A 54,311-nucleotide genomic window follows, 5' to 3' on the forward strand; every position below is an offset into this window, starting at 1 on the left:
GTCACCCTCACGCAGTTGCGCTTCACTTCGCTCGCTGTGGTCAGCTCGCGGGAGGACTTGCACCCCCAAGATCGCGCCCATGCTGGGCGCACAAAAAAGCGGGCATGCCGCCCGCGTCTTCCGAAGCCAATGGCCCGGCACTCAAACGGCCATGATCGACACCGCCTTGGTGTTGAGGTACGCCTCCATCGCCTCCGGGCCGCCCTCGGAGCCATAGCCGGAGTCCTTGATGCCGCCGAAGGGCATCTCCGGGGAAGGTGCCGCCGGCTGGTTGATCCACAGCATGCCCACCTCCACGTGCTGCGACAGCAGGTGCGCGTTCCTGATGGACCGCGTGAAGGCATAGCCCGCCAGCCCGAAGGGCAGCCGGTTGGCCTCGGCGATGGCTTCCTCCAGGGAGTCGAAGCCGCGGATCGCCGCCACGGGGCCGAAGGGCTCGTTGTTGAACACGTCCGCCTCCAGCGGCACGTCCGTCAGCACCGTGGGCGCGAAGAAATTGCCGCTGGTGCCCACGCGCTCGCCGCCCGTGGCGATCGTGGCGCCCTTCTGGCGCGCATCGTCGAGCACCTGCGCCATCGCCGTGAGCCGGCGCGCGTTGGCCAGCGGGCCCAGCGTAGTGCCCTCGGCCAGGCCGTCGCCGAGCTTGAGGCTCTCGGCGTGCTTGACCATCGCCTGGGCGAACTCGGCCTTGACGCTGTTGTGCACCAGGAAGCGCGTGGGCGAGATGCACACCTGCCCGGCATTGCGCCACTTGGCTCCGCCGGCGGCCTTGACGGCCAGGGCGATGTCCGCGTCCTCGGCGACGATCACCGGCGCATGTCCGCCCAGCTCCATGGTGGCGCGCTTCATGTGCTGGCCGGCCAGGGCTGCGAGCTGCTTGCCCACGGGCGTGGAGCCGGTGAAGGTGACCTTGCGGATGATCGGGTGCGCGATCAGGTAGCTGGAGATCTCGGCCGGGTTGCCGAACACCAGGCCGACGGTGCCGGCAGGCACGCCGGCCTCCACGAAGGTCTGCAGCAGCGCCGCGGGCGAGGCCGGCGTTTCCTCGGGCGCCTTCACCAGGAAGGAGCAGCCGCAGGCCAGCGCGGCGCCGAGCTTGCGCACGATCTGGTTGATGGGGAAGTTCCAGGGCGTGAAGGCCGCCACGGGGCCCACCGGCTCCTTGATGACCAGTTGCTGGGCCGCCAGGTTGCGCGAGGGCACGATTCGGCCGTAGACGCGGCGGCCCTCGTCGGCGAACCACTCGATGATGTCGGCGCCGGCCAGCACCTCCACGCGGGCCTCGGCGAAGGGCTTGCCCTGCTCCAGGGTCAGCAGGCGTGCGATCTCCGGGGCGCGCTCGCGCAGCAGGGCGGCGGCCCGGCGCATGGTGGCGGCGCGCTCGTTGGCCGGCACCTTGCGCCAGGCCTCGAAGCCGCGCTGGGCGGCCTCCAGGGCGCGGTCCAGGTCGGCGATGCCGGCGTGGGCCACCTTGCCGATGGGCTGGCCGGTGGCCGGGTTGATGACGTCCAGGGTCTTGCCGCTGGCCGCGTCGCTCCATTCGCCGTTGATCAGCAGGCGGGTGTCCACGTAGCTCGAAGTGCTCATGTCGGTCCTTGGGGTTCTCTTTCAGGGGGGTATTTGGATTCGAATGGGGCGGCGTGAAACTGCTCCCGGAGCGATTGTCGCCCGACGAGGCGCCTGGCTGCGACCGCCGGCGCAAAGTCCTTCGCGCCACGATCTGCATCGTGGGACCCGGCGCTATGGGGATCGGAATAGGGGCCGGTCTAAGGCGCACACCTCCCGGTACATCGTCGTGCCGCGCTTCTGCTGCTTGAGTTCAAGCGCGCGCAGCCGGTGGCGCAGCCACTCGTCGAGCTCACACGCCAGGCCTTGGACGTTGCGCCAGCCCGAAGTACGCCTTACACCCCAGCAGGTAGGGGCGCAGCCCCTGCACCACTTGCGCCATGCTGCGCCTGCCCGGGCCAACCACAGCGCGTAGCCCAGGAACTTGCACCCGAACGCACTGGCAACCGCGCTATTGGTCTCGTTGACCTTCCAGCTCGCGGGAGGACTTTCACCTCCAGGATCGCGCCCATGCTGGGTGCACCAGAAAAAAGCCCGCTGCGTGAAGGCGGGCTTGGCAATGAAGCGAACGCTCAGCGGCTCGGCTTGAATGCGCGCGGTGGCCGGGCGTCACGCGGTGCGAACGTCTTGGCCCCACCATGGGCACCGCCATGGCCACGCCCCGCACCGGCGTTGCCACGCGGCGCGGTGTCGCCCCAACCCGGCTTGCGACCGTAGCCGGCCTCGTCACGATCACGGTTGCCGCCGAAGCCACCCTTTCCCTGCTGACCTTGGTCGCCACGCGAAGCACCCGCCCCATGACCACCGCGCCCGGCCCCGCGCTCGTTGAAGCCGCTCGCGCCGGCATAGCCGCCGCGCGGTCCACCGAACTTGCGGTCACGTGAATGGTTGTCGCGGCTCTCGCGGCCACGGCCGCCGAAATCGCCCTGGGGACGGCTTTGCGGGAAGCGCTGCTGCGGCTCCAGGCCAGGAATCACTTCCGCCTTGAAGGGCTGCCGGCTGTAGGCCTCGATGTCGAAAATCTTGCGACGATCGCGGAATTCGGCAAAGGTCACGGCAAGGCCGTCGCGGCCCGCCCGGCCGGTGCGGCCGATGCGGTGCGTGTAGTCCTCCGCCTTCATCGGCAGGCCGAAGTTGAAGACGTGGGTGATGGTGGGCACGTCGATGCCGCGCGCGGCGACGTCGGTCGCCACCAGGATCTGCACCTGACCCTGGCGCAACGCCATCAGGCGGCGATTGCGCAAGCCCTGGCTCAGCGCGCCATGCAGCGCGACGGCGCTGAAGCCCTCCTGCTGCAGGTCGGCGGCCAGCCCGTCGCACTCGATCTGGGTGCTGGCGAAGACGATCGCCTGGTTGATGCCGGTATCGCGCAGCCAGTGGTCCAGCATCTTGCGCTTGTGCTGGACGTTGTCGGCCCAGAACAGCACCTGCTTGATGTTGGCGTGTTTCTCCTGGGGCGTGTCGATGGTCACGCGCTGCGGCTCACGCATCACGCGCTGCGCCAGTTGCTGGATGCGCGGCGCGAAGGTGGCGCTGAACATCATGGTCTGCTGGCGCTCGATGGTGAGCTGGTTGATTTCGGCCAGGTCATCGGCGAAGCCGAGGTCCAGCATGCGGTCGGCTTCGTCGACAACCAGGAATTTCACCTGGTCGAGCTTGATCTGCATCGAGCGCTGCAAGTCGAGCAGACGTCCCGGCGTGGCCACCACGAGGTCCGCGTTCTGCAGGCGTGCGATCTGCAGCTGGTAGGGCATGCCGCCAACCACATTCGCGATGCGCAGGCCACGGCAGTGGCGAACGAGGTCGATGGCGTCGTGCGCGACCTGCTGGGCGAGCTCGCGCGTGGGGCACAGCACCAGCGCGCCGGGCACGGCGGGCTTGAAGTGGCGCGGGTTGGTCGGATCCTTGCGCTTGGCTCTCTTGGGCGGCGCTTCACCGCGTGCGGCGGCTTCTTCGACCAGGCGCTGATACTCGACCTTTTCAGCGGCCGCGGCTTCGGCCTGGCGCTGCAGCAAGGTGTGCAGCACGGGCAGCAGGAAGGCGGCTGTCTTGCCACTGCCGGTCTGGCTGGACACCATCAGGTCGACGAAGCGTGACGCGCCATCGGTTTGCCGCATGGCTCGCGGGATGGCCTGCGCCTGCACGGCAGTAGGCTGGGTGAAGCCCAGGTCCTCGACGGCGGCGATCAATTCGCTCGCCAGGCCCAGCTGGACAAAGCCGTTGGGCTGCTTGGGCTCGGCCACTTCAGCTTCGCCAGCCTCGACGGCGTCAAGCGCCTCGAAAACCTGCTTGTCCTCGGTGGTGGGAATCGACTCGCCACGGGCAGCGAAATCATCGGATTGCACAGGCGCGAACTCGCCCTGCGCTTCAAAAGCGTCGGTCATTCAGAAATCTCATGCGCGAGTGCCGCCGCAGGCGGCACTCCGTCGGGTGGTGAACAACATCAACCATCCAACGACGTTCGGCAGAAACTTACGTCGCTGCCGCGGCCCATTCGAACGGGCGCGATGTGCAAGATAGGGAGATGCGAGAAGACGCTACAGGCAGGGCCTGACAGCGAAGCCTGCAATTATCGCACGGCCTCGGGTTTTTACCTAATCCTGCAAACGCAGAAAGGTATCCCGGTAGTGCGCGAGCTCCTCGATCGACTCATGCACGTCGGCCAGCGCGGTATGGGCCTGCTGCTTCTTGAAGGCGTTGAAGGCGGCGGGCTTCCAGCGCTTGGCCAGTTCCTTGAGCGTGCTGACATCCAGGTTGCGATAGTGGAAATAGGCTTCCAGCTTGGGCATGTACTTGACCAGGAAGCGCCTGTCCTGGCCGATGGTATTGCCGCACATGGGCGAGCCGTTCTTGGGCACGTACCGGGCGATGAATTCCAGCAGTTGCTGCTCGGCCGCCGCCTCGTCGACGGTGGACGCGCGGACCTTGTCGATCAGGCCGCTGCGGCCATGGGTCCCCTTGTTCCAGGAGTCCATGCCGTCGAGCACCTCGTCGCTCTGGTGGATCACCAGCACCGGCCCCTCGATGCGGGGCGTCAGTTCGGGGCCGGTCACCACCACCGCGATCTCGAGCAGGCGCTCCTTCTCGGGGTCCAGGCCGCTCATCTCGCAGTCCAGCCAGACGAGGTTCTGGTCGCTCTTCTTCAAAATGGTGGCGGTGGGGGCCGCAGTCGTCGCAATGGGATCGGGCATCGGCCGATTGTCGTCGATGACCCTGCGCCCGAGCGGGCCTGGGAGCGGGCTAAACTCGCTGCGCCATGGCCGCCCCCTTTCCCGCTTCGCCGCTGTTCACGCTTGCCTTCGCGCTCGCGCTTGTGGCAGGGCTGGTCGTGAAGCTCTGGCTGGCGACGCGCCAGGTACGCCACGTGGCGCGTCACCGCGATTCGGTCCCCCTCGCCTTCTCTGGGGCCATCTCGCTCTCCGCGCATCGGAAGGCGGCCGACTACACGGTGGCCAAGACCCGCCTGGGCCTGCTGGAGATGGTCTGGGGCGCAATGGTGCTCGTGGGCTGGACCTTGCTGGGCGGGCTGGATCTGCTGAACAAGCTCCTGCTCGACTGGCTGGGCGGCGGCATGTGGCAGCAACTGGCACTGCTGGCCGCCTTCGTGCTGATCGGCAGCCTGCTCGAACTGCCCTTCACGCTGTGGCAGACCTTCCGGCTCGAGGAGCGCTTCGGCTTCAACAAGATGACCTGGCGGCTGTGGCTCGCCGACAGCATCAAGGCGCTGCTGCTGGGCGCGGTGATCGGCCTGCCAATCGCGGCGCTGATTCTCTGGCTGATGGGCGCAACCGGCCGGCTGTGGTGGCTCTGGGCCTGGGGCGCGTGGATCGCCTTCAATCTGCTGCTGATGCTGATCTACCCCACCTTCATCGCGCCGATCTTCAACAAGTTCCAGCCGCTGGACGACGACCAGCTCAAGGCCCGCGTGAACGCGCTCATGCAGCGCTGCGGCTTCGCGGCCAAGGGCCTGTTCGTCATGGATGGCAGCACGCGCAGCGCGCATGCCAATGCCTACTTCACCGGCTTCGGCGCGAGCAAGCGCGTGGTCTTCTACGACACGTTGCTGCGCCAGCTAGATGCCTGCGAGGTGGAGGCCGTGCTCGCGCACGAGCTCGGGCATTTCAAGCATCGGCACGTGTGGAAGCGCATGGCCGCCATGTTCGCGTTGAGCCTGGCCGGCTTCGCGCTGCTGGGTTGGCTGTCGGGCCATGTCTGGTTCTATACCGGGCTCGGTGTCCAGCCGAGCATGACTGCGCCCAACGACGCGCTCGCGATCCTGCTGTTCATGCTCGCCGTGCCCGTGTTCGGCTTCTTCATTGCCCCGCTGTCGGTTCTGATCTCGCGCCGCCACGAATTCGAGGCCGACGCCTACGCGATCGCCCAGACCAGCGGTGCCGACCTGTCGCGGGCGCTGCTCAAGCTCTACCAGGACAACGCCTCCACGCTGACGCCCGACCCGGTGTTCGTCAAGTTCTACTATTCGCACCCGCCGGCCTCGGAGCGCCTTGCGCGCATGGCAGCGGCCTGACCCCGGAGAACGACCATGAGCAGCATGCTGAAGTCCATCGACTGGAAGACCCGGCCGCGCCGGGCGTTGAGCGCCACCGAGATCGTGTCGCAGCTGGCCCGTCTCGACGGATGGAAGCTCACCGGCGACGGTGCCCACGTCGCCATCGAGAAGACCTACGCCTTCGCGAATTACTTCGAGACCATCGCCTTCGTGAACGCGCTGGCCCTGATCGCGCACCGGCAAGACCATCATCCCGATCTCTTGGTGCACTACAACCGCTGCGTGGTGCGCTTCAATACGCACGACGTCGGCGGCATCTCGTCCACCGACTTCGACTGCGCGACGCAGGCGGACGCCCTGCTCGCCGACTGACGCCTGGAACGCGCCCTTGGCCAGGCCCCGCCCACGCGCCCCCACGGAGACCAGCCCGGCCTGGCGCGACGGTCTGGTCATTGCCAGCCATGGCCGCCACTGCGTGGTCGAAACGCCGGAGAAGGAGCGCGTGATCTGCCACCCTCGCGGCAAGAAGAGCCAGGCCGTGGTGGGCGACCGGGTGCGCTGGGAGGCCAGCGAGGACGAAGGCACCATCGAACAGGTGCTGCCCCGCAGAAACCTTTTGTACCGCCAGGACGAGATCCGCACGAAGTCCTTCGCCGCCAATCTCGACCAGGTGTTGATCCTGATCGCCGCCGAGCCCGAATTCTCCGAGGCGCAACTGGCGCGCTCCCTGATCGCAGCGGCCGCGGAGGGCATCAACACGCTGATCGCTCTCAACAAGAGCGATGTGGTCGAACCCTTCGAGCGCGCCTGGGAACGGCTGGCTCCCTATCGGCGCATGCACCACGGCGTGCTGCCGCTGTCGCTCAAGGCGTCGCCGGAGGTGGACCGTGCGACCCTCATGAAGCTGCTGGCAGGCAAGACGACGCTGGTGCTCGGCCCCTCGGGCGCAGGCAAGAGCACGCTGACCAACCTGCTCGCGCCGCATGCGCGCGCGTCCACGGCCGAGATTTCGCAGGCGCTCAACTCGGGCAAGCACACCACCACCAGCACCACTTGGTATTGGGTGGACGACGCCCACACCACGGCACTGATCGACTCGCCCGGCTTCCAGGAATTCGGCCTGCACCACATCGAGCCCATGCAACTCGCGCCGCTGATGCCCGACATCGCCGAGCACGCGGGCGCGTGCAAGTTCTACAACTGCACGCACCTGCACGAGCCTGGCTGCGGGGTGATCGCGCAGGTGGCGTCACCGCACCATCCGGGGGGCATCAGCCCGTCGCGCTATCGGATCTACGGCGAACTCTTCGCCGAGCTGAGCCAGCCTCGTCACAAATGAATGTCCTGCTCTATTCCCACGTGTTCCATCCATCGGTGGGTGGGGTCGAGACGGTCTCGCGCGCGCTGGTCGAAGGTTTCGTCGCCCAGGGCGTCGACTGCAAGGTGGTCACGCAGACGCCGGCGGAAAGCCCCAAGGACGCAGCCTTTCCTTTCGAAGTCGTGCGCCAGCCTTCGGCGGCGCGGGTGCGGGAGCTGCTCCGCTGGGCCGACGTGGTGCTCTTCAACGGCGCCAGCCTGGCGCTGCAACCGTGGGTGCTGCTCTACCGCAAGCCCTTCGTCTGGGTGCACGTGGGCTACCAGGCCAGTTGCATCGATGGCGCCGGCTGGGTAGACGGCCGGCCCGCGCCGCTGACGCCGGTCGCCTCCGTGCTCTTCCATGCCCGCCGCGGCGGCTGGCTGCACGCCGTGAAGAACGGCATGAAGTTGCTGCTCCGGCGCGGCATCGCGAAGTTCGGCGTCACGCGCAATGTGGCGATCACCGAGTGGATGAACGGGGCCCTGCCGCTGCCCCGCCAGGTGCAGATCTACAACCCCTTTCCGATCGAGCGTTTCCGCGCTGCCGACCGCGAAGGCGCCGAGTACGAGTTCTTCTACATGGGCCGGCTGGTGCAGGAGAAAGGCGTGGACACGCTGATCCGCGCCTTCGCCAAGGTGCTGGCGCGCCAGGCCGGCCGGCCGCGGCTGCTGCTGATCGGTGACGGCAGCGCTCGCCCCGAGCTCGAGCGCCTGGTCGCGGAGCTGGGCATCGGTTCATCGGTCTTCTTCGCCGGCTCCCAGTCGGGCGACGGCCTGGTCGAGTGGGTGGCCAAGGGCATGATCGGCGTGCTGCCCTCGGCGTGGTACGAGCCCATGGGCGGGGTGGCGGTCGAATTGCTGGCTGCCGGCAAGAGCCTGATCGTGTCGGCCCAGGGCGGACTGGCCGAGTGCGTGGGGGATGCCGGCCTCACCTTTCCCAACGGCGACGATGAAACGCTCGCCGCCCAGATGCTGCGCGTGTTGGAGGACCCTGCCCTGCGCGCGGCGCAGGCGTCCAAGGCCCGGGAGCGCGCCGCCGGCTTCATGCCCGGGCGCTTCGTCGCCCAGTACATCGAGATGCTCGGCGCTATCGCGCGCAAGAGCTGAGGATCAGCCCAAAATCCGGACCAGCGCATCCACCAGCGCCGAGCACTGATCACGCGTGCCGATGCTGATGCGCAGGTACTGCGCGATGCGGGGCTGCCTGAAATGCCGCACCAGCACCGCGCGCTCGCGCAGGGCCGCAGCCAGGGTGGCGGCATCGTGCGCGGGGTGGTGCACGAACAGGAAATTGGCCTGCGAGGGCAGTACCTCGAAGCCCAGATCTTCCAGCTGCAGCGTCAGGCCTTCGCGAATGTCGATGATGTCCAGGCGCGTCTTGTCGAACCAGGCCTGGTCCTCGATCGACGCAATGGCCCCGGCACTCGCCAAGCGGTCGAGCGGATAGGAGTTGAAGCTGTTCTTGACACGCTGCAGGGCATCGACGAGCGATGCCTGGCCGCAGGCAAAGCCGACCCGCAGTCCCGCGAGGGAACGCGACTTGGACAGGGTGTGCACGACCAGCAGGTTCGGATGCCGATCGATCAGCGGCACCGCGCTTTCGCCGCCGAAGTCCACGTAGGCTTCATCCACCAGCACCACGCGGTCGGGGCAGGACGCCAGCAGGCCTTCGATGGCCGCGAGCGGCAAGCCGATGCCGGTGGGCGCGTTGGGATTCGCGATCACGATGCCGGCGCAGCCGCGTGCGGCACGCGAGGCCATGGCCTCGACGTCGATGCGCAGCCCTGCATCCACCGGCACCAGTTCGCAGTCGATGCCGTAGAGCTGGGCATAGACGCGGTAGAAGCTGTAAGTAACGTCCGGGATCAGCAGCGGCTCGGCCTGCTGGAAGAACGCGAAGAAGGCATGCGCCAGCACCTCGTCGGAGCCGTTGCCGACGAAGACCTGTTCGGGTCGCAAGCCGTCATGCGCGCCGATCGCCTCGCGCAGGGCCACGGACTCGGGATCGGGATAGCGCTCCAGGCCCTGCGCCGCCGCGCGCTCGATGGCCGTGATGGCCCGCGGCGAAGGGGCAAAGGGGTTCTCGTTGGTGTTGAGCTTGACCAGGCCCGGAATGCGGGGCTGCTCGCCGGGCACGTAGGGCTCGAGCGCCGCGATGCGTGGACTCCAGAAGCTCGGAACGCTCGCCACAATGTCAGCCCAACAGCCGCGCCAGGGTCAGAAGCGCCAGCAGCACCATCCACATCACCACCGAGCGCCAGACCAGGCCCACCACGCTGCGCAGGTGGGCCGGCTCGGGCTCGCGCCCCGGCGTGCTGCCGCTGTCCGGGCCCCTGGGCGTGAGCAGCGAATCACCGGCCTGCGCGCGCGAGAGCGGATCCGTCACCGGCACCGGGCTCAGGGCGCCGCCGCCCAGGCGCACATTGACCGCGCCGGAGGTGGCGGCCAGGATCACACCATCGTTCTCGCTCGGAAAACGCCGCGCGTCGTTGCGCCAGCAATCGATCGCCTCTTCGAAGCTGCCCACCACGGCGAAGCCGATGGCGGTGATACGGGCCGGGATCCAGTCGATCAGCGCCCAGGCCCGGTCGGCCGCCTGCTGAACCCAGACGCTGGAGGGCTGGATGGACGCGTTGTGCTTGTGGGCCCAGTAGCGCGAGACGAACTCGCTCATGCGGTAGAACACCGCGCCGGCCGGTCCGAGCCCGAATGCCGCCAGGATCGAGAACCAGGCCAGCACGCCGAACACATGCCGGTGCGCCGCAATCACCGAATGCTCGATGACGTGGCGCACGATCTCGCTGCGCGGCAGGTCGGCCGCATCGACGCGCTGCCAGTGGGCCAGGAGTGAGCGCGCCAGCGCTTCGTCGCCGATCTCGAGCGCGTCGCGAATACCGGTGAAATGGTGGCTGAACTGCCTGAAGCCCAAGGTCACGTAGAGCACCGCCACGCTCCACAGCACGGCAAAAGGCAAGCCCAGCGTGAGCACGAGCAGCCAGTGGACTGCCAATGCCAGCACGGTCGGCACCAGCACCGCCAGCGACCATGCCACCCATCCGTGGTGTGGCTTGCCGGCATCGAAGTTGCGGCTGGTCCAGCGCGTCCATGCCAACACGCCGCCGTACACCGGGTTGTGATAGGCGAGCGGCCGCACCTGCTCGATCAGCAAGGCGCACAGGATCGCGAAAAAACTCATCCGACGATGATAGCGAGTGGTCCGTGACGCCCCACCCGTAGCCGGGGCGGGCTCTCAGGCGGAGAGAAAGCGATAGAGGTTGCGCAACATGCCGGCGGTGGCGCCCCAGACGAAGCGCTCGTGAGGCCCGTCCTGATAGGGCATGGAGAACCACTCGCGCGATCGGTTCTCGCCATCGAGCACCGCATGGCGCCGGTGGTTGGCCGGATTCATCAGGTAGGCCAGAGGGACCTCGAAGGCTGCCGCCACCTCATAGGGGTTGATGTTGAGTTCGAAGCCCGGCTTCACCAGGCTGACCACCGGCGTCACGATGAAGGAGGTGACGGTGGTGTAGGTCGGCAGGCAGCCCAGCACCTCGATGTGTTCGGCCGAGAGGCCCACCTCTTCCCAGGCTTCGCGCAGGGCGGCGGCGGAAATGTTCGCATCTTCGGGATCGACCCGGCCGCCGGGGAAGGCAACCTGGCCCGAGTGCGTCGACAGATTGGCGGTCCGCTCGGTCAGCAGCACCGTGGGCTCTTCGCGCATCACGATGGGGACGAGCACGGCCGCCTGGGCCGGTGCGCGGTCGTACATGCGCGGCTCGCGCCGCAGTTCGGGCGTCCAGGCCGGCGGCGTGGCAAAACGAGCGCGCAAGGACCGCGCATCGAATTGGGCGGCCGGAACGGCAGGAAGCGCGCTGTCGACGCCGACCACCGGCACATGGCGCGGATCGAAGGACGGCGGCACCGCAGGCAGGACGGCATTGACGGTCTCTTCGACGGGGGCGGCGCGCATGGCGGATGGTGGAGGGGTCGTCAAGAAAGATCTACCGAGTAAAACGCAAAACGGCGCCGCACGGGAGAAACGGCGCCACAACAAAAATCACGAACACCTCGATTCCTCGAGACACCAACGCAAAAAGCCGCCAGGAACGGCGGCTTTTTGCAAGGCAGAGGCGCTCCTTACTGAGCGGCTGCTGCGGCCTTGCCCGGCAACTTTTCCTTGATGCGCGCCGAGCGGCCGCTGCGCTCGCGCAGGTAGTACAGCTTGGCACGGCGCACGTCGCCGCGGCGCTTGACCTCGATGCCGGCGATGAGCGGGCTGTAGGTCTGGAAGGTACGCTCCACGCCTTCGCCGCTGGAGATCTTGCGCACCGTGAAGCCGCTGTTGAGGCCGCGGTTGCGCTTGGCGATCACCACGCCTTCGTAGGCCTGCACGCGCTTGCGGGTGCCTTCGACGACGTTCACGCTGACGATGACCGTGTCACCGGGCATGAAATCGGGAATCTTCTTGCCGAGCCGGGCGATTTCTTCCTGCTCGAGGGTCTGGATGAGGTTCATGGCTGTCCTGGATTCGATCGTGCACGCGCTACACAAGGGGCGTCTTGCCGAGTTCAGGGAGGTCCTGGTCGGGGCCGACGCGGCCGGCAGAGGATCGGGGAACCGCGGATTATAGCTTTTTCCGCAGCGCCTTCTCATCCGCGGCGCTGAGCCGGCCTGCCGCGCGCGCCGCCTCGACCAGTTCGGGCCGCTTCTGCAGGGTGGCGGCGAGGCGCTGGTCGCGCCGCCAGCGCTCGATCTGCGCATGGTGGCCCGAGAGCAGCACCTCGGGGACGCCCCTCCCCTCCCACTGCTCGGGCCGGGTGTAGTGGGGGCAGTCCAGCAAGCCGTCCAGCGCGGGATTGAAGCTGTCCTCGATGTGGCTGGCCTCGTCGCCTAGCACGCCCGGCTGCAGCCGGGCCACCGCGTCCAGCAGGGCCATGGCGGGAATTTCGCCGCCAGAAAGCACGAAATCGCCGAGGCTCAACTGATGCGTGACCCGCGTGTCGATGAAGCGCTGGTCGATGCCTTCGTAGCGCCCGCAGACCAGAACCGCACCTTCGCCGCCCGCCCAGCGCTCGACCGCTGCATGATGCAAGACATCCCCGGCCGGCGAGAAGAGGACAACCGGCGCAGCGCGGCCACGCGCGGCCAAGGCCGCATCCAGGCAGGCGGACAGCGGCGCGGCCATCATGACCATGCCCGGTCCGCCGCCGAAGGGCCGATCGTCCACCCGCCGATAGTTGCCCTCGGCAAAGTCGCGCGGATTCCACAGCACCACCTCGACCTGCTTCGTCTCGAAGGCGCGCCGCGTCACGCCGCTGGCCAGAAAGGGCGCGAACAGTTCGGGAAACAGGGTGATGACGTCGAAGCGCATGGAGGCACCGAGGCCAAAGGGCTCAACAGGCTCAGTAATCCGGCTGCCAGTCGACCTTGATCGAACGCCCGGGCAGATCGACCGCGTCCACGAAAGCAGAGACGAATGGAATCATCCGCTCGACCGGCTTGCCGTCTTCGACGGCCTCCAGCACCAGCGTGGTCTGCGGTCCATTGGCCAGCAGACCGCGCACCGTGCCAAGGACGACGCCCTCGCGATTGGTGACGGTCAGGCCGATCAGGTCGACCCAGTAGTACTCGTCATCGCCGGCGGTGGGAAAACTGGATCGCGGCACGAACACGCGCGCGCCACGCAAGGCCTCGGCGGCGCTGCGGTCCGGCACGTCCTCGGAGGACGCCACGATGCAATCGGAATGCTCACGGGCTTCACGGATCGGAAGCCGGAAAGCGCTGCGAGCCTCGCCACCGGGAGGCTGCAGAAACCAGCGCTTGGAGGAAAAAAGCGCCTCGGGCTGGGCGCTGTGGGGCAGGACCTTGAACCAGCCCTTGATGCCCCATGCATCGGCGATACGTCCTACCTCGATCGCATCCGCCGGCAGTTCGACGGCTTCGAGCGTGGGCAGCATCGCCGGGCGCGGTGGCTCAGGCGGCCGCCTTGGGGGCCGCTGCGGCAGCTTGCTTGATCAGGCGTGAGACGGTGGGCGAAGCCTGGGCGCCGACGCCCTTCCAGTAAGCCAGGCGATCCTGCGCGATGCGGATGCTCTCTTCATTTTCCTTGGCGCTGGGGTTGTAGAAACCCAGGCGCTCGATGAAGCGGCCGTCGCGGCGCACGCGCTTGTCCGACACGACGATGTTGAAGAACGGACGGCCCTTCGAGCCGCCGCGGGAAAGTCGAATGACGACCATGATTTATCCTTCGGGTGGTGGCGAACGGCTTGGAAAGTTCGCCCACTGAGTTCTTCCAGCGTCGAGACACGCGACATGGCCACCCGGCCAGCGCACGCTGAAAAGCCCGCGATTATAGCCCGAGTGACATCACCAGCCTCCCCGGCCCCCGCCGCCCTCCCGATGACCGCCATCCGCCCCAGCCGCGACGAAGACGTCCCGGCGATCACCGCCATCTATGCCCACCACGTGCTTCACGGCACCGGCACGTTCGAAACCGAGCCACCCGGCGTTGCCGAGATGGCGACGCGGCGCGCGGACGTGTTGGCCAAGAAGCTGCCCTACCTGGTCGCCGAGCGTGACGGCGAGTTGCTGGGCTTCGCCTACTGCAACTGGTTCAAGCCCCGTCCCGCCTACCGCTATTCGGCCGAGGACTCCATCTACCTGGCCGAAGGGGCGCGCGGCCAGGGGGTCGGCAGCCTGTTGCTGGCCGCGCTGGCCGAGGGCGCCGAGGCCGCGGGCGTACGCAAGCTGATCGCGGTGATCGGCGACTCGGCCAATGCCGGCTCGATCGGCGTGCACCGCGCCCAGGGCTTCGAGCATGTCGGCGTACTCAAGAACTGCGGTTGGAAGTTCGGCCAATGGCGCGACGTGGTCCTCATGGACAAGGTGCTGGGCGCCGGCAGCACGACGAGCCCCGAGTGAAGAGCAAGACTGTCGCCGCCTGGCTCGCCTTTCTCGGCGGACCGCTGGGCCTGCACTGCTTCTACCTGCGCGGGCTCGGCAGCACACTGGGCTGGCTGCTTCCCATTCCAACGGCGCTCGGCCTTTACGGGATCGAGCGCGTGCGCTCGTACGGCGTGGACGATCCCTGGAGCTGGCTGCTGTTGCCCCTGCTGGGTTTCACCATCGCCGGCTGCGCCCTGACGGCCATCGTCTACGGCCTGATGACGCCGGAAAAATGGAATGCGCGCTACAACGCCGGCGCCGCGGCCGACGCACCCGCCGGGCGCAGCAGCTGGCTCACCATTGGCGCCGTGGTGCTGGCGCTGTTCTTCGGCAGCACCATCCTGATGGCCAGCATCGCCTTCAGCTTTCAGCGCTACTTCGAGCACCAGATCGCCGAAGGCCGGAAGATCTCGCAGTAGCAGGCAGCCGCACATCGGGGCCGTGGCGCCCCAGCTCAGAAGATCTGGAATCCGACCCAGTAGGCAATGGCCGCCACGAAGGCAGCGGCCGGGATGGTGAAGACCCACGCCCACACGATGTTGCCGGCCACACCCCAGCGCACCGCGCTCGCGCGCTGGGCCGAGCCGACGCCGACGATCGCGCCGGTGATGGTGTGCGTGGTCGAGACCGGGATCCCCAGTGCCGTGGCGAGGAACAGTGTCAGCGCCCCACCTGTCTCCGCGCAGAAGCCGCCCACCGGTTTGAGCTTGGTGATCTTCTGTCCCATCGTCTTGACGATGCGCCAGCCCCCGAACATCGTGCCCAGCGCAATGGCTGCGTAGCAACTCACGATCGTCCAGGTCGGCGGCGCGTCGGCGTTGGCCGCCGCGTGGCCGGTGGCGATCAGGAGCATCCAGATGATGCCGATGGTCTTCTGCGCGTCGTTGCCACCGTGGCCCAGGCTGTAGGCGCCGGCAGAAACCAGCTGCAGCGAACGGAACCACCGGTCCACCCGCGAAGGCGTCGAACGCCGGAAGATCCAGGCGACCAGCACCATCATGGCCGACCCGAGCAAGAAGCCCAGCAGCGGCGAGACGAAGATGAAGGCCACCGTCTTCCAGATGCCGGCCGCGACCAGCGCGCCCGCGCCGGCTTTGGCAATCACCGCACCGACGATGCCGCCGATCAGCGCATGCGACGAACTGCTGGGGATACCGTAATACCAGGTCAGCAGATTCCAGCTGATGGCCCCCACCAGGGCTCCGAAGACCACGTGCACGTCCACGATGCCGGGCTGCACGATGCCCTTGCCGACCGTCGCGGCCACGCTGAGGTGGAAGACGAAGATCGCGATCAGGTTGAAGAAGGCCGCGAACACCACCGCGTGCCCGGGCCGCAGCACGCCGGTGGACACGACGGTGGCGATGGAGTTCGCCGCGTCGTGGAAGCCGTTCATGAAATCGAAGGCGATGGCCAGCGCGACCAGCAGCACCACCACCCACAGGGCGACCTCTACCGTAGCCATGCAGCGCCCGCGTTCAGGAGTTCTCGAGGACGATGCCCTCGATCACGTTGGCCACGTCCTCGCACTTGTCGGTGATGGTCTCCAGCAGTTCGTAGATGGCCTTGAGCTTGATCACCTCCCGCACGTCCGGCTCCTCGCGGAACAGCTTGCTCATGGCGCTGCGCATCACGCGGTCGGCGTCGGATTCGATCCGGTCGATCTCCTCGCAGGTCTTGAGCGTGGCCTCGGCGGTGGCCGGGTCGGTGATCTGGCCGAGGAACTTGACGGCGTCCTTCACCCGCTCGCAGCATTTCACGCTCAGGGTGGTCAGGCGCGAGATCTCCTCGGTCATGTGGCGGATGTCGTACAGCGCCATGGTCTCGGCCGAGTCCTGGATCAGGTCCGCCACGTCGTCCATCGTGTTGATGAGGGTGTGGATCTGCTCGCGGTCGATGGGTGTGATGAAGGTCTTGTGAATCAGCCGGTTGACGTCGTGCGTCACACGGTCGGCCGCACGCTCGGCGTTGTCCACATCCCGGTTGTACTGCTCACGCAGGTGCAGGTCGTTGTAGTTGGCCACCAGTTGCTCGAAGGCACGGGCAGCCTCGACGATGCGGTCGGCATGCTGATTGAACATCTCGAAAAAGTTGCCCTCGCGGGGCAACAGCTTGCCGAACATGGTGTGAGCTCCTGGGATCGTCGGCTATCACGCACCGGTGACGCCATGATGAAAACCCGACGAGTGTAAAGGGCAGGCCCACCGGGCGTGTTCAGAGTCTTTCCACGCGTTGGTCGGCCACCTGCGCCAGCAGGGCCGGCGAGACCCGGCCGGGCGCGATCTCGGCAAGCGGCAGCAACACGAAGGCGCGCTCGTTCATGCGCGGATGCGGCAGCGTCAGCGCAGGCCGGTGCAGCACCGTGTCGCCATGCAGGAGCAGGTCCAGGTCGAGCGTGCGCGGCGCGTTGTGGTAAGGGCGCTCACGGCCTGCCTCCCGTTCGAGCCGCTGCAACTCTGCCAGCAGCGCCATCGGATCGAGTTCGGTGTGCAGCTCCACGACGGCATTGATGAAATCGGGACCCTGCGCCTGCACGGGTGCGCTTCGGTAGAGCGACGAGTACGCCGCGAGCCGCGTATGCGGCAGGCTCGCCAGATCGTCGATTGCCCGCCGCAATGTCGCTTGCGCGTCGCCGAGGTTGGCGCCGAGCGCGACATAGGCCTGCGTCATGGTGCTCACTCGGCCGCGGCGTCGCCGCTGCCGGCCTCGCCGCCGCCGCGCGGCTTGCGCCGCCGGCGGCGCTTGCGTGCGGGAGCGACGGCGAGTTCGCCATCGGGCGGCGTCGCCTGTTCAACATCACGCTCAGCCGCAGCCGCAGGCGCACGCGCGGGAGCTCGCTGGCGCGTCCTCTTGTGCTGCTCGTCGCGCACCTGGTCCAGCAGGTCCTGGCGCCGCAGGTCATCGGAGGTGCTGAACTCCTGCCACCATTCGGCGATCGCCTCGCTGACCTCGCCGACGTCGGCACGCAGGCGCATGAAGTCGAAGGCGGCACGGAAGCGTGCCTGCTCGACCAGGCTGTAGGGCGTGGCACCGCTGCGCTTGTCGAAGCGCGGCTGCATCATCCAGATCTCGCGCATGTCCGCGGCCAGCTTGCCGCGCCCGGAGACATCGCCGATGCGCGCATTGAACACGTCGTCAATCGCGTCCTGCAACGCAGGGAAGGGAGCCTGCGGGCGCTGACCGTGCCGGCCTTCAAGGCGTTGCGCCCAGCCGTCACGCACGTCGGCCCACAGCACGCAAGCCAGCAGGAAACTCGGGGCCACGGGTTTGCCTTCGCCGACACGCCGGTCGGTGTCCTGAAGGGCGGCGGCGACGAAAGGCTGGTCGGCGCGCTCGACCACCACGTCCAGCAGCGGGTAGATGCCGGTGGCCAGGCCCAGCTTGCGCAGCTGGGCGACGGTGGCAACCGCATGGCCCGTCTGGAGCAGTTTGAGCATCTCGTCGAAAAGGCGGCTCTGCGGCACGTCGGCCAGCAACTTGCTGCAGTCGACCAGCGGCGCGGCCGTCTTGGCCTCCAGCATGAAACCGAGCGCCGCCAGCTTGGCCGAGAAGCGGATTGCGCGAATGATGCGCACCGGATCCTCGCGGTAGCGCGTGACAGGGTCGCCGATCATGCGAAGGGTGAGCTTCTTCGCGTCCTTGATGCCATTGTGGTAGTCCACCACGACCTGGCTCGCCGGGTCGTAGTACATGGCGTTGACGGTGAAGTCGCGCCGCGCGGCATCTTCTTCCTGCGGTCCCCAGACGTTGTCGCGCAGCACGCGGCCGCTGGCATCCACCGCGTGCTTCATTCCCGCCAGTTCACCCTTGCTGGTGCGTTCGTTGCCGGCCACCTGCTCGGCGCCGGCGCTGTCCATGTAGGCCCGGAAGGTCGAGACCTCGATCACCTCGTGCTCGCGCCCGCGGCCGTACACCACATGCACGATTCGGAAGCGCCGGCCGATGATGAAGGCGCGGCGAAAGAGGCTCTTGACCTGCTCGGGCGTGGCGTTGGTGGCGACGTCGAAGTCCTTGGGCCGCAGGCCCAGCAGCAGATCGCGCACCGCGCCGCCGACCACGTAGGCCTCGTAGCCGGCGCCCTGCAACGTGGTGACCACGTTCCTGGCGCGTTCGTCCACCAGGGTTGGGTCGATGCCGTGCACCGAGGCCGGCACCTCCTGGCGCTTGCCGAAGCGGGCCTTGCCGCCTGCGGCGCCGCCCGTCTTGCCCAGGAGTTTGTCGATGAATTTCTTGATCATTGGAAAAGTTCGGCGCGCGGGGCGCCCTCATTCATTTTCGAGCATCGACCGGATCAGCGGGATCGTGATCGCGCGCTGGGTCTGCAGGGCATAGCCGTCAAGCTGGACCAGCAGTTCCATCAGGCTGCCCAGGTCGCGGCTGAATCGGTGCAGCATGTAGTCGAGCACCTCGTCCGACAGCATCACGCCGCGGCTGTCCGCTGCCTGGCGCAGCACAGCGCGCCGCTCCGATTCGCCGAGCACCTGCAAGTGGAACACATGCCCCCAGCCGAGCCGGGTGCGCAGGTCCTCGCGCAGCGGCAGGTCTGCCGGCGGCAGCGCGCCGGCCGCCACCACGCCGCGCTGCAGGCTCTGCGCGTTGACGAACCAATTGAAGGCCGCGTGCTGCTGGACGGCGGTGTAGAGGTGCACGTCGTCGAGCAGCACCGCGCCCCAGCATTCGTCGAACTCGGGCGGATCCGCCAGCCCCGGATGCAGCCAGCCCACGCTCGCCCCCTGATCGCGCAGCGCGGCTCGAACAGCCTCCAGCAGGTGCGACTTGCCGCTGCCGCTCTCGCCCCAGAGGTAGGTGGGCACCGGCGAATGCAAGACGCCGGCCCCGCGCCCGTCACCCACCCACAGCCGCAGGTGCTGCAGCGCCGGCTCGTTGGGTCCGGCAAAGAAGCCGTCCAGCGTCGGACCGGAGGCGAGGCCGATGTCGAGCGCGAGCTGCTTCATGCCGGGACCGCGGCGAGCGGCCGGAAGGGCGCGGTGGACGCGGTTGAAAGGTTCATGGACTGGGTGGAGGGGCCGCAGGGTAAACCGGCGGCAAGGGGGCACCGGGCCCTTAAAATCGTGCGGAATTCTATCGGCCCGTCCGCTTCGGTTGCCGGCGTCATCCTTCTTCCTCACTTCGACCTCCCTTCTTTTCGTCCGGCTCGCCCATGAACTCCACCACGCCCACCCCGCTCAGCTACAAGGACGCCGGCGTCGACATCGATGCCGGCGACGCGCTGGTCGACCGCATCAAGCCGCTGGCCAGGAAGACGATGCGAGAGGGCGTGCTGGCCGGCATCGGCGGCTTCGGCGCGCTGTTCGAAGTGCCCAAGCGCTACAAGGAACCGGTGCTGGTGAGCGGCACCGACGGCGTCGGCACCAAGCTCAAGCTGGCCTTCGAGTGGAACATGCACGACACGGTGGGCATCGATCTGGTGGCCATGAGCGTGAACGACGTGCTGGTCCAGGGCGCCGAGCCGCTGTTCTTCCTGGACTACTTCGCCTGCGGCAAGCTGGACGTGGACACCGCCGCCGCGGTGGTCGGCGGCATCGCACGCGGCTGCGAATCGAGCGGCTGCGCGCTGATCGGCGGCGAGACGGCCGAAATGCCGGGCATGTACCCGGCCGGCGAATACGACCTGGCCGGTTTCGCCGTCGGCGCGGTCGAAAAATCGAAGATCCTCACCGGCCGTGACGTGAAACCGGGCGACGTGGTACTGGGGCTGGCCTCGGCCGGCGTTCATTCCAACGGCTTCAGCCTGGTGCGCAAGGTGATCGAGCGCGCCGGCGCCCAAGCGCCCGCGACGCTGGACGGCCGGCCCTTCCGCGAGGCGGTGATGGCGCCGACGCGGCTCTACGTGAAGCCGGTGCTCGCCGCCCTGGCGAAGCATCCCATCAAGGCCCTGGCCCACATCACCGGTGGCGGGCTGCTCGAGAACATTCCGCGCGTGCTGCCCGAGGGCACGGCGGCCCATCTCAAGAAGGGCAGCTGGCCGCAGACCGAGCTCTTCGCCTGGCTGCAGAAGGTGGCCGGAATCGACGACCAGGAAATGAACCGAACCTTCAACAACGGCATCGGCATGGTGGTGGTGATCGACGCGGCCGAAGCCGCCGCCTGCGCCGCCACGCTGCGTGCCGAGGGCGAGACGGTGCACGAGATCGGCGTCATCGCCGAGCGCGGCACCGGCGCGGCCGTGGTTGTCGCCTGAAAACACGTCCCCCGCGTGAGCGACATCGCGCCACCACTCCCGTCGCGCAGGCTGCAGACGGCGAGCTATCTGCTGATCGCAGGCGCCCTGCTGCTGATCATGTGGCAGGGCCTGCTGCCCGGCCTGCTGTGCGTTTGCGTGGGCTTTCTCGGCACGCGCTGGCTGGCCCGGCTGATGGACTCGGGCCGGCAGCGCCTGCAGCCGTCGCGCCCCGCACCCGTCGACCCGCCCTCCTCCGGCGCACGTGTTCTCGCCGCGACCCTGGTCTCGCTGGCGCCGGTCGGCCTGCTGACGCTGGCCTTCTCGGAGACGCGCGAGTTCGTGCTCAACGCGCCCGAGCAGTACCAGGAACTGCTCGACTTCATCGCCCGCACCGTGCTGGAGCTGCGGCTCAAGCTGCCGCCCGACATCGGCGTCTATCTGCCGGAGGGCGCGGCCGAGGTGCAGGGCGTCATCGCCGGCTACCTGCGGGCCCAGGCCGGCGCACTGGCGCTGACGGGCCGCGCCTGGCTCGGCGGGCTGCTGTTCGCCTACGTCGGACTGATCGTGGGCGCGCTCGCGGCCGTGGCCCGGCACCCCTCCACCGGACGGCCCCTGGCCGAAATGCTGAAGCAACGCATCACCTTGTTCGGCGAGGCCTTCGGCCAGATCGTGGCGGCGCAGTTCTGGATCGCCGCCTTCAACACTTTGCTGACCGCGATCTTCCTGCTCTTCATGCTGCCGCTGTGGAAGATGGAGTTGCCCTATACCCCGGCGCTGATCACTCTGACCTTCGTCGCAGGCCTGGTGCCGATCGTCGGCAACCTGCTGTGCAACACGGTGATCACGCTGGTAGGGCTGGCGGTGTCGCCGCTCACCGCGCTGGCCTGCCTGGCCTTTCTCATCCTCATCCACAAGGCCGAGTACTTCATCAACGCCAAGGTGGTGGGGGCACGCACGCAGATGGGCGTCTGGGAACTGCTGGCGGTGATGTTCGTGGCCGAGGCCGTATTCGGCCCGGCGGGGCTGGTGGCGGCACCGCTCTTCTACGCCTACCTCAAGAAAGAGCTGCAGGCCGCGCGGCTCGTCTGAGCAGGCATGTCCTGATCTGATCGATTCCTGTCCTGCACGAGGCGGACGGGGCGCGGGCAGCCAGGAAAAATCAGGCGCATCATCCCCCACCCAGGAGATTGCCACCATGAAATCTTGTCTGATCGTGATCGACGCCCAGGAGTCGTTCCGCCACCGCCCCTATTTCACGCCGCGCGACCTGGGCGCCTATGTTGCCGCGCAGAACGCCCTGATCGAGGGCTGCACGGCCGCCGGTGTCCCGGTCGTGCGCATCTTCCACGTCGACGGCCCGGCCGAGCCGGCGAATCCCTTCGCGGTCGAATCCGGCCACGTGCGCGCCCTGGCCGAACTGGCGCCCTTCGAGGCTGCCGCCACCTACACGAAGCACCGGCACAGCGCGCTGGTCGGCACCGGCCTCGATGTGTGGCTCACGCAGCAGGGCATCGGGCGGCTGATCGTGAGCGGGATCCGCACCGAGCAATGCTGCGAGACCACCACCCGCCATGCCTCCGACCTGGGCTGGGCAGTCGATTTCGTGCCTGACGCCACCCTGACCTTCGACATGACGCAGCCGGATGGACGACCGCTGTCCGCCGCCGACATCAAGGCGAGGACGGCCACCGTGCTCGAAGGCCGCTTCGCGAAGGTCTGCACGGTCGCCCAGGCGTTGGAGCGTGCGGGGGCGATGGCCGCCGCCTGAGCTTGCGCCTGACGCGATGCGCAGTCCGCCGCTGATCCGGGTCGTCTTTGCGCTCCTGCCCCACAGCCTGGTGCTGGACTGGGCCGGGCCGGCCGAAGCGCTGCGCATCACCAACCAGCTGCTGCGCGCAGCCGGGCAGCCCGAGCGCTTCGCGATTGAATTCGCTTCGCCGAGCCCGGACGCGGCCGGCTCGGTGGGTATCACCCTCAGCGGCTTGTCGCCCCTGCCGACCGGCTGGGACGGGCCGGCCTGGGTGGTGCTGGTGGGCCTGCCGGGCCACACCCTCTCGGTCGAGGCCCCGGAGGCGCAGGCCTTGCTGCACTGGCTGCGGGGCTTGCGCTTCGAGGCAGGCCGCCTGGAGCTGGTAACCATCTGCGCCGGCGCCCTGCTCGCGGCGCATGCCGGCGTGCTGGCGGGCCGCCGGGTCACCACGCACCACCACCACCTCGACGAACTGCGCCGGACCGAGCCGCGCTGCGAGGTGGTGGCCAACCGGGTGTTCGTCATCGACCCACCCCTGTGCAGCAGCGCGGGCGTCACCACCGGCATCGACCTGATGCTGCACCGGATCGCCCAGACCTGCGGCGAGGTGCTGGCGGCCCAGGTCGCGCAGACCATGGTGGTAGCGCTGCGGCGCGGGCCGCAGGACCCGGAGCTGTCGCCCTTCCTGGCCTATCGCAACCACCTGCACCCGGCGCTGCACCGCGTGCAAGACGCCGTGTGCGAGGCGCCTCATCAGGACTGGAGCGTGCCGCGCATGGCCCAGGTTGCCCGCACCTCGCCCCGGCACCTGACACGCCTTTTCGTCGAACATGCCGGGACCGCGCCGCTCACCTATCTGCGGCGCCTGCGGCTCGCGACCGCGCAGCTCGCGCTGCAGTCGGGCGCCAGCGTCACGCGCGCCGCGGAAATGTCTGGCTTCGGCTCCGACACGCAACTGCGCCGCGCCTGGCGGCAGTTCGGTCTCGCAGGCTCGCCGTCTCAGAGATAGCCGCAGAAGCGCAGCACGTGCCCGTCGGGTTCGCGGATCGCGAACTCGCGCAGGCCCCAGGGCTGCGAAGCGGGCGGCTCGATCACTCGAACGCCGCGCTTGACGTAGGCGGCGTGCAGGCCGTCCACATCCCGGCCGACATGGATCACGATCTCTCCGCGCCAGGGTTCGGCCTCGCCGCGGCCGCATTGCCACAGCCGGATATAGACCGGATCGCCATAGCTGCGGTCGCCCTTCTTGACGCGTGCATAGCTCGGCGGCTCGCCTGCGATGAAGTCGAGCTCGAAGCCCAGTACCTCGCAGAAATAGCGTGCGGCGCGCGCCGCATCGGCGACCGGCAGCACCGGCTGGATGCCGTGGAACTCGTGCCGCGTCCCGAGGTCGACCGGCGCGATTTTGCCTTCGCTGCCCTGCGCCATCAGCTCTCCGCGCGGCGCAAGGCAGCGACACGCTCGGTGATGGCGTCGATGTCGAGTGCGTCCTCCGCGTGCGCCAGGTAGGTCTCCAGGTCGCGCACGGCCTGCGCCGTGTTGCCCTGCTCCGCATGGGCCAGGCCGCGGTCGCGGTGCTCGCCCCATGCCTCCGGCAGCAGCGCGACCAGCCGGTTCTGCACTGCGATGGCGCGCTGCCAGTCTTCCTGCGAGCGGTGGATTTCCTTCAGGTTGCGCAGCATCCGGCCGATGATCTCGCGCGGCGAAGCCGGCTGCAGGTACAAGCCCAGGGGCACGTCGAAGTCACCCACCAGGCCGCTGCTGCGCTTGTAGGGCTCCAGGCGTTCGCTCAGCTCTTCGCGCGAGAGTGACTTGCCCGTGAAGGGATCGATCACCACCTGCCCCTTGGGCAGCGTGACCTTGAGCATGAAGTGCCCCGGAAACCCCACGCCGCGGGCCTGCAGGCCCAGCCCCTGGGCGAGCTCCATCCACAGCACCGCCAGCGAGATCGGAATGCCGCGGCGCGTGCGCAGCACCGCATTGAGGTAGCTGTTGTCGGGGTCGTAGTAGTCGTTGACGTTGCCGCCGAAACTCAGGTCGTGGAAAAAGAACTGGTTGAGCGCGCGCAGGCGCTGCAGCGGCGCGGCATCGGCAGGCAAACGCCGCTTGAGCCGTGCGAGCAACTGATCGACGTCGCCCAGAACCTGCTGGACGTCGAGTTCGGGGTATTCGTCCTGCGCGAGGCTCGCCGCAGCTTCGAGCAGGGGAAAGTGGTCGTCGCTCCGGACCAGCGATTCGAAGTATTCGAGCGCGGAAGGCGCCTTGAAGCTGAACGTCATGTGGCTTTGTAGAGGAGGCGGTGACCAGCGTCAAGGCAGGGCAAGCACCGCTGGATGCAGAGCATCAGTGGCGCACGAAGCTGCGCAGCCTGACACCCACGAGCGCCAGCACCGTGAAATAGAGCAGCGCCGCGCCCGCCACCAGCGCGGCCAGGAGGCCGATGCGCAGCAGGCGCTGCGCCTGCAGGCCGATCCAGTCGAAATGGCGGTCGCCCCAGACCAGCAGCGCACCCAGGACCAAGGTGGCCAACAGCACCTGCAACAGGAACCGGCCCCACCCCGGCAAGGGCTTGTAGCTGCCGCGCCGGATCAGCCCGACGAGCAGCCACGTCGCGTTGACCATCGCGCCGATCGCAATGGTCAGCGTGAGTGCCGCATGCTGGAGGATCGGCACCAGCACGACGTTGAGCAACTGGGTGAGCAGGAGCACGGCCACCGCGATCAGCATCGGCGTGCGCGTGTCGTGCCTGGCGTAGTAGCCCGGCGCCAGCACCTTGACCGCCACCAGCCCGACCAGGCCGACGCCATAGCCCATCAGCGCCAGGCTGGTCCGCTGCACGTGGAATTCGTTGAAGGCGCCGTTGTGGAACAGCACCGCCACCAGCGGTCGCGAGAACACCAGCAACGCCAGCGCGCAGGGCACCGACAGCAGCACCACCAGCCGCAGGCCCCAGTCCAGCATGGCCGAGTAGCGCGCATCGTCCTTGGCCGCCCGCGCCGCCGACAGCTGCGGCATCAGTACCACCCCCAGGGCCACGCCGAGCAGCGCGGTCGGGAATTCCATCAGCCGGTCGGCGTTGGTGATCCAGCTCACGCTGCCGGTGGCGAGGTGCGAGGCGATCTGCGTATTGATGAGCAGTGAGATCTGCGCCACGCTGACGCCGATCAACGCCGGCAGCATGAGCCGCGCGATGCGCCGCGTGTCCGGATCGGCCCAGGCGGTGCGGATGGCGCGCAGGCCGAGTCCGACGCGCGGCATCATGCCCAGCGCCCGCAAGGCGGGAATCTGCAGGGCCAGCTGCAGCACCCCGCCGACCATCACGCCGGCGCATTGGGCATAGATGGGCTCGATGCCCATCCGCCGGAACCAGGGGGCACCCAGCACGATCGAGAGGATCAGCGCCACGTTCAGCAGCACGGGCGCGGCCGCCGGCACCGCGAACCGGCGCCAGGTGTTGAGGATCCCGCCGGCCAGCGCTACGAGCGACATGAAGCCGATGTAGGGGAACATCCAGCGGGTCATGAGGACCGCGGACTCGAAGCTCTCGGGGTTTCTCTGCAGGCCGCTGGCCATGGCCCAGACCATCAGCGGCGCGCCGACCACGCCCGCCACGCAGAAAAGCACCAGCAACCAGGTCAGCAGTGTTCCCACGTGGTCGACCAGCGCCTTGGCGCCGGCATCGCCCTGCTGGGTCTTTGTGGCCGCCAGCACCGGAACGAAGGCCTGGCTGAAGGCACCTTCGCCGAACACCCGCCGGAACAGATTGGGAATGCGGAAGGCAACGTAGAACGCGTCAGTCATCGCACTGACGCCGAACACCGAGGTCATGAGCACGTCGCGGATCAATCCGGTGATGCGGGAGGCGAGCGTCAGGAGCGAGACGGTGGAGGCGGATTTGAAAAGCGACACGGCCGGAAGTGTATGTGCCGGCGCGTGCTCTTCCCGGCACGAGGGCCCGGCATCTTCGCTTCGCCTATAATGGAGGGCTTTGCTGCATCATCCCCAGACACTGTAAGGAACACCAGCCATGGCATCGTCCAAACCCAAGAAAAAGAACCCGCGCCTCGCATCGGGCCGCAAGCGCGTCCGCCAGGACACCAAGCTCAACGCCGCGAACACCTCGCTGCGTTCCAAGTACCGCACTGCTGTGAAGAATGTCGAGAAGGCCGTCGTGGCCGGCGACAAGACCAAGGCGGCGGAGCTCTTCGCGAAGGCCCAGAGCATCGTCGACAGCGTCGCCGACAAGGGCATCTTCCACAAGAACAAGGCCGCTCGCGACAAGAGCCGCCTGGCAGCCAAGGTCAAGACCCTGGCCCTCGCCGAAAAGGCCGCCGCCTGACGTCTTCAGGCAAGCCCGGACCGGCCGCGCGCCAGTCCGCCGTTTGACCGGGTGCGCTGCAGCAAAGTGAATAACCGCCTTCGGGCGGTTTTTTCATGGGCGCAAAGTTGATCGATCGACACTGATGGGCGTCGACGTCTTGGCGTGTCTTCTTGGCGTGTCTATTTCCGAGGGAGGGCCGGCGGCGGCACATCCGGCACCAGGCAGGCCTCGGCGACCTGCAGTTCGTTGTCCCGAGCGAAGTTCATCACGAAGTCCCAGGCCATCACCTCGGCCTCCCGCAATTCGCTGCTGACCACCACGCATTTGATGCCGTTGACCACCGTCGGCACACACCAGGGCGAGTAGCTCAGGTGGCTCCCAGGCTGCGGTCCACCGGGACGGAAGGAACACATGACACCGGCGAGACGCTCTGCCCAATCGCTCGGGCGAAAGGTCCGGCCATCTTTGGTGATGCCCTGGATGAAGACTTCTTTGGCGGAGGGGGAGACCATGGATCGCGAGGAGAGGCAGACGCGTGTTGCGCTGCACAAAGGATTCTATCCGGCGTCCCCTCCGCCACTCGGCGACGGGGCATTGCTGTGATGCGCAATCCTCAACGCGACGGTCGAAGCACCCCCCTAGAATCCTTCTTCCCCCGTATCGGAGATCCCATGAGCGCCACAGCCGCCCCCTCCTCGCCCCATGTCATGAACACCTACGGCCGCCTGCCGATCGCGCTGACGCACGGACAGGGCTGCCGCGTCTGGGACACCGAGGGCCGAGCCTATCTGGACGGTCTGGGCGGGATCGCAGTCAACACGCTCGGCCACAACCACCCCGAGCTGGTGCCGGCCCTGCAGGACCAGATCAGCAAGCTGATCCACAGCTCCAACTACTACCACGTGCCCGGCCAGGAGCAGCTCGCGGCGAAGCTGACCGAGCTGTCGGGCCTGACCAACGTCTTCTTCTGCTCCACCGGCCTGGAGGCGAACGAGGCCGCGCTGAAGCTGGCGCGCAAGTTCGGCCATGACAAGGGCATCGAGCGACCCGAGATCGTGGTCTACGAAGCCGCCTTCCACGGCCGCAGCATCGCCACCCTGTCCGCCACCGGCAACGCCAAGGTGCAGAAGGGCTTCGGCCCCCTGGTCGAGGGTTTCATCCGCGTGCCGCTCAACGACTTCGACGCCTTGAAGAAGGCCACCGAGGGCAATCCGAACGTGGTGGCCGTGTTCTTCGAGACCATCCAGGGCGAAGGCGGCATCCACCCCATGCGCTGGGAGTACCTTCGCCAGGTGCGCCAGCTCTGCGACGAGCGCGACTGGCTGATGATGATCGACGAGGTGCAATGCGGCATGGGTCGCACCGGCAAGTGGTTCGCACACCAGTGGGCCGGCATCCAGCCCGACGTGATGCCCCTGGCGAAGGGCCTGGGCTCCGGCGTGCCGGTCGGCGCGGTGGTCGCCGGGCCGCGCGCCGCCAACCTCTTCGGTCCCGGCAACCACGGCACCACCTTCGGCGGCAATCCGCTCGCCATGCGTGCCGGCATCGAGACCATCCGCATCATGGAAGGGCACAGGCTGCTCGAGAATGCCGCCAACGTGGGCGCGCACCTCAAGAGCGCTCTGGAGCGCGAGCTGGGCGGCCTGAAGGGCGTGAAGGAGGTCCGCGGCCAGGGCCTGATGCTGGGCATCGAACTCGACCGGCCCTGCGGCGTGATCCTCAACCGCGCGTGCGAGGCCGGACTGCTCCTGAGCGTGACGGCCGACAGCGTGATCCGGCTGGTGCCCCCGCTGATCCTCAGCGTGGCCGAGGCGGACGAGATCGTCTCCATCCTGGCGCCCATCGTGAAGACCTTCCTCGCGGAACCGACATCATGAGCAACACGAACACGACGCCCGACCTGCGCCACTACCTTCAGTTCTCGGACTTCGCCGCCGAGGACTATGCCTATCTCTTCGAGCGCGCCGCACTGATCAAGAAGAAATTCAAGGCGTACGAAAAGCACCGGCCGCTGACCGATCGCACGCTGGCCATGATCTTCGAGAAGGCTTCGACGCGCACCCGCGTGAGCTTCGAGGCCGGCATGTACCAGCTCGGCGGCAGCGTGGTGCACCTGACCACCGGCGACAGCCAGCTCGGCCGTGCCGAGCCCATCGAGGACAGCGCCAAGGTCATCAGCCGCATGGTCGACCTGGTGATGATCCGCACCTTCGAGCAGACCAAGATCGAATCCTTCGCGGCGCACTCGCGCGTGCCGGTGATCAACGGCCTGACCAACGAGTTCCACCCCTGCCAGATCCTGGCCGACATCTTCACCTTCATCGAGCACCGCGGCTCGATCAAGGGCCGCACGGTGGCCTGGGTGGGCGACGGCAACAACATGGCCAACACCTGGCTGCAGGCCGGGGAGATCCTGGGCTTCAAGGTGCACGTGAGCACGCCCAGCGGCTACGAGGTGGACCAGTCGGTCGCCGGTATCCGCTCGGCCGACAGCTACCGCGTCTTCAAGGACCCGATGGAAGCCTGCCGCGGCGCCGACCTTGTGACCACCGACGTCTGGACCAGCATGGGCTACGAGGCCGAGAACGAGGCCCGCCGCGCCGCCTTCGCCGAATGGTGCGTGGACGAAGAGATGATGCGCGCTGCCCAGCCCGACGCGCTGTTCATGCACTGTCTGCCGGCGCACCGCGGCGAGGAGGTGCAGGCCGAGGTCATCGATGGCCCACAGTCGGTGGTGTGGGACGAGGCCGAGAACCGCATGCACGTGCAGAAGGCGTTGATGGAATATCTGCTGCTCGGCCGCCAGCCCGCCTGAAGACCGCTCCACAGCGATGTTTCCAGGGTGTTGGAAATAACCGACACCACGACCCGGCTCGCGGCGCTAACTTCGCGCCATGAACCAACGCATCTGGGATATCTCGCCGCCGGTGCTTGAAGGCGCGCCGGTGTTTCCCGGCGACACGCCTTACCGCCAGCGCTGGGCGGCGACCATCGGGCCGAGCTGTCCGGTCAACGTGAGCGAGATCACGCTCTCGCCCCATGTCGGCGCGCATGCCGATGCCCCTTTGCACTACGACCCCGATGGTTCATCCATCGGCACGGTGGCGCTCGCGCCCTACCTCGGCCGCTGCCGCGTCATCCATGCCATCGACTGCGGGCCGCTGGTCGAATGGGCGCATCTCGCCCACGCGGTGCAAGACCTCCCGCCGCGCGTGCTGGTACGCACCTACCGCCGCGCGCCGATCGAGCGCTGGGACGGCGCCCTCGCCGCCTATGCGCCCGCCACCGTGGAGCGACTGGCCGCGCAGGGCGTGATGCTGATCGGCATCGACACCGCCAGCATCGACCCGGCCGACAGCAAGACCCTCGACAGCCACCAGGTGATCCGCCGCCTCGGTCTGCGCGTGCTGGAGAACCTCGTGCTCGACGAGGTGCCTGAAGGCGACTACGAACTCATCGCGCTGCCGCTCAAGCTGGTGACGGCCGATGCCTCCCCCGTGCGCGCCGTGCTGCGCGAACTGAAGACCTCCTGACCCATGAACCTCGACGACTGCCGGCGGCTCGACGCCGAAGACCCGCTCGCCGCACTGCGCGGCAAATTCATCCTCCCCGAGGGCGTGATCTACCTCGACGGCAACTCGCTCGGCGTGTTGCCGAAGGCGGCCCCGGCGCGCATCGCCGAAGTGGTGAGCCACGAGTGGGGCGAAGGCCTGATCCGCTCGTGGAACAGCGCCCGCTGGATCGACCTGCCCCAGCGCCTGGGCGACAAGCTAGCGCGCCTGATCGGTGCCGCGCCCGGCGAGGTGGTGTGCACCGACGGCACCTCGGTCAACCTCTACAAGGTGCTGTTCGCCGCCCTCACGCAAATGAAGGACAGCGGCCGCAAGGTCGTGCTCAGCGAACGCAGCAACTTCCCGACCGACCTCTACATCGCCGAATCGCTGTGCCGCGAGCGCGGCTTCGTGCTGAAGCTCATCGACGACCCGGCCGGATTGCCCGCTGCGCTGAACGGCGAGCTTGCCGTGCTGATGCTCACGCACGTCAATTACCGCACCGGCGCGATGCACGACATGAAGGCGCTCACCGCCGCCGCCCACGCCGCCGGCGCGCTGGCGATATGGGACCTCGCTCACAGTGCCGGCGCGGTGCCGGTCGCGCTCAACGACTGCGAGGCCGACTTCGCGATCGGCTGCGGCTACAAATACCTCAACGGCGGGCCCGGCGCGCCGGCCTTCGTGTGGGTGCATGCGCGCCACGCGAGCCGGTTCGAGCAGCCGCTGTCGGGCTGGTTCGGCCACGCGGCGCCCTTCGAGTTCTCGCCCCACTACCGGCCGGCGCCGGGCATCGCGCGCTACCTGTGCGGCACGCAGCCGATCATTTCCCTCTCGGCGCTCGAATGCGGCATCGACACCGTGCTCGCCGCCGAAGCCCACGATGCGGGCCGCGGCAGCATGGCGGCGCTGCGTGCCAAGTCGCTGGCGCTGACCGATGCCTTCATCGCCCTCGTGGAAGAGCGCTGCCCCGGCCGCTTCACGCTGGTCACGCCGCGCGCTCACGCGCAGCGCGGCTCGCAGGTCTGCCTGGCCCTGGCCGACAACGGACCCGGCGCCTACGCGATCGTGCAGGCGCTGATCGCCCGCGGCGTGATCGGCGACTACCGCGCAGGCGACAGCCAGATGCCGGACATCCTGCGATTCGGCTTCACGCCGCTGTACCTCGGCTTCGAGGATGTCTGGCGCTCGGTCGATCACCTGGTGCAGGTGCTGGAGGGCGAGGAATGGAAGCGCCCCGAGTTCAACCAGAAGCTGGCGGTGACCTGAGGACCATCATGACGACCGAACGCATCGTCCACGAAGAAGGCGCCAAGCTCGACTTCAGCGCCTCGATGAGCTACAGCGACTACCTGGGCCTGGACGCCATCCTCAATGCCCAGCACCCGCGCTCGCCGGCACACGACGAGATGCTCTTCATCGTCCAGCACCAGACCAGCGAGCTGTGGATGAAGCTGATGCTGCACGAGCTGCGCGCCGCCATCCGCTGCATCGCGCAGGACGACCTGGCCAGTGCCTTCAAGATGCTGGCGCGCGTCTCGCGCATCATGGAGCAGTTGGTCCATGCCTGGGACGTGCTGGCCACCATGACGCCGCCCGAGTACAGCGCGATGCGCCCCTACCTGGGCAGCTCCAGCGGCTTTCAGAGCTGGCAATACCGCTGCATCGAGTTCGCGCTCGGCAACAAGAACGCGGCCATGCTCAAGCCTCACTCCCATCGGCCCGAGCTGCTGGCCGAGGTGGAAGCGGCCTGGCGCGCGCCTTCGCTGTATGACGAGGCGCTGCGACTGCTGGCGCGCCGTGGCTTCGACATCCCCACCGACCACCTCGAGCGCGACTGGACGAAGGCCTACGAACTCAGTGACGGCGTCGAGCAGGCCTGGCTAGCCGTCTACCGCGACCCGAAGAACCACTGGCACCTGTATCAGCTGGGCGAAGAGCTGACGGACCTCGAGGACGCCTTCCGCCTCTGGCGCTTCCGCCACGTGACCACCGTGGAGCGCGTGATCGGCTTCAAGCGCGGCACCGGCGGCACCGGCGGGGTGAGCTATCTGCGCAAGATGCTCGACGTGGTGCTGTTCCCCGAAATCTGGAAGCTGCGCACCGATCTCTAGGCTTCGGCCGTCCCCGGCGGCACGGCCGGAAACTTCGCCGCGGCCAGGCGGCTTTGCACCGCCTGCGCGGCCGCCTTCAGGTCGGCGAGATGGCGCTTCACGATCTCCTGCTCGGAGGCGACCGCCGGCAGCCACGCGCAGCTGATGCAGCCCACCACGGTGTTGCCCTGCAGGATCGGCACGGAGATCGCGCCGAAGCGCTCCGGAGAATCCAGGCTCGTCGGGCTCGGGTCGCGCGAGGCATAGCCCTGGGCGCGGTAGCGCGCCGGCCAGTCCTGCGCCCCGTGCGACTTCAACGCGGCGCGATCGACCTCGTAGGGTGACCGCGCCAGCGCGGCCAGCAGCCTGCGGCGCTCGGCATCCGGGCAGAAGGCCAGGTAGCAGCGCCCTAGCGATGACAGCAGCAGCCGCGGGCGGAAGCCGAGCACGCGGTAGTTCACCGCCAGGCCGTTGATCGGCCGGTTCGTGTCGAGAATGAGCATCGCCAGCCCATCGCGCACCGCCAGGTCGATCGGCCAGGGAACCACCTTCTGCAGTTGCTCGCGCGGCTGGCTCGCGAGCGCCGACAAGCGCGTACGCCATTCCTCCGCCAGACCCGATTCGCCGGGGCTGGCCGCGGGCACGTAGCGGTTCTCCACCTCGTTGCGGGCGATCCAGCCCGCCTCCTGCAAGGTCCTCAGAATGCGCAGCAGCGTGGCCTTGGACATGCCGGTCTGACGATGCAGGTCGGCCAGCGTGACGGCGGACGACTGCTGGATCGACCAGAACACCTCGAGCCCGCGGCGCAGCGCGGTGATCGGTTTCACGCCCGGGGCGGGGCCGGCGCTGCGGAAGGCGTCGCGTCTGGATTGGTTCATTGAGTGAAATTATGTCTGGCGGCGCAAAGAGCCGGCTTCCAGAATCCGCTCGCCTTCCTCAACCACCTGCAGCGGGCGAAGCCCAGGAGCCACCCAGATGAACACCCTTCGACGTCAACTTGCACTCGGCGCCCTCGCGCTCGCCGGGGGCTGCTGCTGCGCCATCCTTCCGGCGGCAGCGCAAGCGCAAGCAGCCTACCCCGCCAGGCCGATTTCCATCGTGGTCTCCTACCCGCCCGGCAGCGACACCGACTCGATCGCGCGCATGCTGGGCGAGCGCTTGTCACAGCGCCTCCATCAGCCGGTGGTCGTCGACAACAAGCCTGGCGCGGGCGGGACGCTCGGCAACGGCTTCGTCGGCCGCGCCGCACCCGACGGCTATACGCTTCTCTTCACGCCCAACCCCTTCACCACCGCCCCCATGGTGATGCGACTGTCGCCGGCGGCCAGCTACGACGTGCTCCACGGCTTCGAGCCCATCATCCAGATCGCCACCCAGCCCCTGGTGCTGGTGGCGTACCCCGGCGTGGGCGCGAAGTCGGTGCCGGAAATGGTCGCCCAGGCCCGATCCGGCAAGGCGCTCACCTACGCCAGCCCCGGCGCCGGCTCGCCGATGCACATCGTCGGGGAGTGGCTCAACCGCGCCGCCGGCGTGAAGATCACGCACGTGCCCTACCGCGGCGTCGCGCCCTCGGTCAACGACGTCGTGGCCGGCCACGTGGACACCGCCTGGGTGACGCTCGGCGTCGTCAGCCAGTACACCAGCCAGAACCGGCTGATCCCGCTGGCCATCGGCGATGCGAAACGCTCGCCGCTCGCGCCCAACGTGCCCACCCTGGTGGAGGCAGGCTACAGGGACGTGGTGGTCGGCGCCTGGAACGGCTTTTTCGCGCCCAAGGGGACGCCGGCGGATCTCGTGCGCCTGCTCAACGGGCACCTGAACGAGATCCTCAAGTCCCCCGAGGTGGTGGCCAAGCTGGCGACCTTCGGCGCCCTGCCCGTCGGCGGCGCGCCCGAGGTGCTGGCGAAGACCAATGCCAACGAGTACCAGGTGATGGGCAAGCTGATCAAGGACCTGGCCATCACGGCCGACTGAGACGGGCTCCCATGAGTGCATCCACGCTGGGTACCTCGGTGCCCCAGGTCAACGCACGCGCCAAGGTCATGGGGCGCGCGCAGTACGCCGGCGACATCCAGTTGCCCGGCATGCTGCACGGGAAGGTGCTGCGCAGCCCCTATCCGCACGCCCGCATCGTGCGCGTCGACGTGTCGCGGGCCCTCGCGCTGCCCGGCGTCAAGGCGGTCGCGACGGGCGCCGACGGGCCGCAGGTGCCCTGGGGCGTGCACCACAAGGAGCGGCTGACGCTGGCCCGCGACGTGGTGCGCTTCGCGGGCGAGGAAGTGGCCGCCGTCGCCGCGGCGACCGAAGAGATCGCGCGCGACGCGCTGGACCTGATCGAGGTCGAGTACGAGGAGCTGCCGGCCATCCTCACGCCCGAAGAGGCGCTGGATCCGGATGCGCCGACGGTTCATTCCGGCCGCACGGACAACGTCTCGCACGAGATCCGCTTCGAGCGCGGCGACGTCGACGCGGCCTTCGCGCAAGCCCACCTGGTGCACGAGGCGACGTACACCACCCATTCGCAATACCCCGGCTACATGGAGCCGATGGCATCGGTCGCGGCGATCGATCCCGACGGCCGCCTGCAGGTGTGGACCTCGACCCAGTCCGCCTTCCTGGTGCGCGCCCGGCTGGCCGCGGTGCTGGAATTGCCCGTTTCCCGCGTACGCGTGATCCAGGCGACCACCGGCGGAGGCTTCGGCGGCAAGATCATCGAGGACGCCAACAGCCTGATCGCCGGCCTGCTGGCGCTGCGCACCGGTCGGCCGGTGCGCGTGGTGAACAACCGGCTGGAGGATTTCCTCGCCTGCGCGACCAGCGTGCCCGAGCGCATCACGCTCAAGCTCGGCATGGACCGGGCGGGACGGATCATCGCCAAGGACGTGCGCATCGTGGCCGACTGCGGCGCCTACAGCGGCCTCTCTGCGGAGGTGATGCACGTCAGCGCCATGCGCAGCGACAACATGCACCGCAACGCCAACGTGCGTTCGCGCGCCACGCTGGTCTACACGCACACGCCGCCGCACGGCGCTTTCCGCGGCTTCGGCGGCACACAGATGCTGTTCGCGCTGAACAGCCATATCGACACCATGGCGCGCCAGCTCGACCTCGATCCGCTGGACGTCCACCGGCTCAACGCGATCGAGCGGGGCGAGACTTCGGTGCACGGCTGGAAGATCGGCAGCACGGGCCTGGTCGAATGCCTGGCGCAGTGCGCCGCCGCCATCGGCTGGCACGAGCGCCGCGGCCGCATGGCCCGCCAGGGCATCAGGCGGCGCGGCATCGGCCTGGCCGCGGCCATGCACGTGAGCGGCAACCGCACCATCGGCGACTGGGACGGCTCCACCGTCATGCTGAAAGTCAACGAAGACGGGCGCGTCGTCCTGCACTGCAGCGAGGCCGACATGGGCCAGGGCGCGATGACCATGCTGTCGCAGGTCGTGGCGCACGAGCTCGACATTCCGCTCGCGCACGTCCACGTGGTCGCGCCCGACACCGACAGCGCGCCCTTCTGCATCGGCTCCCTGGCCTCGCGCGTCACCATCGTGGCCGGCAACGCGGCCATCGTGGCGGCGGGCGCGGCGCGCGACAAGCTGATCGAGCAGGCGGCCTCGATGCTGCAAGCGCCCGTCGCCGAGCTGCAGTGCGCGGGTGGCACGGTTCACCTGCGCGCCGCGCCCGAGCGCGGACTCACGCTGGCCGAGCTGGCCCGCGCACACCTCTGGCGGCATGGCGGCGAAGGCATCCAGGTCACCGGCAGCTGGGACGCGGCGACCGAGATGTTCGACAAGAACACGCTCATGGGCAACATCGCGCCGGCCTACTCCTTCGCGGCGCAGGCGGTCGAGGTCGAGGTCGACACCGAGACGGGCCAGGTCACGCTGGTGGACAGCTTCGTCTCCGACGATTGCGGCAAGGCCCTCAACCCGCAAGCCGTCCACGGCCAGAGCAACGGCGCCGCGGCACAGGCCATCGGCTGGACGCTGTATGAGCGCCTGCAGGTGGAGGACGGCCGCATCGTCAACGGCAACTTCGCCGACTACACCATGCCTTCGCCCGACGCGCTGCCGATGCTGCGCAGCGGCATCGTGGAGTCGAACGACCCCCACGGCCCCTACGGCGCCAAGGGGGCGAGCGAGACGGCGATCCTGCCTGGCCCGGGCGCCATCGCCAATGCCGTGTTCGACGCGATCGGCGTGCGCATCACGGAGTTGCCGATCACGCCCGAGAAGGTGCTGGCCGCGCTGCGCCGCCGCGAGGAGCCGCGCCATGCATGACTTCGAATTCCTCGAACCGCGCACCGTGGCCGAGGCGAGCCGCATGCTGGCCGACCTGGGCGACGAATGCCGGGTGATGGCCAGCGGCACCGCGCTGCTGCTGGCGATGCGCCAACGCATGGTGACGCCCTCGCACGTGGTGTCCGCCCTGCGGCTCGACGGGCTGCATGGCATCGAGTTCGATTCGCAGCAGGGCCTGCGCATCGGCGCGCTGGTGAAGCATGCCGAGCTGGCACGCGCCGAGGTGGTGCGGCGGCACTACCCCGTGCTCGCCGCCATGGCCGCCCAGGTCGCCAACCCGCAGGTGCGCAACCAGGGCACCCTGGGCGGCAATCTCTGCTATGCCGATCCCGCCACCGACCCGCCCGGTTGCCTGATGGCGCATGGCGCGCAGGTCGTGCTGGCCAGTGCGCGCGGCGAGCGCACCCTGCCCATGGAAGAATTCCTGGTGGACTATTACGTCACCGCGCTGGAGCCCGACGAACTGCTGGTGGCGATTCGGGTACCGCCGCCGCAGCCCGGCACCGACGGCCGCTACACCCGCTTCATGCGCACTGCCGCCGAGCACCGGCCGCTCGCCAGCGTGTCCCTGGTGGCGCGGCGCGAGGGTGCGCTGTGCCGCGAGGCGCGGCTGGTCGTGGGCGCCTCGGTGCCCATCCCCGGCCGCCTTGCCCGCGCCGAGGCGTTTCTGCGCGGCAAGACCATCGACCCGATGGTGGCCGCGGAGGCCGCCGACATCGTCGCGGCCGACATCGATCCGATCTCGGACAACCGCGGCTGCGCCGATTTCCGGCGCGACATGGTCCGGGTCGTGTGCCGCCGCACCATCGCCGAGCTGTTCGGCCTGAAAGGAGAAGAGACATGAGCCTTCACGCGATCGCACTGGTCGTCAACGGGGAACGGCAGGACACAGCCGTCCCCGCGCGCCGCCTGCTCGCCGACTTCCTGCGCGACGACCTGCATCTCACGGGCACCAAGCGCGGCTGCGAGACCGGCGTCTGTGGCGCCTGCTCGGTGCTGGTCGACGGTGAGGTGGTCAAGTCCTGCCTGTCGCTGGCCGTGCATGCCGACGGCTGCGCCATCACCACGGTCGAAGGCCTCGCGCAAGGCGAGCAGCTCCACCCCGTGCAGGACGCCTTCATGCGCTGCGGCGGCCTGCAATGCGGCTACTGCACGCCGGGCTTCCTGATGGCCTCGTGCGCATTGCTCGCGAAGAACCCGGCCCCGACGGAGCACGAGGTGCGCCAGGGGCTCAACGGCAACCTGTGCCGCTGCACCGGCTACAGCCAGATCGTGGAGTCGGTGCTGGACGCCGCGGAGAAGATGCATGGAAATTGAGAAGACCCTGGTCATTGCCGCGCCGCCCGCGCGCGCGTGGGCGCTGTTGCTGGACCCCCAGGTGATGGGCGGCTGCGTCCCCGGCATGCAGTCGATCGAGGTGCTGAGCCCCACGGAATACAAAGCCCTGATGGCGGTGAAGATCGCCTTCGTGAGCGCGAAGTTCAGGCTCAAGACGACCATCCTCGAGCAACGCGCGCCGCACTACCTGCGCTGCGAAGGCACCGGCGAAGACGCCTCGGTGGCGAGTTCGCTCAAACAACAGAGCGAGATGTTCCTGGCCGAGCAGCCCGACGGCAGCACCGAGCTGCGCATGAAGGTGAAGGTGGAGGTGCTGGGGCGCCTGGGCAGCTTCGGCCTGAGTGTGATGAAGACCAAGGCCGATCGCATGTGGGACGAGTTCGGTCAGAACCTGGCAAAGCGGATCGAATCGCAGCAGCAGGACGGGCCAGGCGGATCGGCGCCGGCGCCGGCGCTGGCCGCCCAGCCCAGATCCAGGCTCGAAGCGCGGCCCGCTCAGCCCACGACACCCGAGCGCCCGCCAGCCGCCATCCAGGGCGATGCCGCCGCGCCGCGAACGGAGAAAACCGGCTGGTGGCCGCGCCTCGTCGGCGCGCTCTCGAAGCAGGGCGCCCGGGCAGGCGACCGCCATATCCGCATCGAGCTGATTCGAGAGGGCGCGCGGGTCACCGTCCATTGGCCGGTGGAGGCAGCGGGCGAATGTGCCACGCTCCTGCGCGATTGCCTGCGGCCCGCCGTGAAGGAATGAGGATGCCACGCGGCCATCGCACGATCCAGACCGCGTCCCACCCGGATGGGCATTCATCGCGCGGGGTGGTGCGCCTCCCTGCCTGAGAACTTGATACTCTCCTTCATGGCCCGGCGCCCGCCGCCGTGCACGCCGACGACAAGGAGACGACATGAGCGACCACTTTGCCGATGACGAACTGGCCCTTCTGCGCGAGCACGGCATCGTGCTCTTCGCCGGGCGCGTGATCTTCGACGCCCAGGCCCCGATGCCGGCCGAGCAGATCGCGGCCGTCCAGGCCGTGTGCGCAGGCCCCCTGCCCCCCGAACTGGTCGGACTCTGGCAGCGTACGGCGGGCGGCCGCATCGACTACGACCTGCACCTGCGGATGAACGGGAGCGAGGAGGCGGTGAACTGGAGCGAGCTGTTCTGGAACGGCAGCGATGGCGAGCACGACCTGCAGGGCTGGATCGCCCACGAACAGGAACGCGCACGGGATTCCGCCGCGGCGCGAGGCGAGCCGTGGGACGGCCTGCTCACCGCATTGCCCTTCGGCGGCTTCGAATCCACGCACCGCATCTACGCGGTGGTCGAGCGCGGTCCCGACTACGGCCACATCCTGGCCTGGAAGCAGGGCCTTCCCGAAACCTGGGCGTACGCGATGCACGAGGACGGCCTGACCACCATCGCGCACGACCTGCCCGCGGCCTTCGCCATGCTGCGGCTGGACGAGGACCCGCTCGAACCGGCCGGCGACTACTTCACCGGGCAGGCGCTGCTCGAGTACCTGGACGAGCGGCACCAGGATCACGGCCTCGCGCTCGAGCTGGTGGACAAGGTGGTGGCGTTCTATCGGCGCGCGACGGTCGACTGGCGCACGCCGCTGGCCGCCGGCACGCTGGACCGCGACGGCGCCCTTTCGCGCATCGCGCTGCGCCACGCGGTGGCGACCGACGATGCGACCCTGGTCGAGCGGCTGGCTGCCGCCGGCGTGTCCTTCGACGGGCCGTTGCTGGGCAGCGCGACGGCCACCGACCTGGCGCTGTCGCATGGCGCGCACCATGCCGCCGCTGCACTTGCCCGCGCCGGCGCGCCGGTCTCGCCGGATGCGTTGGACGGCATCGACAGCGCGGTCTCGCCCGAGCTGGTGACCTTGCTGCTGGAACGCGGCGCCCAGCCCAGCGTCACCGCGATGGCCGAGTGCGTGGCCTGCGGCGCGCCCGCCGCCGCGCGCGTGATCGGCGACGCCTACCAGCGAAGCCACGACGACCTGGCGGCCGCTTTCGAGAAAACCCGCCAGGACATGCTGGCCGATCTCGAGCGCTCGCTCGCCGAGGTGCGCACCGGCGAGGTGAGCCACTACCTCGGGCCCGAGGGCCTGGCCGAGCGGGTCGACCATCTGCAGAGCTTCCAGCTCTGACCCCGAGGACACGCCACGCGGGAGCCTGAGAACGAAAGTCACGACTTGCAGGCCTGGCGGTTTCTAAGCGCCATAAAGCCACGGCACGTCAAGCAAGCGCGGCCCCAGCCATCGGAGGGCCGTGTCGCGCCCAAACCGCATCAGCCCGGTCGCGTGAAAGATCTCGCCGTTGCGGCGCGCCCGGGCCTGGACCTGGGCGTTGCGCTGCCAACGCGCCCGGGCATAGCGCTCCAGCCTCTCAGGCACCGCCTCGGCGCCGCAGCCGTCCAGGGCCGCGGCCAGCGCCACGCCGTCCTCGATCGCCATGCCGGCCCCCTGCGCCAGGTAGGGCAGCATGGGGTGCGCCGCATCGCCCACAAGGGCGACGCGCTCGCCGGCCATCTGCTCCGGGCCGCTCAGCGGCGGACGGTCGCACAAGGTCCAGGCGCGCCAGGCGGGCATGGCGTCCAGCAGGGCCTGCAGGCTCGCATCGGTGCGGCCGGTGGCGGCCTGCAGGGCCGACAGGCTGCTGGCCTGGTCCCAGTCGTGCGCATCGCCGGCGGGCGCGGCCTCGGCCAGCACCACGACGTTGAGGGCCTCGCCGCGGCGCACGGGGTAGGCCACCGCGTGCAGGCGCGGGCCGAGCCAGACGCTGATCTGCGTGCTGCGCAGCGATGCCGGCAGCGCCGATTGCGCCACCAGGGCCCGCCACGCCGTGTGGCCGGTTTCGCGCGGCGGTGAGGCGTCGCCGGTCACGCGCGCGCGCACGACGCTCCACAGCCCGTCGGCACCGACCAGTGCGTCGCCCTCCCAGGCCCGCACGCCGGTGCTGGCGACGCAGACCGCGCCGGCACGCGCCACCGCGTCGGTGATGCGCGTTCCGGTGTTCAGAGTCACGGCGCCGCTGCTGCGCACCGCCGCCAGCAGCAGTCCATGGACGTCGGCCCGATGGGCGCAGAGGTAAGGCGCGCCGTAGCTGCGCAGCATGGCGTTGCCCAGCGGCAGCCGGGCGATCTCGCCGCCGTGGACGGCGCTGCGCACCACCAGCGCCTCGGGCTTGGCGGCGATCCGCATCAGCGGTTCCCAGACACCCAGTGCCTGCAGCCGGTGCACGACATTCGGGCCCAGCTGGATACCCGCACCGATTTCGGAAAAGGCGACGGCCTGTTCGAAGAGGTCGACCCGATGGCGGCGGCGCCCCAAGGCGAGCGCGCTGGCCAGCCCGGCGATGCCGCCACCGGCGACCAGGATGTGAGCGGCGCGCATGCCGCTCAGCGCTGGGGTGTGGAGGGTTTTCCTTGGCGGGTGTCCGCCGGAGATGCGGCCGGGGTCGCGCAGCTGCCGCAGCTGTCGCACGAACCGCAACCGGAGGTCTTGGCCAGCGATTCGGCCAGCTTCCGGGCGCGTTGCGCGTCGACCAGGCCCGCGCGCTGCGAGCCCGACGCGAGATGGGCTGCCGCCGAGCGGCGCCAGTGCGCGGGCATCCAGCGCCAGACCGCGTACAGCGCGGCCAGGGCGACGATCAGCCCGACGATGATCTGCTGTGTCATCTCATCCTCCTGTGAATGCCAGGGCGACACGATAAGTCACCCAGCACGCCATGTAGGCGAGCGCAAACAAATACCCAGCCATGATCCAGACGTAACGCCACGAGCCGGTCTCGCGCTTGACGGTCGCGAGGGTCGAGATGCACTGCGGCGCGAACACGTACCAGACCAGCAGCGACAGCGCGGTCGCCAGCGACCAGCTCCCGGCGATCAGCGGCTCCAGCGCGCCCGCGACGTCGTCGCCGGTGGCCGAGAGCGCATACACCGTGCCCAGCGCGCCCACCGCCACTTCGCGCGCTGCCATTCCCGGCACCAGCGCGATCGAGATCTGCCAGTTGAAGCCGATGGGCGCGAAGACGTGCTCCAACCCACGGCCGATGATGCCGGCCAGGCTGTACTGGATCGCGGGCCCCGTCGCGCCCTCCGGCGGCGCGGGGAAGGTCGACAGAAACCACAGCAGGATGGTGAGCGTCAGGATGATGGTGCCCACGCGCTGGATGAAGATCCACGCCCGCTCGTACAGTCCCAGCGCCAGATTGCGCAGGTTGGGCCAGCGGTAGGCCGGCAGCTCCATCATCAGCGGCGATGGCTGGCGCTTGTCGCGGAAGCGCTTCATGACCCAGGCCACCGCCATGGCCGAGACGATGCCGAAGACGTACAGCGCGAACAGCACGATGCCCTGCAGGTTGAACACACCGCCCACGCTGCGCGCCGGGATGAAGGCCGCGATCAGCAGCGCATACACCGGCAGCCGCGCCGAGCAGGTCATCAGCGGGGCGATCATGATGGTGGTCAGCCGGTCGCGCCAGTTGCCGATGGTGCGCGCAGCCATCACGCCGGGAATGGCGCAGGCGAAGCTGGACAGCAACGGAATGAAGGAACGGCCCGACAGCCCCACCGTGCCCATCACGCGGTCCAGCAGGAATGCGGCGCGCGGCAGGTAACCCGAATCCTCCAGCGCGAGGATGAAGAGGAACAGGATCAGGATCTGCGGCAGGAACACGATCACCCCGCCGACGCCGGCGATGATCCCGTCCACCAGCAGACTCTGCAGCATGCCTTCGGGCACCGCCTGCTTCACCAGCTCGCCGACGGCGGCGCTGCCGTTCTTGATCACGTCCATCGGCATCTCGGCCCAGCTGAAGACGGCCTGGAACATCAGGAACAAGGTGACGGCCAGCACCAGCAGCCCCCACAGCGGATGCATGACGACGCGATCGATGCGGTCGCTCAAGTCCAGGCTGCCGGCCGGCTCGCGCACCGCCGCCGCGAGGATGCGGCGCACCTCGCGCTGCGTGGCAAGCACGTCGTCCAGGTCGGGCGCCTGCCAGTGCACGGTCTGCGGCACGGCGACTGGCGCGTCGAGGGCCGCGAGCAGGTCCTGCGCGCCGCCGGAATGCACGCCGACCGTCTCGATCACGGGCACGCCGAGTTCGCGCGACAGCAGGGGCACGTCGATGGCGATGCCCTGCTTCCTCGCCATGTCGGTCATGTTGAGCGCCACCACCATCGGCAGGCCCAGGCGCTTGGCCTCGAGCACCAGCCGCAGGTTCAGGCGCAGGTTGGTGGCATCGGTCACGCACACCAGCAGGTCGGGCAAGGACTCCTGGCTCTTGCCCGTGACCACGTCGCGCGTGACCGCCTCGTCGGCGGAGAGGGCGTTGAGGCTGTAGGCGCCCGGCAGGTCCAGCACGAACACGCGGCGGCCGGAGGGCGTGCGCAGCAGGCCCTCCTTGCGCTCGACCGTCACGCCGGCGTAGTTCGCCACCTTCTGGCGGCTGCCGGTCAGCAGGTTGAAGAGCGCCGTCTTGCCACAGTTGGGATTGCCCAGGAGCGCGATGCGCTCGGGCGGCGCCGAAGACACCGCAGCGCCGGCCTGGAAGCTCAGGGTCGCCTCAACCATGGTTCGACGCTCCCGGCATCACGCGCACCAGCGCCGCCTCGTGGCGACGCAAGGCAAAGGTGGTGTGGCCCAGGCGGACGGCCAACGGCTCGCGGCCCGGCACGCCGGTGGCAACGATGCGCACCACCTCGCCGGGCACGAAGCCGATTTCGGTCAGCCGCAGAACCACGTCGCGTTGTCCCGCGTCTCCGGGCTTGGAAACCTCCAGCACCGTGGCCCACTGGTGGCTGGGTAGCTGATCGAGGCTGATGGCGGCGGTCGCCGCGACGGTCATGGATGTCACCCGCAAAATCCCGAAATCACAAAATGAGAATTATTCTCGAAAACGGGCGGAAATGGGCAACCGGCGGCTGAAGTACCCGGTGGGCCGTGCGTCTTCGGCGGATGAATCGGCGGGGCGGAAACGCAAAAAGCCGGCATGCGCCCAGCATGCCGGCCCCGGGGCGAGGCACCCGCTCAGGCAGCGAGCAGTTGCCGCAGCACGAACGGAAGAATCCCCCCGTGCTTGTAGTAGTCGACCTCGATCGGCGTGTCGATGCGCAGGCGCACCGTCACCTCCTGGTGCGAGCCGTCCGCGCGATGCACCACCAGCTTCACGTCCATCTGCGGCTTGAGCTCGCCGCCGATGACCACGTCGATCTTCTCGTCGCCGGTCAGGCCGAGGCTTTCCCACGAATCGGCGCCGCGGAACTGAAGGGGCAGCACGCCCATGCCGACCAGGTTGGCGCGGTGGATGCGCTCGAAGCTGCGGGCGACGACCGCCTTGATGCCCAGCAACTGCGTCCCCTTGGCCGCCCAGTCGCGCGACGAACCCGTGCCGTACTCCTCGCCGCCGAAGACGATGGTGGGCACGCCCTGTTCGATGTACTTCATCGCGGCGTCGTAGATGGCCATCTTCTCGCCGCCGGGCTGGAACAGCGTCAGGCCGCCCTCCTCGCGCGAGCCGTCCGGGCCGGGCGGGATCATGAGGTTCTTGATGCGCACGTTGGCAAAGGTGCCGCGCATCATCACGTCATGGTTGCCGCGGCGCGAGCCGTAGCTGTTGAAGTCGGCCTTCGAGACGCCGTTCGCCTTGAGCCAGATGCCCGCTGGCGAGCTCTCCTTGATCGAACCGGCCGGCGAAATGTGGTCGGTGGTGATCGAGTCGCCGAACAGCGCCATGATGCGCGCACCCTTGAACCCCGCATCCGCGGCGTGCGGCTCCATCTTGAAGCCGGCGAAGAAGGGCGGCTCGGCGATGTAGGTGGAGGCCGGCCAATCGTAGACCTGGCCCGTGGTGCCCTTGATGCTGCTCCAGAGCTTGCCCGGGTTGTCCTGGATCTGCTCGTAGTTCTTGCGGAAGGCCTTGGCATTCATCGCGTAGCGCAGGTTCTCGTCGATCTCCTTCGCGCTCGGCCAGATGTCGCCCAGGTAGACGTCCTTTCCCTTCTTGCCCTTGCCCACCGGCTGGGTCATCAGGTCGACCATCACATTGCCTGCGATGGCATAGGCCACCACCAGCGGCGGCGAGGCCAGGAAGTTGGCCTTGATGTTGGGATGGATGCGCGCCTCGAAGTTGCGGTTGCCCGAGAGCACCGCGGCGGCGACGAGGTTGTTCTGCGTGATGACCTCGTTGATCTCCGGCGCCAGGTCGCCCGCGTTGCCGATGCAGGTGGTGCAGCCGTAGCCCGCCAGGTAGAAGCCCAGCTTTTCCAGGTAAGGCAGCAGTCCCGCCTTCTCGAGGTACTCCGTGACGATGCGCGAGCCCGGCGCCAGCGAGGTCTTCACGTGCGGCTTGACGGTGAGCCCCGCCTCCACCGCCTTCTTGGCCAGCAGGCCCGCGGCCAGGAGCACGCTCGGATTGGAGGTGTTGGTGCAGGAAGTGATGGCCGCGATCAGCACGTCGCCGTTGCCGATGGTCACGTCGCCCTCGTTGGCACGCGTGCCCGCGGGCGAAGGCGCCATCGCGATCGGGTGTCGCGTCTTGAGTTGCTCGGCCGGCTGGTTGAAGCCGTTGGCCTCGATGGGCTTGCTGTAGAGCTCGGTGAAGCGCGTGGCCAGGTGGCCGAGGTCGATGCGGTCCTGCGGCCGCTTGGGGCCGGCCAGGCTGGGCGTGACGGTGCCGAGGTCGAGCTTCACCACCTTGGTGTAGTTGAGTTCGCCGGGCGCCGGCATGCCGAACAGGCCCTGCGCCTTGTAGTAGGCCTCGAAGCGCTCGATCTCCTTGTCGGTGCGGCCGGTGCCACGGAAGTACTCGACCGTTGCCGCGTCGACCGGGAAAAAGCCCATGGTCGCGCCGTACTCGGGCGCCATGTTGCCGATGGTCGCGCGGTCGGGCACGGGAATCGAGGCCGCGCCGGGACCGAAGAATTCGACGAACTTGCCCACCACCTTCTCGCTGCGCAGGATGTTGGTGACGTACAGCACCAGGTCGGTGGCGGTGACGCCCTCGCGCAGCTTGCCGCTGAGCTCGAAGCCCACCACGTCCGGCGTGAGGAAATAGACGGGCTGGCCCAGCATCGCGGCCTCGGCCTCGATACCGCCCACGCCCCAGCCCACCACGCCGATGCCGTTGATCATGGTCGTGTGGCTGTCCGTGCCGACCAGCGAATCCGGGTAGTAGACCGGCGGGTCGCCCTTGTCGTGGGGGCTCTTGTAGACGCCGCGCGCGAAATACTCCAGGTTGACCTGGTGCACGATGCCGAAGCCCGGCGGCACCACGCCGAATGTGTCGAAGGCCTGCATGCCCCATTTCATGAACTGGTAGCGCTCGTTGTTGCGCTGGAATTCCAGCTTCATGTTGAGGTCCAGCGCCTTGGGCGTGCCGAAGTGGTCCACCATCACCGAATGGTCGACCACCAGGTCCACCGGCACCAGCGGTTCGATGGTCTTGGGCGACTTGCCCAGCGTCTGCGCCACGCTGCGCATGGCGGCCAGGTCGGCCAGCAGCGGCACGCCGGTGAAGTCCTGCAGCACCACGCGCGTGACGACGAAGGGGATCTCGTCGGTACGCTCCGCATTGGGCGCCCAGTTGGCCAGTTGCTCCACGTGCCCGGCCGTGACCTTCTGCCCGTCGCAGTTGCGCAGCACCGACTCGAGCACGATGCGGATCGAGACCGGCAGCTTGCCGACGTTGGGGTATTGCTTGGCGAGTTCCTTGAGGGACCAATATTTACCGGCTGTGCCCGATGCAGTCTTGAAGGTCTTGAGAGTGGAGGCAAAAGCGTGCGCCGGTGCTTGGGGCATGAGGAACTCCTTCTGGGGGGATCGTGAAAGCGCCCCAAAGATAGCAGGGTTCCACGACGAGGGGGAGGATCGGAAGGCGCATCCCTGAGCGCGCCGCAAGCCCATGCCGCCGGACCCGGCGCCCAGCACGATGTCACCCTGGCGCGCCCCCGCGTCCGCGGGCGATGACCTGCGAGGTCATGGCTGTTGCGCGCCGCTTCACTAGGATGGCGGCCATGACCTTGCTTTCGACGCCGCCCACCGCCGCCGATTCCTTCGGCGCGCATCTGCGCCGCTGGCGCCAGCACCGCCGCCTGAGCCAGCTCGACCTGGCGAACGAGGCCCAGGTCTCGACGCGCCACCTGAGCTATGTCGAGACCGGCCGCGCCGAGCCCAGCCGCGAGATGGTGCTGCGCCTGGCCGAGCGGCTGGATGTGCCCTTGCGGGAGCGCAACACGCTGCTGGTGGCGGCCGGCTACGCGCCCATGTACAGGCAGCGCTCGCTGGACGACCCGGCCCTGGCGCCCGCCCGGCAGGCGGTGGAACTGGTTTTGAAGGGGCACGAGCCTTTTCCTGCGCTCGCGGTGGACCGCCACTGGAACCTGGTCGCGCACAACGCCCTGGTGCCGCTGCTGATGGAGGGCGCCTCGCCCCACCTGCTGACGCCCCCCGTCAACGTCCTGCGGATGAGCCTGCACCCGCAGGGCGTTGCTCCGCGCATCGCGAACCTGGCGCAGTGGCGCGCCCATCTGCTGGAGCGCCTGCAGCAGCAGATCGCCACCACCGGCGACACCACCCTCGCGGCCCTGCACGACGAGCTGGCCGCCTATCCGGCACCGCAGGTGAGCCACGACACGCCGGGAAACCACAGCCCGCTGGCCGGCGTCGCGGTGCCCTTCCAGTACGTGACCCCCCACGGGGTGCTGAGCTTCATCAGCACCACCACGATCTTCGGTACGCCGGTCGACGTCACGCTGCAGGAGCTGGCGGTGGAATCCTTCTTTCCGGCGGATCCGCAGACCGCCGCCCTGCTCGCGGCCTTGGCAACACAGGCATCCGGCTGACGGAGGGTCGGCGACGGCCCACAAGCAGATGCGATCATTCGCGTCGGCGTGGACGCCCGATGGGCACCAGCTTGGCCGGCATCCCTTTCAACCCTCGAACCCGATGGAGATGCCATGCCCACCAACGACCACTACGACAAGCTTTGGGATCTGATCAAGGACACGCGTTTCGGCATGCTGACGCACCGCCATGGCGACGGCCAGCTCCACAGCCACCCGCTCACCACGCAGAGCAAGAACATCGACGAAGCTGCCACGCTGTTCTTCTTCATTCCCAAGGACGGCGAGATCGCGCAGCACATCGCGGCCGATCCGGTCGTGAACGTGGCATATGCGAACACCGATGCCGACAGCTACGTGTCGGTGGCCGGGCGCGCCTCGATGGTCGACGACATGGCGATGAAGGAAGCGCTCTTCAATACGATGGCGAAGGCCTGGTTCCCGAAGGGCGCATCGGACCCCAACCTGGGCCTGCTCGCGGTGCAGATCGTCGAAGCGGAATACTGGGACGTCAAGGACAGCAAGATGGTCCAGTTGCTCAAGATGGCCACCTCGGCCGTCACGGGCAATCCACCCAAGCAGATGGCGGACCACGAAAAGCTGCGCGTCAGCTGATCGCGGCGACCGCAGAAAAACAAAAGCCCGCCGAGGCGGGCTTTCGTCAGCGAACGGCGCTCAGGCCGTGACCGTGGCCGCGGCCTCGGTGAACTCCTCGATCTTGTCGAAGTTCAGGTACTGGTAGATCTGGTCGCTCGACGCTTCGAGCACGCCGGCGCTGGCCATGTACTCCTCCTTGGTCGGGATGCGGCCCAGGCGCGAGCAGATCGCGGCCAGTTCGGCGCTGCCCAGGTACACGTTGGTGTTCTTGCCCAGGCGGTTGGGGAAGTTGCGGGTGCTGGTCGACATCACCGTCGCGCCCTCTCGCACCTGCGCCTGGTTGCCCATGCACAGCGAGCAGCCGGGCATCTCGGTCCGCGCGCCGGCATTGCCGAACACGCCGTAGTGGCCTTCTTCGGTGAGCTGGTGCGCGTCCATCTTGGTGGGCGGCGCGATCCACAGTTTGACCGGGATGTCGCGCTTGCCTTCCAGCAGCTTGGAGGCTGCGCGGAAGTGGCCGATGTTGGTCATGCAGGAGCCGATGAAGACTTCGTCGATCTTTGCACCGGCCACGTCGGACAGCGTCTTCACGTCGTCCGGATCGTTCGGGCAGGCCACGATGGGCTCGTGGATGTCGGCCAGGTCGATCTCGATCACGGCGGCGTACTCGGCGTCGTCGTCGGCCTTGAGCAGCTGCGGGTTCTTGAGCCAGGCTTCCTGCGCGGCGATGCGGCGCTGCAGGGTGCGCGCGTCGGCGTAGCCCTCGGCGATCATCCACTTCATCAGCGTGATGTTGCTGTTGATGTATTCGGCGATCGGCTCCTTGTTCAGGTGCACCGTGCAGCCGGCGGCCGAGCGCTCGGCCGAGGCATCGCTGAGTTCGAACGCCTGTTCCACCTTCAGGTCGGGCAGGCCCTCGATCTCGAGGATGCGGCCGGAGAAGATGTTCTTCTTGCCCTTTTTCTCGACCGTGAGCAGGCCCTGCTTGATCGCGTAGAGCGGGATCGCGTTGACCAGGTCGCGCAGGGTCACGCCGGGCTGCATCTTGCCCTTGAAGCGCACCAGCACCGATTCAGGCATGTCCAGAGGCATCACGCCGGTGGCGGCCGCGAAGGCGACCAGCCCCGAGCCGGCCGGGAAGCTGATGCCGATCGGGAAGCGGGTGTGGCTGTCGCCGCCGGTGCCGACGGTGTCGGGCGTGAGGAGGCGGTTGAGCCAGCTGTGGATCACGCCGTCGCCCGGACGCAGCGACACGCCGCCGCGCGTGCTGATGAAGTCCGGCAGCTCGTGGTGCATCTTCACGTCGACCTTCTTGGGGTAGGCCGCCGTGTGGCAGAAGGACTGCATCACCAGGTCGGCGCTGAAGCCCAGGCAGGCCAGGTCCTTGAGTTCGTCGCGGGTCATCGGGCCGGTGGTGTCCTGGCTGCCGACGGAGGTCATCTTCGGCTCGCAGTAGGTGCCCGGGCGCACGCCCTGGCCTTCCGGAAGGCCACAGGCGCGGCCCACCATCTTCTGTGCGAGCGAGAAGCCTTTCTTCGTGTCCTCGGGGCTCACGGGCAGGCGGAACAGGGTCGAGGGCGGCAGGCCCAGCGCCTCGCGCGCCTTGGCCGTCAGGCCCCGGCCGATGATCAGCGGAATGCGGCCGCCGGCGCGCACTTCATCGAACAGCACGTCGCTCTTGACCTTGAACTCGGCGATGACCTTGCCGTCCTTGAGGGCCTTGCCCTCGTAGGGGCGCAGCTCGATCACGTCACCCATGTCCATCTGGTTCACGTCCAGCTCGATGGGCAGCGCACCCGCGTCTTCCATGGTGTTGTAGAAGATCGGAGCGATCTTGCTGCCCAGGCACACGCCGCCGAAGCGTTTGTTGGGAATGAAGGGGATGTCCTGGCCGGTGAACCAAAGCACCGAGTTGGTGGCGCTCTTGCGCGAGGAGCCGGTGCCGACCACGTCACCCACATAAGCGACCTGGTGGCCCTTTTCCTTCAGCGACTCGATGAACTTGACCGGACCGCGCTTGCCGTCTTCCTCCGGCGAGAAGGGGGCGCCTTCGCGCTTGTTCTTCAGCATCGCCAGCGCGTGCATCGGGATGTCGGGGCGGGTGGTGGCGTCCGGCGCGGGCGAGAGGTCGTCGGTGTTGGTCTCGCCGGGCACCTTGAAGACCGTGACGGTCAGGCTTTGCGGCACCTCGGGGCGGCTGGTGAACCACTCGGCATCGGCCCAGCTCTGCAGCACGGCCTTGGCGTTGGCATTGCCCTTGTCGGCCTTTTCCTTGACGTCATGGAACTGGTCGAACATCAGCAGTGTTTTCTTCAGGCCCTCGGCCGCGACGGCGCCGACCTCGGCATCGTCCAGCAGGTCGATCAGCGGGCCGATGTTGTAGCCGCCGAGCATGGTGCCCAGCAGCTCGGTGGCGTGGGCACGCGAGACCAGCAGGCTCTTCTCGCTGCCGTGGGCCACCGCCGCCAGGTAGCTCGCCTTGACCTTGGCCGCGTCGTCCACGCCGGCCGGCACGCGGTGCGTCAGCAGGTTCAGCAGGAACTCGCCGGCGTCGGCGGTCGCGGTCTTCATCAGTTCGATGACTTCGCCGGTCTGCTTGGCCGACAGCGGCAGCGGCGGGATGCCGAGCGCGGCGCGCTCGGCGACATGGTCAACGTAGGCTTGCAACATCTTTCTCTCTCCGGATCGGGAACCGTGGCGGCCTGGCAAAAGGCGGGCCGCCTGCGCCTGGGGCTTATTTCTTCGTGTCCGAATCCGCGCCGTCGAACAGGCTCTTGGGCGGGTTCTTCTTCATGTCCTCGGCCATCATGGCCTGCTCGGTGGCCTGGCATTCGTCGGCCAGGCGCAGGCCCTGCTTCTGGCTCATCAGCATGGACTTGTTGCCCAGTTGCAGCCACATGGCCTCGGCCTTGGGATCTTCCAGGCGGATGGCGCCGGTGCGGCTGTTGACCGGGTGCATGAAGTACTTGGTGCTGCCGTGCGTCAGGATGAAGAAGCCTTCCTTCTTCTGGCTGGCCTCGATCGCGACGCTGGCGCCGAGTTCGCACTTGACGGTGCCGGTCAGCACGCGCTTGGAGACGGCCAGGTCCTCGGGTGTGAGCACCACGTCGGACTCTTCGCTGATGGGCTTGGCCTCTTCGATCTTCTTGATGACGCGCTTGGGCACGACCTTCTGCGTGGTCTTCTTGGCCGCGTCCTTCGCGCGATCTTTCAGCGGCGGCTTCGCGGCGTCAGCGGCACCCTGGGCGAAGGCCGAGAGCGGCAACGCGAGGCCCAATGCAATGGCGATGGCAAATTTCTTCATGGGTCTTTCCTTTGGAGGAGTTCGGTTTCAGGAGGACACCGGCGCAAACCAGGCCTGCGCCTCGGGCGGCAATGCGCGCCCGGTAGCGTGTGCCCGTGAAAGTACCTGCCAGAAATGACGGTAGCTCGCGCGGTCGTGCAATGTGCCATCAAAACTGACGGGCGCCCAATCGGCGGAGACCGCGGCCGCCATGATTTTTGTAGCGGTTTGAATCTGCCGCTCATCCGGCGCGAAGGCCTCGAGGATGGGCCGGATCTGGTTCGGGTGGATGCTCCACATGCGCGTGTAACCGAACTCGCGGGCTGCCTTGGCGGCGGCAGCGCGCATCGCCTCGACGTCGTTGAACTCCGTCACCACGCAGTGCGAGGGCACCTTGCCGTGCGCATGCGCGGCCGAGGCGATATCCAGCTTGGCACGCACGACCAGCGGGTGGGTGAACTGGCCCGCGGCGCCCATGCCGTCGGCAGGGATCGCGCCGCCGTGGGCGGAGACGAAGTCCATCAGGCCGAAGCTGAGGGACTGCACGCGCGGATGGGCGGCGATCTCGAAGGCGTTGTGCACGGCGAAGGGCGACTCGATCAGCACGTGCAGCGGCAGCGCCTCCGCACCGACGGCATTGAGCGCCTCGACCGCCTCGCGCACGTCCCGCGCCGACTCCACCTTCGGCACCATCAGGTGGCTGAGGCGATGGCCGGCGCGGCCGGCGATCGTCATCACGTCGCCGGCGAAGGCCGGATGGTCGACAGGATGGACGCGCACGCCGACCCGCATGTCGGGCGCGGCGGCCAGGGCCAGCTCGGTCACCAGGGCCGCGTGCTCGGCCTCGCCGCCCACGGGTGCACCGTCTTCGCAATCGAGCGTGACGTCGAAAACGCAGGCACCGAACTCCTGCGCCATTTCGGCTTGAAGGGCGAGGCTCTTGCGCATGCGCGCCTCCACGCCGCTGTAGTGGTCGCACACGGGCAGGACCACGGCGCCGGCCTGGGCACCGAGCAGGACATCCTTGGGATGGGAAGAACCGTTCATGGCTTGCGCTGCGCGACGATGAACATGCGCGGGAAGGCCAGCAGCCGCTTGCCGTCGCTGCGCGGGGGATAGGCACGGTCGACGCGCCGCTCGTACTCGGCCAGGTAGCCCGCTTGCAGGTCGGCCTGCAGGCGATCGACGAAGGGCTTGAGACCGGTGCCGCGCACCCATTCGACGATGGCGCCGGCCGAGACCATGGGGTGCTGATAAGCCGTGCGCCAGACATCCACTCGTGCGGCCTCGCCAGCCAGCAGGTCGTAGTAGCCGGACAGCGGCAAGAGCCGGGTGCGCAGCTTGTCCGCATCACCGATGGCCTGGGCCCACGGTGCCTCGGCTGCGACTTCGCGCATCAGCCGATGGGTGGGCTCCTCGCGGTTGTCCGGCATCTGGACGGCGAGGACGCCGCCGGGTGCCAGGGAGGCGAACAGCCGCGGAATCAATGTTTCGTGATCGGGCACCCACTGCAGCGAGGCGTTGGCATAGATCAGGTCCGGCGCTTGCGCCGGCTGCCAGGTCGCGATGTCGCTCAGTTCGAAGCGGGCCTGCGGCAACCGCTCGCGCGCGCTGGCCAGCATGGGCTCGGAGTTGTCGGTGCCCGTCGCCTCGGCGCCGGGAAACCGGCGCACCAGCAGTTCGGTGGAGTTGCCGGGGCCGCAGCCGAGATCGACCACGCGGCTCGCCCCGGCCAGCGGAACCCGCGCCAGCAGCTCCTGGGCGGGGCGCGTGCGCTCGTCTTCGTAGCGGCGGTAGAGCGCGGGGCTCCAGTCCAGCATGTCACTCACCTCGATCGACGCCACGGTGGCGGCCGCAAGGCCGCCCCGAAGGCAAGCCGCGCCTCTCCCTCGGGGAGTGGAGTGACACGAGCACAGCGAGTGAATAGCCGGGGGCGGTCATCACAGCAGGTGCGCGACGCCAGCCTGTTCGTCCTGCAGTTCCTTCAGCGTCTTGTTGATGCGTTCCTGGCTGAACTCGTCGATTTCCAGGCCTTCGACCAGCTTGTACTCGCCGTTTTCCGTGGTGACGGGGAAGCCGAATATCACATCCTTGGGGATGCCGTACTGGCCGTCGGAGGGGATGCCCATCGTGACCCACTTGCCGTTGGAGCCCAGGGCCCAGTCGCGCATGTGGTCGATGGCGGCGTTGGCGGCCGAGGCGGCGGAGGACAGGCCGCGCGCCTCGATGATGGCGGCACCGCGCTTGCCCACGGTGGGCAGGAAGGTGTCGGCGTTCCAGACCTGGTCGTTGATCATGTCCTTCACGCTCTTGCCGTCGATGGTGGCGAAACGGTAGTCGGCGTACATCGTCGGCGAATGGTTGCCCCAGACGGTGAGCTTCTCGATGTCGCCCACGGCCTTGCCGGTCTTGGCGGCGATCTGGCTGGCGGCGCGGTTGTGGTCCAGCCGCAGCATGGCGGTGAAGTTCTTGCGCGGCAGGCTGGGGGCGCTCTTCATCGCGATGTAGGCGTTGGTATTGGCCGGATTGCCGACCACCAGCACCTTGACGTTGCGGCTGGCGACCTGGTCGAGGGCCTTGCCCTGGGCGGTGAAGATCTGGGCGTTGGCGGCCAGCAGGTCGGCACGCTCCATGCCGGGGCCGCGCGGGCGGGCACCGACCAGCAGGGCGTAGTC

At 68.2% G+C, this 54,311-nt stretch carries 54 protein-coding genes (1 of these 54 running past the window's edge); 24 read left to right on the forward strand and 30 right to left on the reverse strand.

Going from position 1 to position 54,311, the window contains the following annotated elements; all coding sequences use genetic code 11:
* Positions 1-141 precede the first annotated feature (141 nt).
* From ABEA07_RS00005 to orn, 3 genes are all read right to left on the reverse strand, one after another.
* Positions 142-1,587, reverse strand: coding sequence for an NAD-dependent succinate-semialdehyde dehydrogenase (locus ABEA07_RS00005; protein WP_345535050.1), 1,446 nt, complete (start codon positions 1,585-1,587; stop codon positions 142-144).
* A gap of 551 nt (positions 1,588-2,138) precedes the next feature.
* Entirely contained in the window at positions 2,139-3,950 is a 1,812-nt protein-coding gene (locus ABEA07_RS00015; protein ID WP_345535051.1) for a DEAD/DEAH box helicase, read from the reverse strand.
* Between the two features lie 210 nt (positions 3,951-4,160).
* The gene (orn, locus tag ABEA07_RS00020) at positions 4,161-4,757 is read right to left on the reverse strand and encodes an oligoribonuclease (protein ID WP_345535053.1); all 597 of its coding nucleotides are present in this window, start codon (positions 4,755-4,757) and stop codon (positions 4,161-4,163) included.
* Positions 4,758-4,822: 65 nt separating this feature from the next.
* Between orn and ABEA07_RS00025 the strand changes: the two genes are divergently transcribed.
* The 4 genes from ABEA07_RS00025 to ABEA07_RS00040 are packed head-to-tail and all read left to right on the forward strand — an operon-like array spanning position 4,823 to position 8,539.
* Positions 4,823-6,094: a M48 family metallopeptidase gene (locus tag ABEA07_RS00025; protein ID WP_345535054.1), complete on the forward strand. Its 1,272-nt coding sequence runs from the start codon at positions 4,823-4,825 to the stop codon at positions 6,092-6,094.
* 15 nt (positions 6,095-6,109) lie between these two features.
* The gene (locus tag ABEA07_RS00030; RefSeq protein ID WP_345535056.1) at positions 6,110-6,448 is read left to right on the forward strand and encodes a 4a-hydroxytetrahydrobiopterin dehydratase; all 339 of its coding nucleotides are present in this window, start codon (positions 6,110-6,112) and stop codon (positions 6,446-6,448) included.
* A 16-nt stretch (positions 6,449-6,464) separates the two neighbouring features.
* Positions 6,465-7,415 carry a ribosome small subunit-dependent GTPase A gene (gene rsgA, locus ABEA07_RS00035; protein WP_345535058.1) on the forward strand — a complete coding sequence of 317 codons (951 nt, stop codon included), beginning with the start codon at positions 6,465-6,467 and terminating at the stop codon, positions 7,413-7,415.
* On the forward strand, positions 7,412-8,539 hold the full coding sequence (locus tag ABEA07_RS00040; protein WP_345535059.1) for a glycosyltransferase family 4 protein: 1,128 nt from the start codon (positions 7,412-7,414) through the stop codon (positions 8,537-8,539). Before rsgA ends, ABEA07_RS00040 begins: the two co-directional genes overlap by 4 nt.
* 3 nt (positions 8,540-8,542) lie before the next feature.
* Here the strand turns inward: ABEA07_RS00040 and hisC are convergent, their stop codons facing one another.
* The 7 genes from hisC to rpsP all read right to left on the reverse strand — a co-directional run bounded on the left by hisC (position 8,543) and on the right by rpsP (position 13,669).
* Positions 8,543-9,622: a histidinol-phosphate transaminase gene (gene hisC, locus ABEA07_RS00045; protein ID WP_425584044.1), complete on the reverse strand. Its 1,080-nt coding sequence runs from the start codon at positions 9,620-9,622 to the stop codon at positions 8,543-8,545.
* Positions 9,623-9,626: 4 nt separating this feature from the next.
* Positions 9,627-10,628 (reverse strand): CobD/CbiB family protein, encoded by a 1,002-nt coding sequence (locus ABEA07_RS00050; protein ID WP_345535061.1) that lies wholly within the window; start codon positions 10,626-10,628, stop codon positions 9,627-9,629.
* Positions 10,629-10,682: 54 nt separating this feature from the next.
* Positions 10,683-11,402: a CoA pyrophosphatase gene (locus tag ABEA07_RS00055; RefSeq protein ID WP_345535062.1), complete on the reverse strand. Its 720-nt coding sequence runs from the start codon at positions 11,400-11,402 to the stop codon at positions 10,683-10,685.
* A gap of 167 nt (positions 11,403-11,569) precedes the next feature.
* Positions 11,570-11,947, reverse strand: coding sequence for a 50S ribosomal protein L19 (gene rplS / locus ABEA07_RS00060; protein ID WP_345535063.1), 378 nt, complete (start codon positions 11,945-11,947; stop codon positions 11,570-11,572).
* Between the two features lie 109 nt (positions 11,948-12,056).
* A complete protein-coding gene (gene trmD / locus ABEA07_RS00065; RefSeq protein ID WP_345535065.1) occupies positions 12,057-12,803 on the reverse strand; it encodes a tRNA (guanosine(37)-N1)-methyltransferase TrmD in 747 nt (248 codons plus the stop codon).
* Between the two features lie 31 nt (positions 12,804-12,834).
* Positions 12,835-13,389, reverse strand: a complete 555-nt coding sequence (rimM, locus tag ABEA07_RS00070; protein WP_345535066.1) for a ribosome maturation factor RimM — start codon at positions 13,387-13,389, stop codon at positions 12,835-12,837.
* 16 nt (positions 13,390-13,405) lie between these two features.
* The gene (gene rpsP / locus ABEA07_RS00075; RefSeq protein WP_345535067.1) at positions 13,406-13,669 is read right to left on the reverse strand and encodes a 30S ribosomal protein S16; all 264 of its coding nucleotides are present in this window, start codon (positions 13,667-13,669) and stop codon (positions 13,406-13,408) included.
* Positions 13,670-13,831: 162 nt separating this feature from the next.
* Here rpsP and ABEA07_RS00080 point away from each other — a divergent pair, with 162 nt between their 5' ends.
* Entirely contained in the window at positions 13,832-14,353 is a 522-nt protein-coding gene (locus tag ABEA07_RS00080; RefSeq protein WP_345535068.1) for a GNAT family N-acetyltransferase, read from the forward strand.
* A complete protein-coding gene (locus tag ABEA07_RS00085; RefSeq protein WP_345535069.1) occupies positions 14,350-14,796 on the forward strand; it encodes a hypothetical protein in 447 nt (148 codons plus the stop codon). The genes ABEA07_RS00080 and ABEA07_RS00085 overlap by 4 nt, the downstream gene beginning before the upstream one ends.
* A gap of 35 nt (positions 14,797-14,831) precedes the next feature.
* On the opposite strand, the gene ABEA07_RS00090 is transcribed toward ABEA07_RS00085, so the two are convergent.
* From ABEA07_RS00090 to hda, 5 genes are all read right to left on the reverse strand, one after another.
* Positions 14,832-15,842, reverse strand: coding sequence for an inorganic phosphate transporter (locus ABEA07_RS00090; RefSeq protein WP_345535071.1), 1,011 nt, complete (start codon positions 15,840-15,842; stop codon positions 14,832-14,834).
* A 13-nt stretch (positions 15,843-15,855) separates the two neighbouring features.
* A complete protein-coding gene (locus tag ABEA07_RS00095; protein WP_345535072.1) occupies positions 15,856-16,500 on the reverse strand; it encodes a DUF47 domain-containing protein in 645 nt (214 codons plus the stop codon).
* Positions 16,501-16,591: 91 nt separating this feature from the next.
* A complete protein-coding gene (folK, locus tag ABEA07_RS00100) occupies positions 16,592-17,047 on the reverse strand; it encodes a 2-amino-4-hydroxy-6-hydroxymethyldihydropteridine diphosphokinase (RefSeq protein ID WP_345535074.1) in 456 nt (151 codons plus the stop codon).
* Positions 17,048-17,052: 5 nt separating this feature from the next.
* Positions 17,053-18,615 carry a polynucleotide adenylyltransferase PcnB gene (gene pcnB / locus ABEA07_RS00105; RefSeq protein WP_345535075.1) on the reverse strand — a complete coding sequence of 521 codons (1,563 nt, stop codon included), beginning with the start codon at positions 18,613-18,615 and terminating at the stop codon, positions 17,053-17,055.
* A 27-nt stretch (positions 18,616-18,642) separates the two neighbouring features.
* Complete coding sequence (gene hda, locus ABEA07_RS00110; protein ID WP_345535077.1) at positions 18,643-19,332, reverse strand: DnaA regulatory inactivator Hda; 690 nt, start codon at positions 19,330-19,332, stop codon at positions 18,643-18,645.
* A 206-nt stretch (positions 19,333-19,538) separates the two neighbouring features.
* Here hda and purM point away from each other — a divergent pair, with 206 nt between their 5' ends.
* From purM to ABEA07_RS00130, 4 genes are all read left to right on the forward strand, one after another.
* Positions 19,539-20,579 (forward strand): phosphoribosylformylglycinamidine cyclo-ligase, encoded by a 1,041-nt coding sequence (gene purM / locus ABEA07_RS00115; RefSeq protein WP_345535079.1) that lies wholly within the window; start codon positions 19,539-19,541, stop codon positions 20,577-20,579.
* A gap of 15 nt (positions 20,580-20,594) precedes the next feature.
* Entirely contained in the window at positions 20,595-21,650 is a 1,056-nt protein-coding gene (locus ABEA07_RS00120) for an AI-2E family transporter (RefSeq protein WP_345535080.1), read from the forward strand.
* Between the two features lie 106 nt (positions 21,651-21,756).
* Positions 21,757-22,329 carry an isochorismatase family protein gene (locus tag ABEA07_RS00125; RefSeq protein WP_345535081.1) on the forward strand — a complete coding sequence of 191 codons (573 nt, stop codon included), beginning with the start codon at positions 21,757-21,759 and terminating at the stop codon, positions 22,327-22,329.
* A gap of 16 nt (positions 22,330-22,345) precedes the next feature.
* Positions 22,346-23,320: a GlxA family transcriptional regulator gene (locus ABEA07_RS00130; protein ID WP_345535082.1), complete on the forward strand. Its 975-nt coding sequence runs from the start codon at positions 22,346-22,348 to the stop codon at positions 23,318-23,320.
* On the opposite strand, the gene ABEA07_RS00135 is transcribed toward ABEA07_RS00130, so the two are convergent.
* The 3 genes from ABEA07_RS00135 to murJ form a co-directional block, all read right to left on the reverse strand.
* Positions 23,311-23,739 carry a bleomycin resistance protein gene (locus ABEA07_RS00135; protein ID WP_345535084.1) on the reverse strand — a complete coding sequence of 143 codons (429 nt, stop codon included), beginning with the start codon at positions 23,737-23,739 and terminating at the stop codon, positions 23,311-23,313. The genes ABEA07_RS00130 and ABEA07_RS00135 overlap by 10 nt on opposite strands.
* Positions 23,739-24,590 (reverse strand): SirB1 family protein, encoded by an 852-nt coding sequence (locus ABEA07_RS00140; protein WP_345535085.1) that lies wholly within the window; start codon positions 24,588-24,590, stop codon positions 23,739-23,741. The genes ABEA07_RS00135 and ABEA07_RS00140 overlap by 1 nt, the downstream gene beginning before the upstream one ends.
* Positions 24,591-24,654: 64 nt before the next feature.
* The gene (murJ, locus tag ABEA07_RS00145) at positions 24,655-26,220 is read right to left on the reverse strand and encodes a murein biosynthesis integral membrane protein MurJ (protein WP_345535087.1); all 1,566 of its coding nucleotides are present in this window, start codon (positions 26,218-26,220) and stop codon (positions 24,655-24,657) included.
* A gap of 118 nt (positions 26,221-26,338) precedes the next feature.
* On the opposite strand from murJ, the gene rpsT reads away from it, so the two are divergent.
* Complete coding sequence (gene rpsT, locus ABEA07_RS00150) at positions 26,339-26,650, forward strand: 30S ribosomal protein S20 (protein ID WP_345535088.1); 312 nt, start codon at positions 26,339-26,341, stop codon at positions 26,648-26,650.
* A 161-nt stretch (positions 26,651-26,811) separates the two neighbouring features.
* Here rpsT and ABEA07_RS00155 read toward each other — a convergent pair whose 3' ends face one another.
* Positions 26,812-27,144 (reverse strand): DUF3579 domain-containing protein, encoded by a 333-nt coding sequence (locus ABEA07_RS00155; RefSeq protein WP_345535089.1) that lies wholly within the window; start codon positions 27,142-27,144, stop codon positions 26,812-26,814.
* Between the two features lie 159 nt (positions 27,145-27,303).
* On the opposite strand from ABEA07_RS00155, the gene ABEA07_RS00160 reads away from it, so the two are divergent.
* The 5 genes from ABEA07_RS00160 (at position 27,304) to kynA (ending at position 32,297) form a co-directional block, all read left to right on the forward strand.
* On the forward strand, positions 27,304-28,509 hold the full coding sequence (locus ABEA07_RS00160; protein ID WP_345535090.1) for an aspartate aminotransferase family protein: 1,206 nt from the start codon (positions 27,304-27,306) through the stop codon (positions 28,507-28,509).
* A complete protein-coding gene (gene argF, locus ABEA07_RS00165; protein ID WP_345535091.1) occupies positions 28,506-29,447 on the forward strand; it encodes an ornithine carbamoyltransferase in 942 nt (313 codons plus the stop codon). Before ABEA07_RS00160 ends, argF begins: the two co-directional genes overlap by 4 nt.
* Positions 29,448-29,526: 79 nt before the next feature.
* Positions 29,527-30,165 (forward strand): arylformamidase, encoded by a 639-nt coding sequence (gene kynB / locus ABEA07_RS00170; protein WP_345535093.1) that lies wholly within the window; start codon positions 29,527-29,529, stop codon positions 30,163-30,165.
* A 3-nt stretch (positions 30,166-30,168) separates the two neighbouring features.
* Entirely contained in the window at positions 30,169-31,452 is a 1,284-nt protein-coding gene (gene kynU / locus ABEA07_RS00175; RefSeq protein ID WP_345535094.1) for a kynureninase, read from the forward strand.
* An 8-nt stretch (positions 31,453-31,460) separates the two neighbouring features.
* On the forward strand, positions 31,461-32,297 hold the full coding sequence (gene kynA, locus ABEA07_RS00180; RefSeq protein WP_345535095.1) for a tryptophan 2,3-dioxygenase: 837 nt from the start codon (positions 31,461-31,463) through the stop codon (positions 32,295-32,297).
* Here the strand turns inward: kynA and ABEA07_RS00185 are convergent.
* Positions 32,294-33,154 carry a helix-turn-helix domain-containing protein gene (locus ABEA07_RS00185; protein ID WP_345535096.1) on the reverse strand — a complete coding sequence of 287 codons (861 nt, stop codon included), beginning with the start codon at positions 33,152-33,154 and terminating at the stop codon, positions 32,294-32,296. The two genes, kynA and ABEA07_RS00185, sit on opposite strands and share 4 nt — an antisense overlap.
* 97 nt (positions 33,155-33,251) lie before the next feature.
* On the opposite strand from ABEA07_RS00185, the gene ABEA07_RS00190 reads away from it, so the two are divergent.
* The 6 genes from ABEA07_RS00190 to ABEA07_RS00215 all read left to right on the forward strand — a co-directional run bounded on the left by ABEA07_RS00190 (position 33,252) and on the right by ABEA07_RS00215 (position 40,059).
* Positions 33,252-34,250, forward strand: a complete 999-nt coding sequence (locus ABEA07_RS00190) for a Bug family tripartite tricarboxylate transporter substrate binding protein (RefSeq protein ID WP_345535097.1) — start codon at positions 33,252-33,254, stop codon at positions 34,248-34,250.
* A gap of 11 nt (positions 34,251-34,261) precedes the next feature.
* Entirely contained in the window at positions 34,262-36,553 is a 2,292-nt protein-coding gene (locus ABEA07_RS00195; RefSeq protein ID WP_345535099.1) for a xanthine dehydrogenase family protein molybdopterin-binding subunit, read from the forward strand.
* The gene (locus tag ABEA07_RS00200; RefSeq protein ID WP_345535100.1) at positions 36,546-37,418 is read left to right on the forward strand and encodes an FAD binding domain-containing protein; all 873 of its coding nucleotides are present in this window, start codon (positions 36,546-36,548) and stop codon (positions 37,416-37,418) included. The genes ABEA07_RS00195 and ABEA07_RS00200 overlap by 8 nt, the downstream gene beginning before the upstream one ends.
* A complete protein-coding gene (locus tag ABEA07_RS00205) occupies positions 37,415-37,891 on the forward strand; it encodes a (2Fe-2S)-binding protein (protein WP_345535101.1) in 477 nt (158 codons plus the stop codon). Before ABEA07_RS00200 ends, ABEA07_RS00205 begins: the two co-directional genes overlap by 4 nt.
* A complete protein-coding gene (locus ABEA07_RS00210; protein ID WP_345535103.1) occupies positions 37,881-38,660 on the forward strand; it encodes an SRPBCC family protein in 780 nt (259 codons plus the stop codon). The genes ABEA07_RS00205 and ABEA07_RS00210 overlap by 11 nt, the downstream gene beginning before the upstream one ends.
* A gap of 151 nt (positions 38,661-38,811) precedes the next feature.
* A complete protein-coding gene (locus tag ABEA07_RS00215; protein ID WP_345535104.1) occupies positions 38,812-40,059 on the forward strand; it encodes an SMI1/KNR4 family protein in 1,248 nt (415 codons plus the stop codon).
* Between the two features lie 63 nt (positions 40,060-40,122).
* Here the strand turns inward: ABEA07_RS00215 and ABEA07_RS00220 are convergent, their stop codons facing one another.
* The 5 genes from ABEA07_RS00220 to acnA form a co-directional block, all read right to left on the reverse strand.
* On the reverse strand, positions 40,123-41,304 hold the full coding sequence (locus tag ABEA07_RS00220; RefSeq protein ID WP_345535106.1) for an FAD-dependent monooxygenase: 1,182 nt from the start codon (positions 41,302-41,304) through the stop codon (positions 40,123-40,125).
* A gap of 5 nt (positions 41,305-41,309) precedes the next feature.
* Positions 41,310-41,588, reverse strand: coding sequence for a DUF6587 family protein (locus ABEA07_RS00225; protein WP_345535107.1), 279 nt, complete (start codon positions 41,586-41,588; stop codon positions 41,310-41,312).
* A gap of 1 nt (position 41,589) precedes the next feature.
* Positions 41,590-43,488, reverse strand: a complete 1,899-nt coding sequence (feoB, locus tag ABEA07_RS00230) for a ferrous iron transporter B (protein WP_345535108.1) — start codon at positions 43,486-43,488, stop codon at positions 41,590-41,592.
* Entirely contained in the window at positions 43,481-43,762 is a 282-nt protein-coding gene (locus ABEA07_RS00235) for a FeoA family protein (protein WP_345535387.1), read from the reverse strand. Before ABEA07_RS00235 ends, feoB begins: the two co-directional genes overlap by 8 nt.
* Positions 43,763-43,944: 182 nt before the next feature.
* Positions 43,945-46,713, reverse strand: coding sequence for an aconitate hydratase AcnA (gene acnA / locus ABEA07_RS00240; protein ID WP_345535109.1), 2,769 nt, complete (start codon positions 46,711-46,713; stop codon positions 43,945-43,947).
* 215 nt (positions 46,714-46,928) lie between these two features.
* Here acnA and ABEA07_RS00245 point away from each other — a divergent pair, with 215 nt between their 5' ends.
* A complete protein-coding gene (locus ABEA07_RS00245; RefSeq protein WP_345535110.1) occupies positions 46,929-47,756 on the forward strand; it encodes a helix-turn-helix domain-containing protein in 828 nt (275 codons plus the stop codon).
* A gap of 114 nt (positions 47,757-47,870) precedes the next feature.
* On the forward strand, positions 47,871-48,371 hold the full coding sequence (locus tag ABEA07_RS00250; RefSeq protein ID WP_345535111.1) for a pyridoxamine 5'-phosphate oxidase family protein: 501 nt from the start codon (positions 47,871-47,873) through the stop codon (positions 48,369-48,371).
* A gap of 60 nt (positions 48,372-48,431) precedes the next feature.
* Here ABEA07_RS00250 and ABEA07_RS00255 read toward each other — a convergent pair whose 3' ends face one another.
* From ABEA07_RS00255 to ABEA07_RS00275, 5 genes are all read right to left on the reverse strand, one after another.
* Complete coding sequence (locus ABEA07_RS00255; RefSeq protein WP_345535112.1) at positions 48,432-51,023, reverse strand: bifunctional aconitate hydratase 2/2-methylisocitrate dehydratase; 2,592 nt, start codon at positions 51,021-51,023, stop codon at positions 48,432-48,434.
* Positions 51,024-51,087: 64 nt separating this feature from the next.
* Positions 51,088-51,657, reverse strand: a complete 570-nt coding sequence (locus ABEA07_RS00260) for a hypothetical protein (RefSeq protein ID WP_345535113.1) — start codon at positions 51,655-51,657, stop codon at positions 51,088-51,090.
* A 27-nt stretch (positions 51,658-51,684) separates the two neighbouring features.
* Positions 51,685-52,683, reverse strand: a complete 999-nt coding sequence (locus tag ABEA07_RS00265) for an HpcH/HpaI aldolase/citrate lyase family protein (protein ID WP_345535114.1) — start codon at positions 52,681-52,683, stop codon at positions 51,685-51,687.
* Positions 52,680-53,456, reverse strand: a complete 777-nt coding sequence (tam, locus tag ABEA07_RS00270) for a trans-aconitate 2-methyltransferase (protein ID WP_345535115.1) — start codon at positions 53,454-53,456, stop codon at positions 52,680-52,682. The genes ABEA07_RS00265 and tam overlap by 4 nt, the downstream gene beginning before the upstream one ends.
* A 120-nt stretch (positions 53,457-53,576) precedes the next feature.
* On the reverse strand, positions 53,577-54,311 hold the 3' portion of the coding sequence (locus ABEA07_RS00275) for a malate dehydrogenase (protein WP_345535116.1). It continues 252 nt past the right edge of the window; the window shows 735 of its 987 coding nt (coding positions 253-987); the start codon falls outside the window, past its right edge — the gene reads right to left on this strand; the stop codon is at positions 53,577-53,579.

Source organism: Variovorax defluvii (genome assembly GCF_039541515.1).
Classification (GTDB): Bacteria; Pseudomonadota; Gammaproteobacteria; order Burkholderiales; family Burkholderiaceae_C; genus Variovorax; species Variovorax defluvii.

Excerpts from the sequence above, each read along its gene's own strand:
- ABEA07_RS00005 (WP_345535050.1), bottom strand. The coding sequence starts at position 1,587 with ATGAGCACTTCGAGCTACGTGGACACCCGCCTGCTGATCAACGGCGAA.
- ABEA07_RS00015 (WP_345535051.1), bottom strand. The coding sequence starts at position 3,950 with ATGACCGACGCTTTTGAAGCGCAGGGCGAGTTCGCGCCTGTGCAATCC.
- orn (WP_345535053.1), bottom strand. The coding sequence starts at position 4,757 with ATGCCCGATCCCATTGCGACGACTGCGGCCCCCACCGCCACCATTTTG.
- ABEA07_RS00025 (WP_345535054.1), top strand. The coding sequence starts at position 4,823 with ATGGCCGCCCCCTTTCCCGCTTCGCCGCTGTTCACGCTTGCCTTCGCG.
- ABEA07_RS00030 (WP_345535056.1), top strand. The coding sequence starts at position 6,110 with ATGAGCAGCATGCTGAAGTCCATCGACTGGAAGACCCGGCCGCGCCGG.
- ABEA07_RS00040 (WP_345535059.1), top strand. The coding sequence starts at position 7,412 with ATGAATGTCCTGCTCTATTCCCACGTGTTCCATCCATCGGTGGGTGGG.
- ABEA07_RS00050 (WP_345535061.1), bottom strand. The coding sequence starts at position 10,628 with ATGAGTTTTTTCGCGATCCTGTGCGCCTTGCTGATCGAGCAGGTGCGG.
- ABEA07_RS00055 (WP_345535062.1), bottom strand. The coding sequence starts at position 11,402 with ATGCGCGCCGCCCCCGTCGAAGAGACCGTCAATGCCGTCCTGCCTGCG.
- rplS (WP_345535063.1), bottom strand. The coding sequence starts at position 11,947 with ATGAACCTCATCCAGACCCTCGAGCAGGAAGAAATCGCCCGGCTCGGC.
- trmD (WP_345535065.1), bottom strand. The coding sequence starts at position 12,803 with ATGCGCTTCGACGTCATCACCCTGTTTCCCGAACTGTTCGCGCCCTTT.
- rimM (WP_345535066.1), bottom strand. The coding sequence starts at position 13,389 with ATGCTGCCCACGCTCGAAGCCGTCGAACTGCCGGCGGATGCGATCGAG.
- rpsP (WP_345535067.1), bottom strand. The coding sequence starts at position 13,669 with ATGGTCGTCATTCGACTTTCCCGCGGCGGCTCGAAGGGCCGTCCGTTC.
- ABEA07_RS00080 (WP_345535068.1), top strand. The coding sequence starts at position 13,832 with ATGACCGCCATCCGCCCCAGCCGCGACGAAGACGTCCCGGCGATCACC.
- ABEA07_RS00090 (WP_345535071.1), bottom strand. The coding sequence starts at position 15,842 with ATGGCTACGGTAGAGGTCGCCCTGTGGGTGGTGGTGCTGCTGGTCGCG.
- ABEA07_RS00095 (WP_345535072.1), bottom strand. The coding sequence starts at position 16,500 with ATGTTCGGCAAGCTGTTGCCCCGCGAGGGCAACTTTTTCGAGATGTTC.
- folK (WP_345535074.1), bottom strand. The coding sequence starts at position 17,047 with ATGACGCAGGCCTATGTCGCGCTCGGCGCCAACCTCGGCGACGCGCAA.
- pcnB (WP_345535075.1), bottom strand. The coding sequence starts at position 18,615 with ATGATCAAGAAATTCATCGACAAACTCCTGGGCAAGACGGGCGGCGCC.
- hda (WP_345535077.1), bottom strand. The coding sequence starts at position 19,332 with ATGAAGCAGCTCGCGCTCGACATCGGCCTCGCCTCCGGTCCGACGCTG.
- purM (WP_345535079.1), top strand. The coding sequence starts at position 19,539 with ATGAACTCCACCACGCCCACCCCGCTCAGCTACAAGGACGCCGGCGTC.
- ABEA07_RS00125 (WP_345535081.1), top strand. The coding sequence starts at position 21,757 with ATGAAATCTTGTCTGATCGTGATCGACGCCCAGGAGTCGTTCCGCCAC.
- ABEA07_RS00130 (WP_345535082.1), top strand. The coding sequence starts at position 22,346 with ATGCGCAGTCCGCCGCTGATCCGGGTCGTCTTTGCGCTCCTGCCCCAC.
- ABEA07_RS00135 (WP_345535084.1), bottom strand. The coding sequence starts at position 23,739 with ATGGCGCAGGGCAGCGAAGGCAAAATCGCGCCGGTCGACCTCGGGACG.
- ABEA07_RS00140 (WP_345535085.1), bottom strand. The coding sequence starts at position 24,590 with ATGACGTTCAGCTTCAAGGCGCCTTCCGCGCTCGAATACTTCGAATCG.
- rpsT (WP_345535088.1), top strand. The coding sequence starts at position 26,339 with ATGGCATCGTCCAAACCCAAGAAAAAGAACCCGCGCCTCGCATCGGGC.
- ABEA07_RS00155 (WP_345535089.1), bottom strand. The coding sequence starts at position 27,144 with ATGGTCTCCCCCTCCGCCAAAGAAGTCTTCATCCAGGGCATCACCAAA.
- ABEA07_RS00160 (WP_345535090.1), top strand. The coding sequence starts at position 27,304 with ATGAGCGCCACAGCCGCCCCCTCCTCGCCCCATGTCATGAACACCTAC.
- argF (WP_345535091.1), top strand. The coding sequence starts at position 28,506 with ATGAGCAACACGAACACGACGCCCGACCTGCGCCACTACCTTCAGTTC.
- kynB (WP_345535093.1), top strand. The coding sequence starts at position 29,527 with ATGAACCAACGCATCTGGGATATCTCGCCGCCGGTGCTTGAAGGCGCG.
- kynU (WP_345535094.1), top strand. The coding sequence starts at position 30,169 with ATGAACCTCGACGACTGCCGGCGGCTCGACGCCGAAGACCCGCTCGCC.
- kynA (WP_345535095.1), top strand. The coding sequence starts at position 31,461 with ATGACGACCGAACGCATCGTCCACGAAGAAGGCGCCAAGCTCGACTTC.
- ABEA07_RS00185 (WP_345535096.1), bottom strand. The coding sequence starts at position 33,154 with ATGAACCAATCCAGACGCGACGCCTTCCGCAGCGCCGGCCCCGCCCCG.
- ABEA07_RS00190 (WP_345535097.1), top strand. The coding sequence starts at position 33,252 with ATGAACACCCTTCGACGTCAACTTGCACTCGGCGCCCTCGCGCTCGCC.
- ABEA07_RS00195 (WP_345535099.1), top strand. The coding sequence starts at position 34,262 with ATGAGTGCATCCACGCTGGGTACCTCGGTGCCCCAGGTCAACGCACGC.
- ABEA07_RS00200 (WP_345535100.1), top strand. The coding sequence starts at position 36,546 with ATGCATGACTTCGAATTCCTCGAACCGCGCACCGTGGCCGAGGCGAGC.
- ABEA07_RS00205 (WP_345535101.1), top strand. The coding sequence starts at position 37,415 with ATGAGCCTTCACGCGATCGCACTGGTCGTCAACGGGGAACGGCAGGAC.
- ABEA07_RS00210 (WP_345535103.1), top strand. The coding sequence starts at position 37,881 with ATGGAAATTGAGAAGACCCTGGTCATTGCCGCGCCGCCCGCGCGCGCG.
- ABEA07_RS00215 (WP_345535104.1), top strand. The coding sequence starts at position 38,812 with ATGAGCGACCACTTTGCCGATGACGAACTGGCCCTTCTGCGCGAGCAC.
- ABEA07_RS00220 (WP_345535106.1), bottom strand. The coding sequence starts at position 41,304 with ATGCGCGCCGCTCACATCCTGGTCGCCGGTGGCGGCATCGCCGGGCTG.
- ABEA07_RS00225 (WP_345535107.1), bottom strand. The coding sequence starts at position 41,588 with ATGACACAGCAGATCATCGTCGGGCTGATCGTCGCCCTGGCCGCGCTG.
- feoB (WP_345535108.1), bottom strand. The coding sequence starts at position 43,488 with ATGGTTGAGGCGACCCTGAGCTTCCAGGCCGGCGCTGCGGTGTCTTCG.
- ABEA07_RS00235 (WP_345535387.1), bottom strand. The coding sequence starts at position 43,762 with ATGACCGTCGCGGCGACCGCCGCCATCAGCCTCGATCAGCTACCCAGC.
- acnA (WP_345535109.1), bottom strand. The coding sequence starts at position 46,713 with ATGCCCCAAGCACCGGCGCACGCTTTTGCCTCCACTCTCAAGACCTTC.
- ABEA07_RS00245 (WP_345535110.1), top strand. The coding sequence starts at position 46,929 with ATGACCTTGCTTTCGACGCCGCCCACCGCCGCCGATTCCTTCGGCGCG.
- ABEA07_RS00250 (WP_345535111.1), top strand. The coding sequence starts at position 47,871 with ATGCCCACCAACGACCACTACGACAAGCTTTGGGATCTGATCAAGGAC.
- ABEA07_RS00255 (WP_345535112.1), bottom strand. The coding sequence starts at position 51,023 with ATGTTGCAAGCCTACGTTGACCATGTCGCCGAGCGCGCCGCGCTCGGC.
- ABEA07_RS00260 (WP_345535113.1), bottom strand. The coding sequence starts at position 51,657 with ATGAAGAAATTTGCCATCGCCATTGCATTGGGCCTCGCGTTGCCGCTC.
- ABEA07_RS00265 (WP_345535114.1), bottom strand. The coding sequence starts at position 52,683 with ATGAACGGTTCTTCCCATCCCAAGGATGTCCTGCTCGGTGCCCAGGCC.
- tam (WP_345535115.1), bottom strand. The coding sequence starts at position 53,456 with ATGCTGGACTGGAGCCCCGCGCTCTACCGCCGCTACGAAGACGAGCGC.